The sequence below is a fragment of the Kitasatospora griseola genome (genome assembly GCF_014648555.1).
Classification (GTDB): Bacteria; Actinomycetota; Actinomycetes; order Streptomycetales; family Streptomycetaceae; genus Kitasatospora; species Kitasatospora griseola.
This window is the reverse complement of the sequence record NZ_BMRI01000002.1, coordinates 303146-360816: the sequence shown is the minus strand read 5'-3', so window position 1 is coordinate 360816 and position 57671 is coordinate 303146. Positions and strand designations below refer to the sequence as shown.

General features: G+C 74.8%; 34 protein-coding genes and 1 pseudogene (1 of these 35 cut by a window edge). 21 read left to right on the top strand and 14 right to left on the bottom strand.

Going from position 1 to position 57671, the window contains the following annotated elements:
- The 5 genes in view from IEZ12_RS03900 to IEZ12_RS03880 are tightly spaced (at most 4 nt apart) and all read right to left on the bottom strand, a layout consistent with a single transcriptional unit that may run on beyond the window.
- Positions 1-334, bottom strand: partial view of an acyltransferase domain-containing protein gene (locus tag IEZ12_RS03900; RefSeq protein ID WP_229847212.1) — the 5' portion only. 713 nt of this gene lie to the left of the window's left edge; the window shows 334 of its 1047 coding nt (coding positions 1-334); its start codon is at positions 332-334; its stop codon lies off the left edge, out of view.
- A 4-nt stretch (positions 335-338) separates the two neighbouring features.
- Positions 339-602: an acyl carrier protein gene (locus IEZ12_RS03895; RefSeq protein ID WP_189270817.1), complete on the bottom strand. Its 264-nt coding sequence runs from the start codon at positions 600-602 to the stop codon at positions 339-341.
- Positions 599-1837, bottom strand: coding sequence for a ketosynthase chain-length factor (locus tag IEZ12_RS03890; protein WP_189270816.1), 1239 nt, complete (start codon positions 1835-1837; stop codon positions 599-601). The genes IEZ12_RS03895 and IEZ12_RS03890 overlap by 4 nt, the downstream gene beginning before the upstream one ends.
- Positions 1834-3126: a beta-ketoacyl-[acyl-carrier-protein] synthase family protein gene (locus IEZ12_RS03885; RefSeq protein ID WP_189270815.1), complete on the bottom strand. Its 1293-nt coding sequence runs from the start codon at positions 3124-3126 to the stop codon at positions 1834-1836. The genes IEZ12_RS03890 and IEZ12_RS03885 overlap by 4 nt, the downstream gene beginning before the upstream one ends.
- A complete protein-coding gene (locus tag IEZ12_RS03880) occupies positions 3123-4181 on the bottom strand; it encodes a ketoacyl-ACP synthase III family protein (protein WP_189270814.1) in 1059 nt (352 codons plus the stop codon). The genes IEZ12_RS03885 and IEZ12_RS03880 overlap by 4 nt, the downstream gene beginning before the upstream one ends.
- Before the next feature lie 431 nt (positions 4182-4612).
- On the opposite strand from IEZ12_RS03880, the gene IEZ12_RS03875 reads away from it, so the two are divergent.
- Positions 4613-5851, top strand: coding sequence for a sensor histidine kinase (locus IEZ12_RS03875; protein ID WP_189270813.1), 1239 nt, complete (start codon positions 4613-4615; stop codon positions 5849-5851).
- A 356-nt stretch (positions 5852-6207) separates the two neighbouring features.
- On the opposite strand, the gene IEZ12_RS03870 is transcribed toward IEZ12_RS03875, so the two are convergent.
- Entirely contained in the window at positions 6208-6831 is a 624-nt protein-coding gene (locus IEZ12_RS03870) for a response regulator transcription factor (RefSeq protein WP_083462206.1), read from the bottom strand.
- A gap of 219 nt (positions 6832-7050) precedes the next feature.
- On the opposite strand from IEZ12_RS03870, the gene mce reads away from it, so the two are divergent.
- From mce to IEZ12_RS03830, 8 genes are all read left to right on the top strand, one after another.
- Positions 7051-7488 carry a methylmalonyl-CoA epimerase gene (gene mce, locus IEZ12_RS03865; protein ID WP_229847211.1) on the top strand — a complete coding sequence of 146 codons (438 nt, stop codon included), beginning with the start codon at positions 7051-7053 and terminating at the stop codon, positions 7486-7488.
- A 376-nt stretch (positions 7489-7864) separates the two neighbouring features.
- On the top strand, positions 7865-10180 hold the full coding sequence (locus IEZ12_RS03860) for an AMP-binding protein (RefSeq protein ID WP_189270811.1): 2316 nt from the start codon (positions 7865-7867) through the stop codon (positions 10178-10180).
- Positions 10095-16643, top strand: a complete 6549-nt coding sequence (locus IEZ12_RS03855; protein ID WP_189270810.1) for a type I polyketide synthase — start codon at positions 10095-10097, stop codon at positions 16641-16643. The genes IEZ12_RS03860 and IEZ12_RS03855 overlap by 86 nt, the downstream gene beginning before the upstream one ends.
- Before the next feature lie 2 nt (positions 16644-16645).
- The gene (locus IEZ12_RS03850) at positions 16646-21415 is read left to right on the top strand and encodes a type I polyketide synthase (RefSeq protein ID WP_189270809.1); all 4770 of its coding nucleotides are present in this window, start codon (positions 16646-16648) and stop codon (positions 21413-21415) included.
- Positions 21412-24750, top strand: coding sequence for a non-ribosomal peptide synthetase (locus IEZ12_RS03845; RefSeq protein ID WP_189270808.1), 3339 nt, complete (start codon positions 21412-21414; stop codon positions 24748-24750). The genes IEZ12_RS03850 and IEZ12_RS03845 overlap by 4 nt, the downstream gene beginning before the upstream one ends.
- A 5-nt stretch (positions 24751-24755) precedes the next feature.
- Positions 24756-30290, top strand: coding sequence for a type I polyketide synthase (locus tag IEZ12_RS03840; RefSeq protein WP_229847210.1), 5535 nt, complete (start codon positions 24756-24758; stop codon positions 30288-30290).
- Positions 30287-38101 carry a non-ribosomal peptide synthetase gene (locus IEZ12_RS03835; RefSeq protein WP_189270806.1) on the top strand — a complete coding sequence of 2605 codons (7815 nt, stop codon included), beginning with the start codon at positions 30287-30289 and terminating at the stop codon, positions 38099-38101. The genes IEZ12_RS03840 and IEZ12_RS03835 overlap by 4 nt, the downstream gene beginning before the upstream one ends.
- A gap of 81 nt (positions 38102-38182) precedes the next feature.
- The gene (locus IEZ12_RS03830; protein ID WP_189270805.1) at positions 38183-38965 is read left to right on the top strand and encodes a thioesterase II family protein; all 783 of its coding nucleotides are present in this window, start codon (positions 38183-38185) and stop codon (positions 38963-38965) included.
- A gap of 79 nt (positions 38966-39044) precedes the next feature.
- On the opposite strand, the gene IEZ12_RS03825 is transcribed toward IEZ12_RS03830, so the two are convergent.
- Complete coding sequence (locus IEZ12_RS03825; protein WP_189270804.1) at positions 39045-39650, bottom strand: response regulator transcription factor; 606 nt, start codon at positions 39648-39650, stop codon at positions 39045-39047.
- A 605-nt stretch (positions 39651-40255) separates the two neighbouring features.
- On the opposite strand from IEZ12_RS03825, the gene IEZ12_RS03820 reads away from it, so the two are divergent.
- From IEZ12_RS03820 to IEZ12_RS03780, 9 genes are all read left to right on the top strand, one after another.
- Positions 40256-40699 (top strand): Rieske (2Fe-2S) protein, encoded by a 444-nt coding sequence (locus tag IEZ12_RS03820; protein WP_043910501.1) that lies wholly within the window; start codon positions 40256-40258, stop codon positions 40697-40699.
- Positions 40700-41546: 847 nt separating this feature from the next.
- Entirely contained in the window at positions 41547-42746 is a 1200-nt protein-coding gene (locus IEZ12_RS03815; RefSeq protein ID WP_100586153.1) for an NAD(P)/FAD-dependent oxidoreductase, read from the top strand.
- Between the two features lie 108 nt (positions 42747-42854).
- On the top strand, positions 42855-44300 hold the full coding sequence (locus IEZ12_RS03810) for an MBL fold metallo-hydrolase (protein WP_229847209.1): 1446 nt from the start codon (positions 42855-42857) through the stop codon (positions 44298-44300).
- A complete protein-coding gene (locus IEZ12_RS03805) occupies positions 44297-45064 on the top strand; it encodes a sulfite exporter TauE/SafE family protein (protein ID WP_189270803.1) in 768 nt (255 codons plus the stop codon). Before IEZ12_RS03810 ends, IEZ12_RS03805 begins: the two co-directional genes overlap by 4 nt.
- Before the next feature lie 172 nt (positions 45065-45236).
- The gene (locus IEZ12_RS03800) at positions 45237-46016 is read left to right on the top strand and encodes a GntR family transcriptional regulator (RefSeq protein WP_229847208.1); all 780 of its coding nucleotides are present in this window, start codon (positions 45237-45239) and stop codon (positions 46014-46016) included.
- Between the two features lie 152 nt (positions 46017-46168).
- Positions 46169-47041: a universal stress protein gene (locus IEZ12_RS03795; protein ID WP_189270802.1), complete on the top strand. Its 873-nt coding sequence runs from the start codon at positions 46169-46171 to the stop codon at positions 47039-47041.
- Between the two features lie 83 nt (positions 47042-47124).
- Positions 47125-48036 (top strand): 2-hydroxyacid dehydrogenase, encoded by a 912-nt coding sequence (locus tag IEZ12_RS03790; protein WP_189270801.1) that lies wholly within the window; start codon positions 47125-47127, stop codon positions 48034-48036.
- 121 nt (positions 48037-48157) lie between these two features.
- Entirely contained in the window at positions 48158-49432 is a 1275-nt protein-coding gene (locus IEZ12_RS03785; protein ID WP_229847207.1) for a lytic transglycosylase domain-containing protein, read from the top strand.
- Between the two features lie 303 nt (positions 49433-49735).
- On the top strand, positions 49736-50155 hold the full coding sequence (locus IEZ12_RS03780; protein ID WP_229847206.1) for a hypothetical protein: 420 nt from the start codon (positions 49736-49738) through the stop codon (positions 50153-50155).
- A gap of 264 nt (positions 50156-50419) precedes the next feature.
- Here IEZ12_RS03780 and IEZ12_RS03775 read toward each other — a convergent pair whose 3' ends face one another.
- Positions 50420-51103 carry a ribonuclease H family protein gene (locus IEZ12_RS03775; RefSeq protein ID WP_189270799.1) on the bottom strand — a complete coding sequence of 228 codons (684 nt, stop codon included), beginning with the start codon at positions 51101-51103 and terminating at the stop codon, positions 50420-50422.
- Between IEZ12_RS03775 and IEZ12_RS40485 the strand changes: the two are divergent.
- Positions 51079-51807, top strand: a pseudogene (locus IEZ12_RS40485) (SDR family NAD(P)-dependent oxidoreductase); the annotation flags it as partial. The gene IEZ12_RS03775 and the pseudogene IEZ12_RS40485 overlap by 25 nt on opposite strands.
- A gap of 196 nt (positions 51808-52003) precedes the next feature.
- Here IEZ12_RS40485 and IEZ12_RS03765 read toward each other — a convergent pair.
- From IEZ12_RS03765 to IEZ12_RS03755, 3 genes are read right to left on the bottom strand one after another with little or no spacing between them, the layout of a single operon-like run.
- Entirely contained in the window at positions 52004-52405 is a 402-nt protein-coding gene (locus IEZ12_RS03765; protein WP_189270798.1) for a roadblock/LC7 domain-containing protein, read from the bottom strand.
- Positions 52402-53346 carry a hypothetical protein gene (locus tag IEZ12_RS03760; RefSeq protein WP_229847205.1) on the bottom strand — a complete coding sequence of 315 codons (945 nt, stop codon included), beginning with the start codon at positions 53344-53346 and terminating at the stop codon, positions 52402-52404. The genes IEZ12_RS03765 and IEZ12_RS03760 overlap by 4 nt, the downstream gene beginning before the upstream one ends.
- Positions 53343-53702 (bottom strand): hypothetical protein, encoded by a 360-nt coding sequence (locus tag IEZ12_RS03755; protein ID WP_229847204.1) that lies wholly within the window; start codon positions 53700-53702, stop codon positions 53343-53345. Before IEZ12_RS03755 ends, IEZ12_RS03760 begins: the two co-directional genes overlap by 4 nt.
- Positions 53703-53844: 142 nt before the next feature.
- Between IEZ12_RS03755 and IEZ12_RS03750 the strand changes: the two genes are divergently transcribed.
- Entirely contained in the window at positions 53845-54213 is a 369-nt protein-coding gene (locus tag IEZ12_RS03750; RefSeq protein WP_189270796.1) for a hypothetical protein, read from the top strand.
- 234 nt (positions 54214-54447) lie between these two features.
- Here IEZ12_RS03750 and IEZ12_RS03745 read toward each other — a convergent pair whose 3' ends face one another.
- The 3 genes from IEZ12_RS03745 to IEZ12_RS03735 all read right to left on the bottom strand — a co-directional run bounded on the left by IEZ12_RS03745 (position 54448) and on the right by IEZ12_RS03735 (position 57046).
- On the bottom strand, positions 54448-55488 hold the full coding sequence (locus IEZ12_RS03745; protein WP_189270795.1) for an NAD(P)-dependent alcohol dehydrogenase: 1041 nt from the start codon (positions 55486-55488) through the stop codon (positions 54448-54450).
- 158 nt (positions 55489-55646) lie between these two features.
- A complete protein-coding gene (locus tag IEZ12_RS03740; RefSeq protein WP_100586164.1) occupies positions 55647-55892 on the bottom strand; it encodes a hypothetical protein in 246 nt (81 codons plus the stop codon).
- The gene (locus IEZ12_RS03735; RefSeq protein ID WP_229847203.1) at positions 55889-57046 is read right to left on the bottom strand and encodes an inorganic phosphate transporter; all 1158 of its coding nucleotides are present in this window, start codon (positions 57044-57046) and stop codon (positions 55889-55891) included. The genes IEZ12_RS03740 and IEZ12_RS03735 overlap by 4 nt, the downstream gene beginning before the upstream one ends.
- Positions 57047-57259: 213 nt before the next feature.
- Here IEZ12_RS03735 and IEZ12_RS37665 point away from each other — a divergent pair.
- Positions 57260-57671: NAD(+)/NADH kinase (locus IEZ12_RS37665; RefSeq protein WP_229847202.1), on the top strand; the 412-nt coding region annotated here is incomplete at its 3' end.

Genomic DNA, 57671 nt, shown 5'->3' with positions numbered 1-57671 from the left:
CCGCGGCCACCGCCTCGCCGGCGCTGTGCCCGACGAACGCGGCGGGCCGCAGCCCCCAGGCGGTCAGCATCCGGGCGAGCGCGTAGTCCACCGCGAAGATCAGCGGCTGGGCCCGGGACACGTGGTCGAGGTCCACCGCGGGCCGCTCGGCCAGCCAGTCGGCGAGCGCCTGCTCGCCCAGCGGGCCGAGCAGCCCCAGCACCTCCTCGAAGGGCTCGGTGAACGCGGGCACCCGCCCGTACAGGCCGCGCGCCATGTTCGGGTACTGCGAACCCTGGCCGGGCAGCAGCAGGGCGACCGGGCGCGGCGGCCGCAGTCCGGTGTCGGCGTCCACCGGGTCAGACGCTCTCGGCCGACGGCTGCTCCCCGCCGTTGACCACGGTGAGGAACTCCCGGGGCGTCTCCGCCGAGGCGGCGTCGTCGTCCAGCTCGACGCCGAAGTCGCGCTGGATCACGCCGATGGCCTGGAGCAGCGCCAGCGAGTCGTAGCCGAGCTCCGGGAACGGGATGTCGAGGATGTCGCCGGACAGGTCGACGGACTCGTCGGCGCCGGCGTTCTCGCGCAGGATCCGGGTCAGGGTGGGCAGGTCAAGGACGCTCATCGGGCGGTCTCCTCGGAATCGGTGGTGTCGTTGCAGCCGCGCAGGACCAGCGCGGAGTTGAAGCCGCCGTAGCCACGGGCCAGCACCAGTGCGGTGCGCAGCCGGGCCGGGCGCGGCGCCCCGGTGACCAGGTCGATGCGGTGCTCGGCGGCCGGCGCGTCGACCGGCGCGGTCGGCGGGATCAGTCCGTCGCGGATCGCCAGCAGCGCGGTGGCGATGTCCAGCGCGGCGCCGCCGAAGAGCCGCCCGGTCATGCTCTTGGGCACCGTGACAGGCACCCCGTACGGGCCGAACAGCTCGGTCAGGGCGTCGGACTCGATGCGGTCCAGCTCGGGCACGGCCGCGCCGTCGGCGAACACCACGTCCACCTCGTCCGAGCCGATCCCGGCGTCGTCGAGGGCGAGCCGGGCGGTCCGCAGCAGCCCGGGCGGGCGTCCGCTGTCCGGCGCCGGGTCCAGGGTGGCCGCGTACCCGGCGACCTCGCCGTACCGGCGGGCGCCGCGGGCGCGGGCCTGCTCGTCGTCCTCCAGGACCAGGATGGCGCCGCCCTCGCCGGGCACGTAGCCGCCGGCGTCGGAGGCGAACGGCAGGTAGGCGCGGTCCGGGTCGGCCGCGGTGGAGAGCAGCCCGGTGGCGATCTGCGGTGCCCAGCCCCACGGGCAGAGCGCCCCGTCGACCCCGCCGGAGACCACCACGGGCGTGCCGCGGCGGATGTGCCGCCGGGCGTGGCCCAGCGCGTCGATGCCACCGGCCTGCTCGGTGACCAGCACCCCGCTCGGCCCGCGCAGGCCGTGCCGGATGGAGATCTGGCCGGAGTTGACGGCGTAGAACCAGGCGAACGACTGGTAGGCGCTGACGTGGTCCTTGCCCTGCGACCAGAGCGCCTGCAGCTCGCGCTGGCCGAACTCGACGCCGCCGCCGGAGGCCGCGGTCACCACTCCGGCGCCGTAGCGCGGCAGTTCCTCGGGGCGCAGCCCGGCGTCGGCGATGGCGCCCTCGGCGGCGAACAGCGCCAGCCGGGTCATCCGGTCGGTCTGCGGCAGCAGCCGGCTGGGCAGGTGCTCCGCGGCCTCGAAGTCCGGGATCTCGCCCGCCACCCGGGACGGGTAGGAGGACGCGTCGAACCGGGTGAGCGGACGCAGTCCGCCGCGGCCCGCCAGCGTGGCCCGCCAGTAGGCGTCGGTCCCGAGGCCGTTGGGGGCGGCCACCCCGATACCGGTGACGACGGCGGTCATGGCATTCTCCGATCCGGGCGGGCCAGCACCATGGCGCTCTGGAAGCCGCCGAAACCACTGCCGACGCTGAGCACCGCGTCGGTGCGCTGCACCCGGGCCTGGAGTGGCACGTAGTCCAGGTCGCAGTCCGGGTCCGGCTCGTGAAGGTTGGCGGTGGGCGGCACCGTGCTGTGCTCCATCGCCAGCGCGCAGGCGGCGATCTCCAACGCGCCGATGGCGCCCAGCGAGTGGCCGATCATCGACTTGATCGAGCTGACGGGGGTGCGGTAGGCGTGCTCGCCCAGGCTGACCTTGAACGCCGCGGTCTCGTGACGGTCGTTCATCTTGGTGCTGGACCCGTGCGCGTTGATGTAGTCCAGGCTGTCGGGGCCGAGCCGGGCCTCGTCCATGGCGGCGGTGATCGCCGCGGCCATCTCGACGCCGTCCGCCTTCAGACCGGTCATGTGGTAGGCGTTGCAGCGCGAGGCGAAGCCGGCGATCTCGGCGTAGATCCGGGCGCCGCGGCGCCGGGCGTGCTCCAGCTCCTCCAGCATCAGCACCGCCGAACCCTCGCCCAGCACCAGGCCGTTGCGGGTCCGGTCGAACGGCCGGGAGGCGTGCTCCGGGTCGTCGTTGCGGGGCGTGGTGGCGTGGATCGCGTCGAAGCAGGCCGAGGTGATCGGCGAGATCGGCGCCTCGGTGGCGCCGGCCACCATCACGTCGACGGAGCCCTCCCGGATCAGCTCGGCCGCGTGGCCGAGCGCGTCCAGGCCGGAGGTGCAGCCGGTGGAGACCACGGCGGCCGGGCCCTCGGCGCCGGCCAGCCGGGCCACCTCGACCGCCATCGAGCTGGGCACGAAGTGGCGGTACAGGTCGCGGACCGCGTAGCCGTGGTCGACCTCCCAGTGCCGGCCGCCGTCGCTGACCACCACGTACTCCTGCTCCAGGCTGGTGGTGCAGCCGACCGCGGAGCCCAGCGTGGTGCCGATCCGGCCGGGGTCGAGCGCCGCCACGGCCAGTCCGCTGTCGGCCAGCGCCTCGCGCGCCGCGACCACCGCGAACTGCGCGGCCCGGTCCAGGCGGCGGATCTCCTGCGGGCTCAGGCCCTCGCGGACCGGGTCGAAGTCGACCTCGGCGGCGACCCGGGAGCGGAACGGCGAGGGGTCGTAGTGGGTGATGGTGCGGGTGGCGGAGCGGCCGGCGGTGAGCAGCTCCCAGTACGCCTTGATCCCGATTCCCCCGGGGGCCACCGCCCCCAGGCCGGTGATCACCACCCGCCGGTCGGGCCTGCTCTCTCGGTGTCTCGTCACGCTGCTTCCGTGCCCTTTCCGCTCGGGCGCGGCGGCCCGAGCACCTCGATGACCGCGCACGACCAGGTGAAGCCGGCGCCGATGCCGACCAGCAGCACCAGCTGGCCGGGCCGCAGCGCACCACTGCGCCGCAGGTGGTCCAGGCCCGCGAACTGGTCCCCGGCGCCCAGGTGGCCGACGGCGCGGCTCCACGGCCAGGTGGACCGTTCCGGGTCGATGCCGAACGGTGTGAAGAAGGCCGCCTCCAGCCGTCGCCGGCCCAGGTGCGGCAGAACGAACCAGTCGATGTCGGCGAGCTTGTTGCCCGCCTCGTCCAGCGCCGTCTCCAGGGCCCGGCGCTGCCCGGCCGAGACCAGCGCGGTGCACCGGCCGACCCCGGTGCGGGAGACGAAGGCGCGCTTGGTGGTCTCCATGTCGACCACCGGGCGGTGCGCGAAGGGGGCGGCACCGAACGGGTCGTCACCGCGGTGCATGCCCTCCAGCTCCGGGGCGGAGACCGTGGCCAGCGAGCGCAGCCGGGCGAAGCCGTCGCGGTTGGACAGCAGCAGCGCGGAGCCGCCGTCGGCGTAGTGGGTGCCCGGGTCGCCGTTCCAGCGGTCGAACCCGGGTGCCTCGAACCGGTCGCCGGCGGTGAGCAGCGCGTGCCCCCGCCCGGGCGTGGCGGCCAGGTAGCCGGCAGCCAGCTCCAGCGCGGCCATCCCGCCGTTGGACAGCTGGCGGATCTCGACGGCCGGGCACGGCACGCAGCCCGGCGCGTCGGCCAGCACCTCGCGCTGGACGTAGGAGGCCGGCGCCCACAGGTCGTGGCCCTGGTAGTAGACGGTGGCGTGCAGCAGCAGGTCGAGCCCGGGCGCACCGGCCTCGGTGAACGCCCGGCGCGCGGCCCGGGCCGCCAGTTCGGGGCCCGACGGGCCGTCGGACACGGTCACCGCCAGGGCCTCGGTGCGGTCGGCGATCCGCGCGTCCAGCCGCCCGGCCGCGACGGCGGCCCGGACGTCCTGCGCGGGCGGCAGCTCGGTCGCGCCTCCCGCGATGAAGATCTCCGGGTATCTCACGCCCAGACCTCCCCCGTTCTTGAGCAGTGCGGTCGTCACCCGTCGCGGTCGTCACGCGTCGCGGTGGTCATGCGTCGTAGTGGTCACGCGTCGCGGTCGTCACGCGTCGTGGTGGTCATGCGTCGTGGTGGTCACGCGTCGTAGTGGTCGGGCAGACCGTCGGGGTGCCCGACGACCCGCGCCCGGAAAGATCCGTCGGACGGGCTCTCGCCTCGCGCCGTGACGGCTCCGCCATGGTGCGCACGAAACCTCGAACCCGACTGGATTCCCGTCGGAGCCCGTCGACCACCGGTGACCGGCGGCCGCCGACGGCCGCTGAACGCGGTGATCGCCGAGGGGGGTGGACTGCCAGGTAAGCAGGCCTATGCTTCGTCCGGAGAGTCTCAAGATCGAATGGGACGTCAGGCTGCTGCGGGACACATGGGGGACCGTTGACCGGACGCACTCGACACACCGGGCCGACCGGCCGCCACCACGAGGACGAGCGGGCCTCCGGCGGACGGCGGCTGCCCGACGATTTGGACGGGGCGGCCGGACCGTCCGCGCTGCTGGCCCGACTGATGGGCGGGGTCCCGCCGCGCCGACTGGCGTCGGCGCTGCTCGCCGTCATCATGGCGGGCTTCGTCGCGCAGAGCATGGTCGACATCTGCATCGGCATCTCCGGATCGCTCCGGCTGACCGGCCTGATGGTCGACTTCCTGCTGATCGCCGGGCTCCAGGTGGTGCACTGCCTGCCGTGCGCGGCCGGCCTGCGCCGACGGTTCGGCCACTGGACGCTGGCGTTACAGGCGGCGCTCGCCTTCGCGCCGCTCTACCTGGCGCACTGGAACACCGGCGCGATGATGGGCTTCGCCGGGGCGTCGGTGCTCCTCGTGCTGGCCGGGCGGGACGCCTGGATCGGGTACGGCGTCTTCCTGCTGGTGCTGGCGCCGACCGGGCCGGTCCTCGGCATGCCCGCGGCCGGGTCGGTCTACCTGGTGGTGGCCAACCTGCTCTCCTCGCTGGTGCTCTACGGCATCACCAGGCTGGTGGAGCTGGTCGACCGGCTGTACGAGGCGCGCTCCGCGATGGCCGCCATGGCGGTCGAGCGGGAGCGCCAGCGGTTCGCCCGCGACCTGCACGACCTGCTCGGCTACAGCCTCTCCACCATCACGGTGAAGTGCGAGCTGACCTCCGCGCTGGTCCGGGTCCGGCCCGAGCAGGCGCTCTCCGAGCTCACCGACGTGCTGGCGATCTCCCGCCAGGCGCTGGCCGACGTGCGCACGGTCGCCCGCGGCTACCGGGAGATGTCACTGCTCACCGAGATCGAGTCGGCCCGCGGGGTGCTGGCGGCGGGCGGCATCAGGGCACAGGTGGACGTCTCGGCGCCGGCGCCGTCGGGCGAGGCGAACACCGTGCTGGCCACCGTGCTGCGGGAGAGCGTCACCAACCTGCTGCGCCACAGCAAGGCCGAGGTCTGCCGGATCGAGTTCACCACCGAGGGCCCCAACCTCCGCCTGCTGGTGGCCAACGACGGGGTGCACACCGAGCGCATCGGCACCCGGGAACGCGGCACCGGCCTGGCCAACCTGGCCGACCGGATCGCTGGCGTGGGCGGCCTGCTGGAGGTCGGCGCCATCGAGGGCACCGACTGGTTCCGGCTGGCCGTCCAGGTGCCCGCGCAGTACTAGGACCTGTCCGGGGCCGCCTGTGCGCTGCTGCGCGCCCGAATAGTTGACGCGTACATGGCGGCGTGTCTGGTCCCGGACAGTCCGAGGGGAGACAGCCGAAGGCCCTTCCGGGGCGCTGCCGGACGGGCGAAGCTAATGACCGCCGCCAGGGAAACCGACCGGGCGGCGAACCGGAGAGAGTGCCAACCGCGGGGCACTGGACCGGAATTCCCCTTGCTGGAACCACTGCTGAGGAAGTCACCGACATGCTCAACTTTCCCGCCTGATTGCCGGTCACCCCGGCAACCGGCCTGGTCGGCCGGGATGTTCTCGGCCCTGGCCGGTCCGGCAGATCCTGCCGGGCCGGCCTTCGGCGATCAGTGGCCGTGGTGGTCGAGCCAGCCGGCCTCGCGGGCGATCCGGACGGCGTCCACCCGGTTGCGTGCGTTGAGCTTCATCACTGCTGCTGTGAGGTAGTTGCGGACCGTGCGGACCGAGAGGAAGAGCCGGTCGGCGATCTCGTCGGCCTCCGCGCCGTGTCCGGCCTGTCGCAGCACCTCGGTCTCGCGCTGGGTCAGCGGGTTCTCGGCCCCGGCGTCGAAGGCGGAGAGCGCGAGCTGCGGGTCGACCACCCGTTCCCCGGCCGCCACCGCCCGGATCGCCTCGCTGAGTTGACGCGGCGGCACGTCCTTGAGGATGAAGCCGGAGACCTTGCACTCCAGGGCGCGGCGCAGGGTGCCGGGCCGGCCGAGGCTGGTCAGGATGAGCGCGCGGCACTCGGGGAGCTGGTCGTGCAGCTGCGCGGCGGCGCTCAGGCCGTCCAGGCCGGGCAGGTCGACGTCGATGACCGCCACGTCGGGTCGCACGCGCAGCGCCTCGGACACGATCTGGTCGCCCCTGGCGAGCTCGGCGACCACCTCCAGGTCGTCCTCCAGGTTGAGCAGGGCGACGAGCGCGCCGCGGAGCATCGACATGTCCTCGGCGAGCAGAATCCGGATCACGCGCGTCCTCCCCGGCCCTGAGCGGGCTCCGACCTTACCGACCTCGCCCTCAGGGTACGAGATCTTGGGCCGTCCGGAGCCCGGGTCGCCGCAGAACCGCTTGAGCGCCGCTTGAGTCGGCCTGGAGAATGCCTTGACAATTCCTGGTGAATTTCCCGGTGGGCCTGTTCACCCGGGCATTCCCTGACTTACTCTCGACGCATGACGGACACTCTAGCAATGGCGGGAACGTCAATCGGCCTGCGCCGTATCGACCACGTCGGTATCGCGGTCCCCGACCTCGACGAGGCCATCGACCGGTACCAGCGCGTCTTCGGAATGCAGTGTGTGCATGTGGAGGAGAATGTCGAGCAGGGCGTGCGCGAGGCCATGCTCGCGGTCGACCCGCTGGACGCCGAGGGCAGCCGCATCCAGCTGCTCGCCCCGCTCTCCCCGGACTCCGTCATCGGGCGCTTCATCGGCAAGTCGGGCCCCGGGCTGCAGCAGCTGGCCTACACCGTGGCCGACCTGGACGCGGCCTGCGACGAGCTGCGGATCCGTGGCGTGCGGCTCCTCTACGACACTCCGCAGCGCGGCACCGCGGGCTCCCGGGTCAACTTCGTCTTCCCCAAGGACGCCGGCGGCGTACTGGTGGAGCTGGTCGAGACGGCCTGCTGACCCCTGCACCTCCTGCACCTCCTGCGCCTCCTGCACCATCCGCAACACCTGCACCAATCCCATCCCCCCACGCGAGGCCCCGGGCGACTGCCGCCCGGGGCCTCGTCGTTTCCGCAGGTGGAGGTGGATCCGCCGGAGTGCTGAGCCGCTCCTGCCGTCCTCGTCCCACCAGATGTTGATCACCCCGGCCGCGTCTCAACCTTTTGGTTGAGTTTCCGGCCCGACTGAATCAAACGGACGACGCAAAAAGGTTCGACCGTTATGCCGAAGACACCCGACAAAGTCCGCCCATAAGCTGCGGGCGCCGAGGAGCGGGAATTTTTCTGACAACCCTCCGTAGGCGGCAAGTCGGCACCCCGAATTCCTGGAGCGAAAGATGGCGAAGGCCGGGCACCGCAGCGAGTACACAACACTCGTCGACCACTACCGGGCGGTTTTCCTCGAGCACCCTCAGGACCGGACGTACCGGTTCCTGCCGGACGGGGAGGGCGCCCCGTTCTGCCTGACCAACGCCGAGCTCGACCAGCGGGCCCGCGCGCTCGCCGTGCTGCTGCGCGAACGGGTGGGGGCCGGCGAGCGGGCGTTGATCGTCTGCCCGCCCGGGCTGGACTACGTCGTGTCGTACTACGCCTGCCTGTACGCGGGGGTGATCGCGGTACCGGTCTACCCGCCGGATCCGACCCTGCTCAAGCGCACCCTGCCCCGGCTGGTCGGGGTGGTGGAGGACGCCAGGCCGAAGGCGGTGCTGGCCCCGGCCTCGGTGACCGCGACGGCGGACCAGTTCGCGGCGTACGTCCCGTCGTTCGCCGAGCTGCTCTGGGTCAGCGTGGACGAGATCGACCTGACCGCGGCCGACTCCTGGCAGCGGCCCGACATCACCGGCGACTCCCTCGCCTTCCTGCAGTACACCTCCGGCTCCACCAGCAGCCCCAAGGGCGTGATGGTCGGTCACGCCAACCTGGTGCACAACCTGGCGGCGCTCAACCGCCGCTTCTTCGACGCCACCCCGGACGACCACATGGTCATCTGGCTGCCGCCGTACCACGACATGGGCCTGATCGCCGGTCTGCTGGCGCCCGCCTTCGGCAACTATCCGGTCACCTTCATGCCGCCGTTCGCCTTCCTGAAGCGCCCGCTGCGTTGGCTGGAGGCGATCTCGACGGCCGGCGGCACGCTCAGCGGCGCCCCCAACTTCGCCTACGACCTGTGCGTGGCCAAGAGCACCGAGGAGGAGCGGGCCGCGCTCGACCTCAGCAACTGGCGCGTCACCCTGAACGGCGCCGAGCCGGTCCGGCTGGAGAGCATGGACCGGTTCGCCCGGGCCTTCGCGACGTCCGGGTTCCGCCGCCGGGCCTTCATGCCCGGCTACGGGCTGGCCGAGGCCACCCTCGCCGTCACCGGCGGGCACCTCGGCGAGCGGGGGGCGGTGCGCAGGCTGCAGGCCACCGCGCTCGCCGAGCAGGCCACCGCGGTGGACGCGGTGGACGGCGAGGAGTTCCGCACCGTCGTCGGCTGCGGCCCGTCGCTGGAGGACCAGCAGCTGGCCATCGTCGACCCGGTGACCCGGCGCCGGCTGCCGGACGGCAAGGTCGGCGAGATCTGGCTGGCCGGTCCGAGCATGGCGCACGGCTACTGGGCGCGCCCGCAGGAGACCGAGAACATCTTCCGGGCCGCCATCGACGACACCGGCGAGGGTCCGTTCCTGCGCACCGGCGACCTGGGCTTCCTGGACGGCACTGAGCTCTACGTGGCCGGCCGCGCCAAGGACCTGATCATCATCGACGGCCTCAACCACTACCCGCAGGACATCGAGCGCTCCATCGAGTCGGTGGACCCGGGGCTGCGCCAGGGCTGCGGCATCGCCGGAACCCGCGAGATCGACGGCGCCGAGCGGCTGATCATCGTGCACGAGGTGGGCGGCAGGCCGCAGGACCTGGACGCCGAGGCCGTATTCGCCGCGATCCGGGCCCGGGTCGCCGAGGTGCACGGCATCCCCGTGCACACCATCGCCCTGGTGCGGCGCGGCGGGGTGCCCAAGACCTCCAGCGGCAAGCTGCAGCGCTCGCTCTGCCTGGACACCTACCTGGCCGGCAGCATGCGCCCGCTCGCCGTCTGGACCGCGGACGGCAACGTGCCCAAGGCCGCCGAGCCCGTCGCCGAGCCCGTCGCCGAGCCCGTCACCGTCGCCGAGCCCGTCGCCGAGGACGCGCCGCAGGCCCCCGGCGCCCAGGAGATCGAGGCCTGGCTGACCGAGCGGCTGGCCCGCACCCTGGACTGCGACCCGGCCGGCATCGACCGCACGGCGCCGATCGCCGGGCTGGGCATGCGCTCGGTCGACCTGGTCTCGCTGATCGGCGAGCTGGAGCGCCACCTGGGCCGCACGCTCTCGGCCACCCTCGCCTGGGCCTACCCGACCGTCGAGGCGCTCGCCGCGCACCTGGCCGGCGCCGAGCCCCCGGCGGTCGAGACCCCGCAGGCCCCCGAGCCCGCCGAGCCCGCGTCCGTCCCGGCGTTCCTGAACCCCGCAGGCCCCCGAGCCCGCCGAGCCCGCGTCCGTCCCGGCGTTCCTGACCCCCGCCGCCACCGCCGAGTACGCCGCCGAGCCGATGGCCGTGGTCGGCATCGGCTGCCGTTTCCCCGGCGGCGCCAACGGCCCGGAGGGCTTCTGGCAGCTGCTCACCGAGGGCCGTGACGCCGTCACCGAGGTGCCCGAGGACCGCTGGAAGCTCGCCGACTACGCCACCGACGACCCCGCCGAGCCGGGCCGCACCACCAGCCGCTGGGGCGGCTTCCTGGACGACGTGCACGGTTTCGACGCGCAGTTCTTCGGCATCTCCTCGGCCGAGGCCGCCCGGATGGACCCGCAGCAGCGGCTGCTGGCCGAGGTCGCCTGGGAGGCGCTGGAGGATGCCGGCCTGCCCGCCGAGCAGCTGGCCGGCACCGCCACCGGGGTTTTCGTCGGCATCTCCAGCTTCGACCACGGTGTGCAGAACTTCCACGAGATCGAGAAGATCGACGCCTACACCGGCACCGGCAGCGCGCTGAGCATCGCCGCCAACCGGCTCTCCTACCTGTTCGACCTGCGCGGTCCCAGCATGGCCGTGGACACCGCCTGCTCGTCCTCGCTGGTCGCCGTCCACCAGGCCGCCGCCGCGCTGGCCTCCGGCGAGTGCACGCTGGCGCTGGCCGCGGGCGTCAACCTGATCCTCTCCCCGGCGCTGGCCGTCAACTTCTCCAAGGCCGGGGCGATGGCCTCGGACGGCCGCTGCAAGGCCTTCGACGCCCGCGCCGACGGCTACGTCCGGGCCGAGGGCTGCGGCGTGGTGGTGCTCAAGCCGCTCGGCCGGGCGCTCGCCGACAAGGACCGGATCTACGCCGTGGTGCGCGGCAGCGCCGTCAACCAGGACGGGCGCAGCAACGGCATCATGGCCCCCAACCCGCTCGCCCAGGAGGCGGTGCTGCGCGCCGCCTACGACGCGGCCCGGGTCCGCCCCGAGCAGGTGCAGTACGTCGAGGCGCACGGCACCGGCACCCTGCTCGGCGACCCGATCGAGGCCCAGGCGCTGTCCGCCGTGCTCTGCGCGGACCGCGCCCCGGAGCAGCCGATGCTGATCGGCTCGGTCAAGTCCAACATCGGCCACATGGAGGCGGCGGCCGGCATCGGCGGCCTGATCAAGGCCGCGCTGGCGCTCAGCCACCGCTCGATCCCGGCCAGCCTGCACTTCGAGACCCCCAACCCGCACATCCCGTTCCGGGAGCTGGCGCTGCGGGTGGTCGACCGGGCGCAGCCCTGGCCCGTCACCGCCGGCCCGGCGCTGGCCGGCGTCAGCTCGTTCGGCTTCGGCGGCACCAACGCGCACCTGGTGCTGGAGGAGGGGCCGCGCACCCGCCCGGCCGCGCCTGCCGCCGGCGACGCGGCCGCCGTCCGGCCGCTGCTGCTGTCGGCCCGCGACCCGCAGGCGCTGACCGCGCTCGCCGAGCGCTACCGCGAGCTGCTGGACCGGGCGGACGGCGCGCCGCTGACCGCCACCGCCGCGACCGCCGCGCTGCGCCGCACCCAGCACCCCGAGCACCGCCTCGCCGTGCTGGGCAGCACCGCCGAGGAGTGGCAGGCCGGGCTGGCCGCGTTCCTGGCCGGCGAGGAGCACCCCGCGCTGCTGCACGGCAGCCGGGTGCTCGGCCGTACCTCGCGCACCGCGTTCGTGTTCTGCGGCCAGGGGCCGCGCTGGTGGCCGGTGGCCGCCGACCTGATGGACGAGCCGGTGTTCCGTGCCGTCCTGGAGCGCTGCGACGAACTGCTGCGCCCGCACACCAACTGGTCGCTGCTGGCCCAACTCGCCGCTGGACAGCAGGAGTCCAGGCTCACCGACACCGCAGTCGGCCAGCCCGCGCTGTGCGCCGTGCAGATCGCGCTGGCCACCCAGTGGCAGGCCTGGGGCGTGCGGCCGGACACCGTGGTCGGCCACAGCGTCGGCGAGATCGCCGCCGCGCACGTCGCCGGGGCGCTCACCCTGCAGGAGGCGCTGCTGGTGGCGCTGCACCGCGGCCGGGTGCTGCACTCGGCGGTCGGCCGGGGCCGGATGGCCGTGGTCGGCGTCGGCTTCGACGAGGCCGAGCGGCTGGTCGCCGGCTCCGGCCTGGCCCGGGTCTGGGTCGCCGGGGCGAACGGCCCGCAGTCGGCGGTGCTGTCCGGCGACGGCGCCGAGATCGAGGAGCTGGCCGCCCGCCTGACCGCGGACGGGCTGTTCTGCCGGGTGCTGGAGTCGGTCGAGTTCCCCTCGCACTGCCCGCTGATGGACCAGCCCGCCGACGACCTGCGCCGCCTGCTGGAGGGCCTGGCGCCGCGCCCGACCAAGGTGCCGTTCCTGTCCACCGTGCACGGCCGGCTGCTGGACGGCGCCGAGCTGGACGCCGCCTACTGGGGCGCCAACCTGCGCAGCCCCGTGCTGTTCGACCAGGCGGTGTCCGCGCTGGTGGAGTCCGGCCACGGCGCGTTCGTCGAGGTCGGCCCGCACCCGACGCTGCTCGGCCCGATCGCGGACCGGCTCGGCGCGGACGGCGCCGACGGCGTCGCGGTCGGCTCGCTGCGCCGCGACGAGCCCGGCCGCCCCGCGCTGCTCGCCGCGCTGTCCCAGCTGCACTGCGCCGGCCACCCGGTGGACTGGAGCCGGCTGCTCCCCGTGGGCGGCCCCAACCTGACGCTGCCGTCCTACCCCTGGCAGCACCAGCAGAGCCGGCTCACCGACGGCCCGGCGGTCCGCCGCCGCACCGGCGGCGGCCACCCGCTGCGCGAGACCGCGCTGCGTTCCGCCGTCGAGCCCCGCACCCTGCACTGGAGCGCCACCGTGGACCGGGCCGGCTTCGGCTGGCTGGCGGACCACCAGGTCGGCGGCACCGCCGTGCTGCCCGCCGCGCTGCTGCTGGACGCCGCGCTGGCCGCCGCCCGGGAGGCGCTGGGCGAGCAGCGGGTGACGCTGGAGAACGTCGCGCTCACCGCCATGAACGTGCTGCCCGACGAGGCGGCCGACGCCACCTGGCAGTTGGTGCTGCAGCCCGGCGCCGGGAACACCGGCTCCTTCCGCCAGCTGTCCGGGCCGACCGGCGGGGCCGCGGCGGACGGCGGCTGGACCGAGGCCGCCACGGGCCGCTACCGGGTCGCCGACGAGGCCGGGCCGGCCTCCGTCGACCTGGCCGAACTGCGGGCCCGCTGCGCCGAGCCGGTCGAGGCCGAGGGCTTCTACCGGGCGATGGAGCGCGCCGGGATCGGCTACGGCCCCGCCTTCCAGGGCGTGCGCACGCTGCGGCGCGGCACCGGTGAGGCGCTCGCCGAGCTGCGCGACGCGGCGGAGCTCACCGGCGAGAGCGCCGCCCACCTGGTCCACCCCGCGGTCCTGGACAGCTGCCTGCAGGCGCTTGCCGCCGCGCTGGACGGCACCCTGGACGGCACCGCCACCCATCTCCCGGTCGGCGTCGGCTCGTTCACCCTGCACACCGCCCGCGCCGTGCCGGCCTGGGCACACGCGGTGCGCGGCACCGCCGAGCCGGACGGCTTCGCCGGCTGCCGGGTGGAGCTGCTGGCCGCCGACGGCACCGTCCTCGGCACCCTGGACGGCATCACCCTGCAGCGCCTCGGCGGCGCCGCGGACACCGAGCCGGGAGCGGAGGCCCTGCTCGACCTCGCCTGGCAGCCGGCCGACGCCCCCGCGCCCGCCGAGGGCGTCGAGCCGGGCGGCTGGTGGCTGCTGCTCGCCGACCAAGGCGGCACCGCCGACGCGCTCGCCGCCGAACTGCGCTCCCGCGGCGCCCAGGTGGTCACCGCCACCGCCGGCGAGCGGGCCGAACAGCTCGGCCCGGACGCCCACCGGCTGCCGCCGCTGGCCCCCGACGCCCTGCCCGGGCTCCTCGCCGAGCTGCGCGACTCCCGCCCCGGCAGCTGCCTCGGCGTGCTGAGCGCCTGGGCGCTGGACGCGCCCGAGCCGGAGGCGGACGGCGGCGAGCACCTGCTGTGGACCGGGCAGGACGCGGCCACCGCCGCCGCCCTGCACACCGTGCAGGCGCTGGCCGGCGCCGGCTTCGCCGCCCCGCCCCGGCTGGCGCTGCTCACCCGCGGCGCCCAGCACGTCCCGGGCGACGGGCCGGCCGTCGCGCTCGCCCAGGCCCCGCTGTGGGGTCTGGCCCGAGTGGCCGTCCTGGAGCACGCCGAGCTGCGGCCGCTCGTCGTGGACCTGGACCCGGCGACCGCTCCGGGCTCGGCCGTCGAGGCGGCGTTGCTGGCCGACCGGCTGCTCGCCGAGTCCGGCCCCGCCCAGCTGGCGGTGCGCGGCGGGACCTGCCTGACGCCCCGTCTGGAGCCGCGCCGCGCGGTGGACGGCGGCGCCTGGCACCGCCGCCGCTACGACCGGGCCCGGGACACCAACCTGCGGGTGCTGGCCGAGCGGCCGGGCATCCTGGAGAGCCTGGTGCCGACCGTGTGGCGGCGCACCGCGCCGGGCCCCGGCCAGGTGGAGATCGAGGTGGCCGCCGCCGGCCTGAACTTCAACGACCTGCTGAAGGCGATGGGCGACTGCCCGGGCCTGCCGAGCGGTGTGGTGCCGCTGGGCGGCGAGTGCGCCGGCCGGGTGGCAGCGGTCGGCGAGGGCGTGGACGACCTGCGGGTCGGCGACCCGGTGATGGCGGTGGCCGGCTCCACCATGGCCGAGTTCACCACCACCGGCCGCCACCTGGTGGTGCCCCGCCCCGAGGGACTGACCGACGAGCAGGCGGCCGGGGTGCCGATCGCCTTCCTCACCGCCGTGTACGGCCTGGAGTACCTGGGCCGGCTGGCCCCGGGCGAGACGGTGCTGATCCACTCCGCCGCGGGCGGCGTCGGGCTGGCCGCGATCCAGGTGGCCAAGCGCTGCGGCGCCGAGGTGTTCGCCACCGCCGGCAGCGAGGAGAAGCGCGAACTGCTGCGCTCGCTCGGCGTGGCGCACGTGCTGGACTCCCGTTCGCTGGAGTTCGCCGACCGGATCGCGGCCGCCACCGGCGGGCGCGGCGTCGACGTGGTGCTCAACTCGCTGGCTGGCGAAGCGCTCACCCGCAGCATGGAACTGCTCGCCCCCGGCGGGCGGTTCGTGGAGATCGGCAAGCGCGACGTCTACGGCGACACCCCGCTCGGGATGCGGCTGCTCAAGGACAACCGGTCGTTCTTCGCCGTCGACCTGGAGTACTCGTTCGCCGAACAGCCCGCCCTGGTGCGGCACTTGTTCGCCGAGGTGGCCGAGGGCTTCGCCCGGGGCGAGTTCGGCGCGCTGCCGGTGACCGCCTTCGGCTACGGCGAGGCGGCCGAGGCCTTCTCCTTCATGGCCAAGGCCAGGCACATCGGCAAGATCGTGCTGCGGCCCGAGGCGCAGCCGCAGGTCGCGGTCCGCGCGGACCTGCCGCCGGTCGGCCCCGGCGCCAGCTACCTGGTCACCGGCGGTCTCGGCGGCCTGGGTCTGGCCAGCGCGCGCTACCTGGCCGACCAGGGCGCCCGCCACCTGGTGCTGGTCGGCCGCTCCGCCCCGTCCGCCGAGGCCGAGGCCGCGATCGCGGAGCTGCGGGAGCGCGGGGTGTCCGTGCTGGTGCGCCCGGTGGACGTCTCGCGGCGCGCCGAGGTGGACGCGCTGCTCGCCGAGATCGACGCCGAACTGCCGCCGCTGGGCGGTGTGGTGCACACCGCCGGTGTGCTGGACGACGGCCTGCTGCTCCAGCTGGACCAGCAGCGCTTCCAGGCTGTCGCACAGCCGAAGGCGGCCGGCGCGTGGCACCTGCACGAGGCCACCCGGGAGCGGGAGCTGGACTTCTTCGTCCTCTACTCCTCGGCCGCCGCGCTGCTCGGCTCCGCCAGCCAGGCCAACTACGCCGCCGCCAACGCGTTCCTGGACGGACTGGCGCTGCACCGCCGCTCCCAGGGCCTGCCCGCGCTGAGCATCGCCTGGGGCCCGTGGTCCGAGGTGGGCCTGGCCGCCCGGCCCGACCGCGGGGGCGCGCTGTCCACCCGCGGTGTGCTCAGCCTGAGCCCGGCCGACGGCATCGCCGCGTTCGACCGGCTGATGCGCACCACCGACCCGCTGGCCTGCGTGCTCCCGCTGGACCGGGAGCGCCTCGCCGAGGCCGCGGCCGGCGGCCTGCTGCCCGCGCTGCTGCTCGACCTGGTCGCCGACCGGACGGGCGCGGCCACCGGGGCCACTGCCCGGCGGGCGTCCGGCGAACTGCGCGGCCGGCTGCTGGCCGTGGAGCCGGGCCGGCGCCGCCGGACCCTGCTGGTGCGGCACTGTGTCGACCAGGCCGCCAAGGTGCTGGGCCTGGAGCCGTCGCTGGTCGACCCGGCGGCGCCGCTGGTCGGCCTCGGATTCGACTCGCTGATGTCCCTGGAGCTGCGCAAGCGCCTGGAGGCATCCACCGGCACCGACCTGCCGGCCACTCTCACCTGGCGCTTCCCCTCGATCGAGGTGATGGTGCCGTTCCTCGCGGAGCAGATGGAGATCGCGCTGGAGGCCGCCGTCGAGCAACCGGTGCAGGCCGCCGCCGAGTCGGTCGCCGAGGCCGAGCTCGACGAGCTGTCCATCGAGGACCTCGAAGCCCTCCTCGCCGCCAAGTCCGCACAGTTCGAGCAGATTCACGAAGGGCGTTGACCATGACCGCGACGAACGACACCCTCAAGCGCGCCTATCTGACCATGGAGAAGATGCAGCGCCGCATCGACGAGCTCTCCGGCGCCCGCACCGAACCCATCGCCGTGGTCGGCCTGGGCCTGCGCCTCCCCGGCGGCGCGGTGGACGCGGACAGCTACTGGGAGATCCTCCGGCAGGGCATCGACGCGGTGAGCGAGATCCCCGCGGACCGCTGGGACGCCGACGCCTTCCACCACGAGGGCGAGCCGCGCCCCGGCAGGATGGCCACCCGCTGGGGCGGCTTCCTCGACCACGTCGACCGCTTCGACCACGATTTCTTCGGCATCTCCCGCCGCGAGGCCCTGCTCATGGACCCGCAGCAGCGGATGAGCCTGGAGGTGACCTGGGAGGCGCTGGAGAACGCGGGCATCGCGCCCAGCGCGCTGGCGGGCACCCGGACCGGCGTCTTCATGGGCGTCTCCAGCTGGGACTTCGCCACCGAACACCTGCGCGGCCCGCTGGACTTCAGCGCCTACGCCAGCACCGGCTCGGCGCACAGCGTGCTCACCGGCCGGCTCTCCTACGTGCTCGACCTGCACGGCCCGAGCGTCGCGGTGGACACCGCCTGCTCCTCCTCGCTGGTCGCCGTCCACCAGGCCTGCCAGAGCCTGCGCAACCGCGAGTGCGACACCGCCCTCAGCGGCGGCGTCAACGCGGTGCTGTCGCCGCTGCCCAGCGTCTCGTTCACCCAGTTCGGCCGGATGGTCTCGCCGGACGGCCGCTGCAAGGCCTTCGACGCCGACGCCAACGGCTATGTCCGCAGCGAGGGTTGCGGCGTGGTGGTGCTCAAGCGGCTGTCCGACGCCGAGCGCGACGGCGACACCGTGCTGGCGGTGATCCGCGGCGGCGCCGTCAACCAGGACGGACGCAGCGCCGGCCTCACCGCCCCCAACGGCTCCGCCCAGCGCGACGTGGTGCGGGCCGCGCTGGCCGCCGCGGGCGTCCGGCCGGAGCAGGTCTCGCTGATCGAGGCGCACGGCACCGGCACCCTGCTCGGCGACCCGATCGAGGTGGAGGCGCTGGCCGACGTCTACGGCCGCCCCGAGGGCAACCCGGTCTACCTGGGCTCGTGCAAGACCAACATCGGCCACCCGGAGGCGGCGGCCGGCATCGCGGGCCTGATCAAGGTGGTCCTGGCGCTGCGCAACGACGAGATCCCCGGCACCGTCCACTTCAAGAAGCTCAACCCGAACGTCTCGTTCGACGGCACCACCTTCGAGGTGCCCACCGGCCGCACCGCCTGGCCCGCCACCGGCGGCCCCCGGACCGCGGGCATCAGCGCCTTCGGCTTCAGCGGCACCAACGCGCACCTGATCGTCGAGCAGGCCCCGGTCCGTCCGGAGACCCCGGAGGCCGGGCAGGACGGGGCGGACCGCCCGCTGTCCGTGCTGCCGCTGTCCGCCAAGAGCGACGCCGCGCTGCTGCGCCTGGCCGAGCGCTACCGGGAGCGGCTCACCGCGCCCGACGCCACGCCGCTGGCCGACCTGTGCCACTCGGCCGCCACCGGCCGCTCGCACTTCCGCCACCGGCTCGCGGTGGTCGGCGCCGACCGCGCCCAGGCCGCCGACCGGCTGGCCGAACTGGTGAAGGAGGGGCTGCCGGCGACCGGTGCGACCGAGCCCTCCGAGGTGGTCTTCCTGTTCACCGGCCAGGGCCCGCAGCGCCCCGGGATGGCCCGGGCGCTCTACGAGCAGCAGCCCACCTTCCGCAAGGCGATCGACCGCTGCGACGAGATCCTGCGCCCGCTGCTGGACCGCCCGCTGCTCTCCTACCTCTACCCCGAGGAGCAGGACCGCGAGCTGATCCAGCGCACCGGCTACGCCCAACCCGCGCTGTTCGCCGTCGAGTTCGCCATGTCCGAGATGTGGCGCTCGTGGGGCGTGGAGCCGGGTGCGGTGCTCGGGCACAGCCTCGGCGAGTACGTCGCCGCCTGCGTGGCCGGCGTGATGAGCCTGGAGGACGGCCTGATGCTGGCCGTCGAGCGCTCCAAGCGGATGGAGTCGCTGTCCGGCACCGGCGCGATGGCCACCGTCTTCGCCTCCGAGATGGAGGTCGCCGAGGCGCTGATGGAGATCGCCGACGACCCCGACCGGATCGCCGTCGGCGCCGTCAACGGCCCCGCCAACACCACGATCTCCGGCGACGCCGAGCTGGTCGACCTGGTCTGCGCGCACTTCACCGCGCTCGGCGTGCAGGCCAAGCGGCTGCACATCACCACCGCCTCGCACTCCCCGCTGATGGAGCCGATCCTGGAGCCGCTGCGGCAGGCCGCGCTGCGGGTCGACTTCCAGCCGCCGCAGATCCCGCTGATCTCCAACGTCACCGGGGAGCTGTGGGACTGGGCGGAGGCCCCGGACGCCGAGTACTGGGTGCGGCACGCCCGCCGCGCGGTGCGCTTCGCCGCCGGCGTCGGCACCCTGCGCAAGCTCGGCTACCGCACCTTCATCGAGATGGGCCCGGCGCCGACCCTGCTCGGCCTGATCAGCGACAGCCTGCCGGCCGGCGACGACACCCTGCTGCTGCCCAGCCTGCGCCCCAAGCACGACGACTGGGAGGTGCTGCTGGCCGCCGTCGCCGAGCTGTACACCCGCGGCACCGACCTGGACTGGCAGGGCTTCGACCGCGACTACCGGCGCGCCCGGGTGGCGCTGCCCGGCTACCCGTTCGAGCCCACGCCGTGCTGGCGGGAGCGCCGCCCCGCGGACGCGGCGGACGCCGACGCCCTGGAAGGCGCCGAGGAGCCGGCCGCCGAGCAGGACGAGGCCGACGACGAGAGCCTGCTGTACCGGCTGGCCTGGCGACCCGTCGCCGACGCCCCCGCCGACGCCCCGGCCGCCGGGGCCCGCGGCTGGGTGCTGCTGGCCGACGGCTCCGGCTTCGGCGAGCAGCTCGCCGAAGCCGCCGCCCGGCGCGGCGAGCCGTGCGTGCTGGTCCGCTCCGGCGCCGACTACCGGCACGTCGCCGGGTCCGGCAGCGCCGAGGTCCGCGCCGACCGGCCGGCCGACCTGGTCCGGCTGCTGGACGAGCTGACGGTGCCGCAGGGCGGCCGCGTCGAGGTCGTCCAGCTGGCCGGCCTCGACGCGCAGGACCCGGCCGACGGCCGGTGGACCGGCGTGCTGGACGCCGTCCGCACCGCGCAGGCGCTGGACGGCCGGGCGGCCCGCCTCTGGCTGGTCACCCGCGGCGGCGTCCGGGTCGGCGGCGAGCCGACCGGTCCCGCCCCGCTGGCCGCCGCCCTGTGGGGCCTGGGCCGCTCGCTCCAGGCCGAGCAGACCGCCGTCTGGGGCGGCCTGGTCGACCTCGACCCGCGGCAGCAGCCGGCCGACGGCGCCGAGCAGCTGCTGGACGCCGTCGTCCGCCGCGACGCCGACGGCGAGGACCAGGTCGCGCTGCGCGACGGGGTGCGGCACGCGGCCCGCCTGGTCCGGGAGCCGGCCGAGTCCGGCCCGGCCCGCCCGGTCCGCTGGCGCCGGGACGCCTCCTACCTGATCACCGGTGGTCTGGGCGGCGTCGGCCTGGCCACCGCGCGCTCGCTGGCCCGGGCCGGCGCCCGGCACCTGGTGCTGGTCGGCCGCTCCGCCGTGCCGCCGCGCGCCGAGTGGTCCGAGCTGCCGGCCGACCACCCGTTCGCCGACCGGGCGGCCGCGGTGCGCGAGCTGGAGGCGCTCGGCGCCGGCGTCCGGCTGGTCTCGCTGGACATCGCCGACGAGGCCGCCGTGCAGGCCTTCCTGACCCAGGAGGAGCGCGAGGGCCGCCCGCCGATCCGCGGCGTGCTGCACGCCGCCGGCATCGGCGCGATGGTGCCGCTGGCCGAGCTGGACGCCGCCGAGCTGGACCGCCAGCTGCGCCCCAAGGCGCTCGGCGCCTGGGTGCTGCACCAGGCCTTCGCCGAGCGGGAGTTGGACTTCTTCGTGCTCTGCTCCTCGACCAGCGCGGTGCTCAGCTCCCCGTACGTGGCCGCCTACGCCGCCGCGAACGCCTTCCTCGGCGCGCTCGCCGAGCTGCGCCGGGCCGAAGGCCGGCCCGCCCTGACGATCGACTGGGGCATCTGGGAGAACACCGGCATGGCGGCCCGGAAGGCCGAGGAGACCCCGGGCGTGAGCCGCGGCATGGGCACCCTGCGCCCGGCCCAGGCGCTGCGGGTGCTGCACCGGCTGCTCGGCCGCGACGCCGCCCAGCTGGCCGTCGTCCCGGTGGACTGGGACGAGTGGGGCCGCGGCTACCGGGCGCTCTCCGGCTCGCACCTGCTGACCGAGCTGGTCGGCGCCGGCGACGGCTCGACGGGCTCCCGGCCCGCCCGCCGCGGCGGCCCGGTGCTGCCCGGCCGCGAGGAGCTGGCCGCGCTGCCCGCGGCGGAGCGGTCCGGCGCGCTGGCCGCGCAGCTGCTGACCGCGGTGGCCGCGGTGCTCGGGGCCAGCCCCGACGCGCTGGAGCCGCAGGCCCCGCTGATCAGCCTCGGCCTCGACTCGCTGATGGCCGTGGAACTGCGCAACGCCATCGACCAGGCGCTCGGCGTCAACGTGCCGATCTCCGACTTCCTCAAGGGCGCCACCGTGCGCGCGCTGGCGGAGCGCCTGGTCGCCGAGGTGTCGGCCGACGACGAGCCGGCCCCCGCCGCCCCGGCGATCGGCCGCGCCGTCCGACTGGAGGACCTGGCCGACCAGTTGCTCGCCGAGATCGACAGCCTGCCCGAGCTCCCCGTCGAGGCGCCGGGCCGAGGAGAGTCCCGATGACCGACACCCTGGACACCAAACTCGCCGCGCTGGAACGCAAGTTGGCGGCGCTGCCGCCCGAGCAGCGGGCCAAGTACGAGCGGCTGCTGAAGGAGCAGGCCGAGGCGGGCACCGTCTTCCCGCTCTCCGTGACGCAGCAGGGCATCTGGTTCTTCGAGCAGCTGCGCCCGAGCAACCCGGCCTACACCATCCTGGGCGCGGTGCGGCTGCGCGGCGCCCTGGACACCGCGGTGCTGCGGAAGGCGGCGGCCGAGGTGGTGCGCCGGCACGAGTCGCTGCGCACCGTCTTCGAGCTGCGCGACGGCCGCCCCGTGCAGGTCGTCCGCCCCGAACTGCCGCTGGACTTCGCCGAGTCGCCCGCCGCCGACGGGCAGCCGCTGGAGGCCGCGATCGCCGCGGCCGTCGCCGGCCCGTTCGACCTGGCCGCCGGCCCGCTGCTGCGGCTGCGACTGCTGCACCTGGGCCCGCAGGACCAGGTGCTGGCCGTGGCCATGCACCACCTGGTCTCGGACGGCTGGTCGATGGGCCTGCTGATCACCGAACTGGGCACCCTCTACGAGGCGTTCGGCGCCGGCCGGCCGTCCCCGCTGCCGGGCCTGCCGATCCAGTACGGCGACTTCGCGGCCTGGCAGCAGAAGCAGGCCGAGACCGCCGACCAGGCCGCGCACCTGGCCTACTGGCGCGAGCACCTGGCGGGCGCCCCGGCGCAGTTGACACTGCCCACCGACCGGCCGCGCCCGTCGGTGCAGGGCTTCAACGGCGCCTCCTGCCCGGTGGAGCTGGAGCAGCCGCTGATGGCCGAACTCGCCGCGCTCGGCCGGGCGAACGGCGCCACCAGCTACATGGTGCTGCTGGCGCTCTTCCACGTGCTGCTGCACCGCTGGAGCGGCCAGCAGGACGTGGTCGTGGGCGTGCCCACGGCCGGCCGGGAGCGGGCCGAACTGGAGCCGCTGATCGGCTTCTTCGTCAACACCCTGCCGGTACGGGTCGGCCTGGACGGCGACCCGTCGTTCGCCGCCGTGCTGGGCCGGGTGCGAGAGGCCTGCCTCGGGCTGTACGCGCACCAGGACGTGCCGTTCGAGCGGCTGGTGGAGGAGCTGCGCCCGGAGCGCGACCTCAGCCGCCCGCCGATCTTCCAGAGCTGCTTCTCCTACCAGGACGACCCGGTGGCGGCCCGCCCGATCGGCGGGCTGCGGCTGGAGCGCCTGGAACTGCCCGCCCAGGGCGCCCGGTTCGACCTGGAGTTCCAGTCGTTCACCCGGGACGGCGCGCTGAGCGGCTGGTTCGAGTACGACCGCGACCTCTTCGAGCCCGACACCATGGCCCGGATGGCCGGGCACTTCCGGCGGCTGGCCGAACTGGTGGTCGCCGCCCCCGACACCCCGGTGGCCGAGCTGGAGCTGCTGGACGCCGACGAGCGCCGGCAGGCGCTGGCGGCGGGCGAGGGCGCCGCCCGCGAGTGGCCGGGCGCCGGCTGGATCCACGAGGTCTTCCAGCAGCAGGCGCACCGCACCCCGGACGCCGAGGCGCTCCGCTTCGAGGGCGAGAGTCTGAGCTACGCCGAGCTCAACCGGCGCGCCAACCGGCTGGCGCACACCCTGATCCGGCTCGGCACCGGCCCCGACTCGCTGGTCGGGGTGGCCATGGAACGCTCGGTCGAGCTGGTGGTCGCGCTGCTGGCGGTGCTCAAGGCGGGCGGCGCCTACGTCGCGCTGGACCCGGGCCTGCCCGCCCAGCGGCTGGCCGGCATGCTGGAGGACGCCCCGGCGCCGGTGCTGCTCACCCAGCGCCACGTCCGCGACCGGCTGCCGGACACCGGCTCCGCGACCGTCCTGCTGGTCGAGGAGCACGCCGCCGGCGGCGCCGACACCGACCCGAACGTCGAGCTGTCCGGCGAGCACGCCGCCTACGTCATCTTCACCTCCGGCTCCACCGGCCGCCCCAAGGGCGTGGTCAACGTGCACGCCGGGATCCGCAACCGCCTGCTGTGGATGCAGGACGCCTACCGGCTGGACGGCACCGACCGGGTGCTGCAGAAGACGCCGTTCTCCTTCGACGTCTCGGTCTGGGAGTTCTTCTGGCCGCTGATGGCCGGCGCCACCCTGGTGGTGGCCCGCCCGGACGGGCACCGCGACCCGGCGTACCTGGTGCGGACCCTCCGCGAGGAGTCCGTCACCACGGCGCACTTCGTGCCGTCCATGCTGCAGGCGTTCGTCCAGGAGCCGGGCGTCGAGGAGTGCACCGCGCTGCGCCGGGTGGTGTGCAGCGGCGAGGCGCTGCCGCGCAGCCTGCAGGACCGGTTCTTCGCCCGCTCCGGGGCCGAACTGCACAACCTGTACGGGCCGACCGAGGCCGCCGTGGACGTCACCGCCTGGGCCTGCCGCCGGGACGACGACCCCCGGGCGGTGCCGATCGGCCGGCCGATCGCCAACACTCGGATGTACGTGCTGGACCGGGCGCTGCGGCCGGTCCCGCCGGGCGTCGCCGGGGAACTGCACATCGCGGGCGCCAACCTGTCCCGCGGCTACCTCGGCGACCCGGAGCGCACCGCGGAGCGGTTCGTCGCCGACCCGTTCGACCCCGCGCCGGGCGCCCGGCTCTACCGGACCGGCGACCTGGCCCGGTTCCGCTCCGACGGCGCCATCGAGTACCTGGGCCGGCTCGACCACCAGGTCAAGCTGCGCGGGCTGCGGATCGAGCTCGGCGAGATCGAGTCCGCGCTGACCGGCCACCCGCGGGTCCGCGAGGCCGTGGTGACAGCCCGTCAGCAGCCGGCCGGGGACGTCCGGCTGGTCGCGCACCTGACCGCCGAGGGCGACGCCCCGGCGACCGGCGAGCTGATCCCCTTCCTCAAGGAGCGGCTGCCCGAGTACATGGTGCCGTCCGCCTTCATGGTGCTGGACGCCTTCCCGCTGACCAGCAGCGGCAAGACCGACCGCAAGGCGCTGCCCGAACCGCCCGCCGAGCGCCCGGAGTTGGCGAGCAGCTACACCGCTCCCGGGGCCGGCCTGGAGGAGAGTCTGGCCGAGCTGTGGCGCGAGCTGCTCGGCGCCCGGCGGGTCGGCCGGGACGACAACTTCTTCGAGCTCGGCGGCCACTCGCTGCTGATGGTCGAGCTGCGCGCCCGACTGGCCGCCCGGCTGGGCCACGAGCTGTCCATGGTGGAGCTGTTCCAGCACCCCACCGTCGGCTCGCTGGCCGGCCACCTGGAGCGGTCCGGCCGACAGGACGACGCCCTGCTGAACGCCGCCCGGGACCGCGCCGCGAACCGCCGCAGGCGCGCCGCCGTGCGCCGCGGCCGCAGCACCCCCGCAACTGACGCAAGTGACAGGTGATGGACGTGTACGAGACCGACTTCACGCACGACGAGCAGGACGAGCACGTCGCCGTCATCGGCATGGCCGGACGGTTCCCCGGCGCCCCCGACGTCGAGTCGCTGTGGCAGCAGCTCGCCGCGGGCCGGGAGACCGTCTCCGCGCTCACCGACGAGGAGTTGCTGGCCTCCGGCGTCGACCCGGAGCTGCTGCGGCACCCCGACTACGTCAAGGCCAAGGGGGTGCTGGCCGACGCCGACCGCTTCGACGCCGGCTTCTTCGGCTTCAGCCCCCGCGAGGCGGAGCTGCTCGACCCGCAGCAGCGGGTCTTCCTGGAGTGCGCCTTCGAGGCGCTGGAGGCGGCCGGCTGCGACCCGCGCACCTTCGACGGCCGGATCGGCGTCTTCGCCGGCGCCAGCCTCAACTCCTACCTGCTGCGCAACCTGCCGGGCGACCCGGAGGCGCTGGAGGAGAGCGGCATCTACCGCACCCTGCTCGCCTCCGACAAGGACTTCCTGGCCACCCGGGTCTCCTACAAGCTGGGCCTGCGCGGCCCCGGCATCACCGTGCAGACCGCCTGCTCGACCTCGCTGACGGCCGTCCACCTGGCCTGCCAGAGCCTGCTGTCGGGGGAGTGCGACATCGCGCTGGCCGGCGGCGTCTCGGTGAGCAGCCCGCCGGCCGGCGGCCACCTGTACGAGCAGGGCGGCATCCTCTCCGCCGACGGCCACTGCCGTCCGTTCGACGCGGCGGCCGGCGGCACGGTGGCGGGCAACGGCGCCGGCGTGGTGGTGCTGCGCCGGCTGGCCGACGCCCGTGACGCCCAGGACGCCGTCCAGGCCGTGGTGCTGGGCAGCGCGATCAACAACGACGGTGCGCTGAAGGCCGGTTACACCGCGCCCAGTGTCGACGGACAGGCCGAGGTGATCGCCGAGGCGCTGGCCGTCGCCGGGGTCGCGCCGCGCACCATCGGCTACGTCGAGGCGCACGGCACCGGCACCGCGCTGGGCGACCCGATCGAGGTCGCCGCGCTGACCCAGGCGTACCAGCTGCACCCCGAGGCCACCGACGAGACCGGCTACTGCGCGCTCGGCGCGGTGAAGGGCAACGTGGGCCACCTGGACGCCGCCGCCGGCGTCACCGCGTTCATCAAGGCGGTGCTGGCGCTGCGTCACCGGGCGATCCCGCCGATCGTCAACTTCAGCGAGCCCAACCCGGGCCTGAAGCTGGAGACCAGCCCGTTCTACGTCCCCACCGAGCTGCGGGACTGGCCGGGCGCCGAGCACCCGCGCCGGGCCGGGGTGAGCGCCTTCGGCATCGGCGGCACCAACGTGCACGTGGTGCTCCAGGAGGCGGCCGAGCCGCTCGCCGCCGCTCCCGCGACGGCCGGGCGCGCCGAACTGCTGACGCTCTCCGGCCGCACCCCCGAGGCGCTCGCCGCCAACGCCGAGCGGCTCGCCGAACGGCTGGACGCCGACCCGGAGCTGCCGCTTCGCGACGTGGCCCACACGCTGGCCCGCCGGCGCGGCTTCGAGCACCGGGCGGCCGTGGCCGCCGCGGCCGGTTCGGAGGGCCGTTCGGCGGCCGTCGCCGCGCTGCGCAGGCTCACCGGCACGGCCGCCGCCGAGGACGCCCCGGTCGCCTTCCTGTTCCCCGGCCAGGGCGCCCAGTACGTCGCGATGGCCCACGGCCTGTACCGCGAGGAGCCCGCCTTCGCGGCCGAACTCGACGCCTGCGCCGAGCTGTTCACCGCCGAGCTGGGCGCCGACCCGCGTACCCTGCTGTTCCCCGGCCCCGACGCCGACCCGCAGCAGGCCGCCGCCGCGCTGGCCCGCACCGAGATCACCCAGCCGGTGCTGTTCCTCGTCGAGTACGCGCTCGCCAAGTTCTGGATGGCCCAGGGCGTGCACCCGCGGGCGATGGCCGGCCACAGCATCGGCGAGTACGTCGCGGCCTGCCTGGCCGGTGTGTTCTCGCTGCCCGACGCGGTCCGGCTGGTCGCCGCCCGCGGCCGGCTGGTGCAGTCGATGCCGGCCGGCGAGATGCTCGCCGTCTTCCTGCCCGAGGCCGAACTCGCACCGCTGCTGGACGAGTTGCCCGAGCTCGACCTGGCCGCCGTCAACTCCACCGCGCTGTGCGTGGCGGCCGGTCCGGCCGAGGCGGTGGAGCGGCTGCGCAAGCGGCTGGTGGCCGACGGCACCGCCTGCCGCCGGCTGCACACCTCGCACGCCTTCCACTCGGCGAGCATGGACGCCGCCGTGCAGCCGTTCACCGACGTGGTGCGCGGCGTCGAACTCAGGGCGCCGCGGATCCCGTTCTGCTCCGGCCTCACCGGACAGTGGATCACCGACGAGCAGGCCACCAGCCCCGCCTACTGGGGTGAGCACCTGCGCGGCGCGGTCCGGTTCCGCGACGTGCTCGGCCTGCTGCTCGACGACCCGGAGCTGTTCCTGCTGGAGGTCGGCCCGGGCCGCTCGCTCACCAACTTCGCCCAGCAGCACGACTCCTGGAGCCCGGAGCGGACCGCGGTCGACTCGCTGCCGCACCCCAAGGACAGCACCGACGACCGCACCCACCTGCTGGCCGGCCTGGGCGCGCTGTGGAGCGCGGGCGCCCCGGTGGACCGCGCGGCGGTGTGCGGCGGCGGCGCGCTGACCGCGCTGCCCGGCTACGCCTTCCAGCGCCGGCGGTACTGGATCGAGGCGGGCCCGCGCACCGCGCCGAAGCCGCGCAGCGCGGCCCTGCCGCTCGACGACTGGTTCACCACCCCCGGCTGGCGCCGCCTGCCCGCCGGCCCCCGCACCGGCGACGCCCGCGACGCGGTCTGGGCGGTGCTCGGCACCGAGCAGCCGCTCGGCGCCGAACTGGCCCGGCAGTTGGAGGCCCGGGGCGCCACGGTGCGGCGGATCGGCCGGGCCGACGGCCTGGACCGGGACGCCTGCGCCACCCTGATCCGCTCGCTGGACACCACCGGCGAGGCCGCCTCGATCCGGCTGGTCCACCTGGGCGCGCTCACCGACCCCGCCGCCGGGGACGGACTCGACGCCGACCGGCTGGCCGCCGCCCAGCGGACCGGCTTCGACACCCTGGCCACCCTGGCCCAGGGCCTGCTGGACGCGGCCCCCGCCCGCCCGGTGCTGCTCGACGTGCTGGCGAGCGGCGTCTTCGAGGTCACCGGCGACGAGCCGCTGCACCCGGAGGGCGCCCTGCTGCTCGGCCCGTGCACCGTCATCCCGCAGGAGGTCACCGGGGTCGAGTGCCGGCTGCTGGACGTCGGCGCGGGCGCACCCGCCGCGGTCGCGGCCGGCCTGCTGGACGCCGCCGCCCGCCAGGAGCCGCAGCTGGCGCTGCGCGGCCGGCACTGGTGGAGCCGCACCTTCGACGCCGTCGAGCTGCCCGCCCCCGAAGCCGGCCCCGGCGGTCTGCGCGACGGTGGCGGCTACCTGATCACCGGCGGGTTCGGCGGCGTCGGCCTGGCGATCGCCGAGCAGATCGCCCGCACCGTGCGGCGACCGGTGCTCGGCCTGCTCGGCCGGTCGCCGCTGGCCGCCGACGACCCCGCGCTGCACCGGCTGACCGAGCTGGGCGCCGAGGTGCTGCCGCTGCGCGCGGACGTCACCGACGCCGCGCGGACCGCCGAGGCGGTGGCCCTGCTGCGGGCCCGCGCCGGGGCGGTGCACGGCGTGGTGCACGCGGCCGGCCTGCCGTCCCGCGGCCTGCTGATGGGCAAGACCCCCGAGGACGCCGCCGCCGTCCTGGCCGCCAAGACCCTCGGCACCCTGGTGCTCGACCGGGTGTGCGCGGACGACGACCTGGACTTCCTGCTGCTCTGCTCCTCGCTGACCGGCCTGCTCGGCGGCCCCGGCCAGAGCGACTACGCGGCGGCCAACGCCTTCCTGGACGCCTACGCGCAGTGGCGGCGCCGCTCCGGCGCCCCGGTGACGGCGGTGGCCTGGGACACCTGGCGCGGCGTCGGCATGGCGGCCGGACTCGATGAGTCGGCCGCAGCCCCCGGCACCCCGACCGCGCACCCGCTGCTGCGCCGGCTGCCCGGCGGCGACGGGAACGGCCGCGGCTACACCGGCTCGATCAGCACCGCCGACAGCTGGATCATCGCCGACCACCGGATCATGGGCCACGGCCTGGTGCCGGGCACCGCCTACCTGGAGCTGGTCCGGGCGGCCGTCGCCGACCTGACCGGGGCGGCCGGCGTGGAGCTGCGCGACGTGCTCTTCGCCCAGCCGGTGATCGTGCCGGACGGCCAGTCCCGCTCGCTGTGGACGGCGCTCGCCGCGGACGGCGATGAGCTGCGGTTCACCGTGCGCAGCAACCACCCCGCCACCGGGCCGATCCACGCCATGGGCACCGCCGTCGCCCTCGACGAGGCGCCGCCGGTGCGCGACCTGGCCGCGCTGCGCGCCGCGTTCGCCGAGGTGGCGCCGGTCGACGACGAGGACGAGCTGAAGCGGCTCTTCAAGCTCGACCTGCTGGTGCAGGGCAACGGCATCGAGTTCACCCTCGGCCCGCGCTGGCACTGCCTGCGCGGCGCCCGGGTCACCCCCGAGCGGCTGCTGGTCTCGCTCCGGCTGCCCGAGGAGCACGCCGGCGACCTGGACGCCTACCTGCTGCACCCGGCGCTGCTGGACGTGGCCGGCGTGTCGGCCCGGATCCAGATGCCGGACAAGGGCTACTACCTGCCGTTCACCTACCGCTCGCTGAAGGCGCTGGCCCCGCTCACCGCCGAGATCACCTGCGACGTCGCGCTCAAGGGCTCGCCCGACGGCGGCGAGAGCCTGACCTGCGACATCGACATGCTGGCCGAGGACGGCCGGGTGCTGGTCCGGATCACCGACTTCACCCTGAAGCGGATCAACGACCTGGACGGCATGCGCGACCAGGTCGCCGAGGCCGTGGCCGCCGGCGCCGCCCCGGCCCCGGCCGCGCCGCAACTCCCCGAGGCGCTGCGGCTGCTGGCCGAGGGCATCACCGAGCAGGACGGCCAGGAAGCGCTCGCCCGGGTGCTGGCCAACCCCGAAGCCCCGGCCCAACTGGTGCTCTCCCACCGCGAGTTGTCGCAGATGCGGGCCGTGGCCCGGAGCATCACCCCGGCCCTGCTGGCCGGCGGGGACGACCAGGCCGCCCCGGCGCTCGGCCGCCACCCGCGCCCCGACCTGTCGACCCCCTACCAGGAGCCGGCGACCGACGAGGAACGCGCCGTCGCGGAGATCTGGCAGGAGGTGCTGGGCGTCGAACAGGTGGGCACCGCCGACGACTTCTTCGCCCTCGGCGGGCACTCGCTGGCCGCCGTGCAGATCGGCACCAAGATCCGCAGCCGGCTGGGCGTCCCGCTCGACCTGCGCGGCTTCTTCGAGGACCCCACCGTGGCGCACACCGTCGCCCTGCTGGCCGCCGGCGGGTCCGAGGAGGACCCGGAGGACGCCATCACGGCCCGCTCCGACGACGAGTCGGCCGACCTGGACGAACTGTCCGACGAACAAGTGGAAGCGATGCTCGCCGAGATGCTCGCCGCCGAGACCGACGACCTGGAGAACCTGGCATGACCGACAACGTCGACCTGAGCCGGCTCACGGCGGAGCAGAAGCGCGCGCTGCTCGCCCGGAAGCTGCGCCGCAAGGCCGGCCCCAAGCGGGTGCCGGCGTCCTTCGCCCAGAAGCGCCTCTGGTTCATGGAGCAGCTCGCCCCGGGCAGCGCGGCGTACAACATCCCGGGCGCGCTGCGCGTCCACGGCGCCCTCGACATCGAGGCCTGGCGCCGCAGTTGCGTGGCGCTGGTGCAGCGGCACGAGGCGCTGCGCACCGTCTTCGAGGAGGTGGACGGCGAGCCGGTGCAGGTGATCGCGGAGTCCGGCGAGCCGGAGTTCACCGTCGTCGCCTGCGAGCACCTGCACGGGCCGGACGGCGAGGAGGGCATCAAGGAGCTGGCCCGCGCCGAGTTCGCCCGCCCGTTCGACCTGCGGCGCGGCCCGCTGCTGCGGATCACCCTGCTGCGCCTCGCCGCCGAGGAGCACGTGCTGCTCCTCACCATGCACCACATCGCCGGCGACCTCTGGTCCACCTCGGTGGCGTTCCGCGAACTGGTGGCGTTCTACCGCGAGTTCAGCACCGGCGAGGACGCCGGACTGCCGCCGCTGAAGATCCAGTACCCGGACTACGCGCTCTGGCAGCGCGACCGGCTGGCCGGGGACGCCCTCGGCCCGCAGCTGGAGTACTGGCGCACCACCCTGCACGGCGCGCCGCCGATGCTCGAACTGCCCACCGACCGCCCGCGCCCGGCGGTGCTGGGCAGCCGGGGCGGCTCCCGCCCGTTCCGGCTGTCGGCCGAAACCGCCGACGCCATGCGGGAGTTCAGCCGCGGCGAGGGCGCCACCCCGTTCATGACCATGCTCGCGGCCTACCTGGTGCTGCTGCACCGGTACAGCCGGGAGGACGACATCGTCGTCGGCGTGCCGGTCGCCAACCGCGGCCGGCGCGAGGTCGAGCCGCTGATCGGCCTGTTCGTCAACATGCTGGCGCTGCGCACCGACCTGTCCGGGGCGCCGACCTTCCGCGAACTGGTCGCCCGGGTGCGGGAGACGGCGCTCGGCGCCTTCGCCCACCAGGAGCTGCCGTTCGAACGGCTGGTGGAGGAGCTCCAGCCGGAGCGCGACCTCTCCCGCTCGCCCGTCTTCCAGGTCTCCTTCATCTACCAGAACATCGAGCTGCCCCGGTTCGACGGCGTCGGCCTGCGGATGGAGACGATGGAGGTGGAGAGCGCCACCTCCCGCTTCGACCTGGTGCTGGAGGTCTTCGAGCGGCCCGACGGGCTGGGCGGCAGCCTGGAGTACAACCGCGACCTGTTCGAGCCGCAGACCGTGGACGGCTTCGCCCGCCACCTGGAGCGGCTGGTCGGGACGCTGCTGGCGGAGCCGGACCGCCCGGTCGGCGGGCTGCCGATGCTGTCCGACGACGAGAGCCGGCAGCTGCGCGAGCGCTGGAACGACACCGCGCGCGACTGGCCGCTGCCGCTCGCCGCGCACCGGCGGTTCGAGGACCTGGCCGCCCGCACCCCGGACCGCGAGGCGCTCCGCCTGGAGGCCGACGGCGCCCCGCTGAGCTACCGCGAACTGAACGAGCGGGCCAACCGGCTGGCGCACCGCCTGATCGGCCTCGGCGTGGGCCGCGACGTGCTGGTCGGGATCTGCCTGGAGCGCTCGCCGGAGCTGCTGGTGGCGATGCTCGCGGTGCTCAAGGCGGGCGGCGCCTACGTGCCGCTGGACCCGGGCTTCCCCGCCGACCGGATCGCGTACACCCTGGAGGACTCCGGCCTGCGGGTGCTGCTCACCCAGCGGAGCGTCCACGACGAGCTGTTCGGCGACCGCGGCCCGGAGACCGGCGCCGAGGTGCTCTGCCTGGACGAGCTCACCGCCGAGCTCACCGGCGGGGCCGCGCACGACCCCGGCGTCGGGACCGACCCGGACGACCTGGCCTACGTCATCTACACCTCCGGCTCCACCGGCCGCCCCAAGGGCGTGCAGATCCCGCATCGGGCGCTCGGCAACTTCCTCCACTCGATGGGCGAGCGCCCGGGCCTGGCCGCCGACGACGTGCTGCTCGCGGTGACCACCGCCGCCTTCGACATCGCCATGCTGGAGCTGCTGCTGCCGCTGGTCACCGGCGCCCGGGTGGTGCTGGCCCGCCGCGAGAGCGCGGCCGACGGCGGCCGGCTGGCCGCCGAACTGGCCGACTGCGGCGCCACCGTGATGCAGGCGACCCCGGCGACCTGGCGGATGCTGCTGGACGCCGGATGGACCGCCGGGCCCGGCCTGACCGCCCTGGTCGGCGGCGAGGCGCTGCCCGCCGAGCTGGCCGCCCGGCTGCTGGCCACCGGCGCCACCGTGTGGAACATGTACGGCCCCACCGAGACCACCATCTGGTCCTCGGTCTCCCACGTCGACGGCGGCCCGATCTCGATCGGCGAGCCGATCGCCAACACCACGCTCCAGGTGCTGGACGCGGCCGGCGGCCCCGTCCCGGTGGGCGTGCCCGGCGAACTGTGCATCGGCGGCGACGGCCTGGCCCGCGGCTACCTGGGCCGCCCGGAGCTGACCGCCGAGAAGTTCGCCGACAGCGCCGAGGGCGAGCGCCTGTACCGCACCGGCGACCTGGTGCGCCGCCGCCCCGACGGCCGGATCGACTTCCTCGGCCGGCTCGACCACCAGGTCAAGCTGCGCGGCTACCGGATCGAGCTCGGCGAGATCGAGTCGGTGCTGGCCGAGCAGCCGGTCGTCGCCCAGGCCGTGGCGCTGGTCCGCGAGGACACCCCCGGCGACCAGCGCCTGGTCGCCTACCTGGTCCTGGAGGACGCGGACCCGGCCCCGGACGGGCCGACCCTGGCCCGCGAGCTGCGCGCGGCGCTGGCCGACACCCTGCCGGACTACATGCTGCCGTCCGCCTTCCTCGTCCTGGACGCCCTGCCGCTGACCCCGAACGGCAAGATCGACCGCCGGGCGCTGCCCGCCCCCGAGGGCGGCCGCGGCGAGCTGCGGGCCCTGTACGCCGCCCCGCGCAACCCGGACGAGGAGCTGCTGTGCCGGCTCTTCGCCCGGGTGCTGGACCGCGACGAGGAGGCCGCCGAGGTCGGCATCGACGACAGCTTCTTCGAGCTCGGCGGCCACTCGCTGCTGGCCACCCGACTGATGTCGCAGATCCGCTCCGCCTTCGAGGTCGAACTGCCGGTCCGCGCGCTCTTCCAGGCGCCCACCCCGGCCAAGCTGGCCGAGCGGCTGCGCGCCGCCGCGGGCCCGGTCCGCCCGGCGCTGCTGCCCGCCGACCGCCCCGAGGTGCTGCCGCTCTCCTTCGCCCAGCAGCGGCTCTGGTTCCTGCACCGTCTGGAGGGCCCGTCGCCCACCTACAACATCCCGGTGGTGCTGCGCCTGCGCGGCGAACTGCACCCGCAGGCGCTGCACGCGGCGCTGGGCGACCTGGTGGCCCGGCACGAGGCGCTGCGCACCGTCTTCCCCGACACCGACGGCGTGCCCCGCCAGCTGGTGCTGCCCGCCGCCGAGGCGGCGCCCGAGCTGCACATCACCGAGCTGACCGAGGAGGCGCTGCCCGCGGCGATGTCCCGGGCCGCCCAACACGCCTTCGAGCTCACCACCGAACGGCCGCTCCGCGCGGAGCTGCTGGTCCTCGGTGAGCGCGACCGGGTGCTGGTGCTGACGATCCATCACATCGCCGCCGACGGCTGGTCGCTGGCCCTGCTCGGCCGCGACCTCGCGAACGCCTACACGGCCCGCTGCGACGGCGCCGCCCCGCAGTGGAGCCCGCTGCCCGTCCAGTACGCCGACTTCGCGCTGTGGCAGCGCCGGCTGCTGGGCGACGCGGAGGACCCGGAGAGCCTGCTGGCCCAGCAGTGCGCCTACTGGAGCCGGGCCCTGGACGGTCTGCCGGAGCGGATCGCCCTGCCCACCGACCGCCCCCACCCGACCCGCACGTCCCGCCGCGGCAGCACGCTGGAGTTCTCCTGGGACGCCGACCTGCACGCCGAAGTCGCCCGGGTGGCACGGGAGAACGGGTCCAGCGCCTTCATGGTGGTGCACGCGGCGCTGGCCACGCTGCTGCACCGGATGGGCGCCGGCACCGACATCCCGCTCGGCATCGCGGTGGCCGGCCGCCTCGACGAGGCCGCCGCCGAACTGATCGGCTTCTTCGTCAACACCCTGGTGCTCCGCACCGATCTGGACGGCCGCCCGAGCTTCCGCGAGCTGCTGGCCCAGGTGCGCGAGCGCAGCCTGGACGCCCTGGCCCACCAGGACATCCCGTTCGAGTACCTGGTGGACCTGCTCAAGCCGTCCCGCTCGCTGGCCCACCACCCGCTCTACCAGACCGCGCTGGCCTGGCAGAACACCCCCGACGCGGACGCCACGATGCCGGGCGTGGCGGTGCAGCGCCTCACCGTGGACACCGACTCCACCCGGGTGGACCTCCACTTCGCGCTCACCGAGCGCCGCCCGGCCGCCGACGGTTCCCCCGCCGGCGTGGACGGTGTGGTGGAGTTCAACACCGACATCTTCGACCGGGGCACGGTCGAGGCACTCGCCGAGCGGCTGGGCCTGGTCCTGCGGGCCGTCCTCGCCGACCCGGACGCCCCGGTGGACGACGTGGAGGTGCTCACCGCCGCGGAGCGCCGCGCCCTGCCCGGCTGGAACGACACCGCCCGCCCGGTGCCGCAGGGCACCCTGGCGGAGCTGTTCGAGGCCCAGGCGGCCCGCACCCCCGACGCCGTCGCCGTGGTCTCCGCCGACCCGGAGCAGCCCGGCGAGCTGACCTACCGGGAGCTCGACACCGAGGCCAACCGACTGGCCCGGCTGCTGCTCGCCCGCGGCGCCGGCCCCGGCCGGATCGTCGCGGTGTCGCTGCGCCGCTCCACCCGGCTGGTGACCGCGCTGCTGGCGGTCGCCAAGACCGGCGCGGCCTACCTTCCCGTCGACCCGGGCTACCCGGTCGAGCGGATCGACTACATGCTGCGGGACGCCGCCCCGGCGCTGCTGGTGACCCTCGGCGCGGACGCCGACGACCTGCCCGACGGCCCGGTTCCGTGCCTGCTGCTGGACGCGCCCGCGACCGTGGCGCAGCTGGCCGCGGCGGACCCGGGCGTCCCGGGCGCCGAGCGGCCGACCGCGCAGCACCCGGCGTACGTGATCTACACCTCCGGTTCCACCGGGCGTCCCAAGGGCGTGCTGGTGCCGCACACCGGCATCGGCAGCCTGGTCGCCGGACAGCGCGAGCGGTTCGCGGTCGCCCCGGACAGCCGGATGCTGCAGTTCGCCTCGCCGAGCTTCGACGCCGCGGTGGCGGAGATGCTGGTCACGCTGCTCTCCGGGGCCGCGCTGGTGGTGGCGCCCGCCGACCGGATGCTGCCCGGCGACCCGCTGGTGCGCACCTGCGCCGACCACCGGGTCAGCCACGTCACGCTGCCGCCGAGCGTGCTGGCCGTGCTCGACCCGGCGAGCCTGCCGACCGTCACCACGCTGGTCACGGCCGGCGAGGCCTGCCCGCCGGAGACGGTCGCCGCCTGGTCGGCCGGCCGCCGGATGATCAACGCCTACGGCCCGACCGAGACCACCGTCTGCGCCACCATGAGCGACCCGCTCACCGGCGGCGCGGCCAGGCCCCCGATCGGCCGTCCGATCGTCAACGCCCGCGCCCACGTGCTGGACGAGCGCCGCCGGCCGGTGCCGGTCGGCGTGCCGGGCGAGCTCCTGGTGGGCGGCAGCGGCGTGGCCCTCGGCTACCTTGGCCGCCCGGACCTGACCGCCGAGCGCTTCGTCGACGGCCCCGACGGGGAGCGGCTGTACCGCACCGGCGACCTGGTGCGCCGACTGCCCGACGGGCAGCTGGACTTCCTCGGCCGGATCGACGACCAGGTGAAGCTGCGCGGCTTCCGGATCGAGCCCGGCGAGATCGCCTCGGCGCTGCTGGCCCACCCGGAGATCGCGCAGGCCGTGGTGGTGGTCCGCGAGGACCGGCCCGGCGTGCAGCAGCTGGTCGGGTACGTGGTGCCCGTCGCCGGCACCGCCCCGGACCCGGCGGCCCTGCGCGGCCACCTGGCCGGGCAGCTGCCCGGCCACCTGGTCCCGGCCGCCTGTGTGCTGCTGACCGAGCTGCCGCTGACCCCCAACGGCAAGGTGGACCGGGCGGCCCTGCCCGCCCCCGAGGCCGGCGCGGCGGCCTGGGCCGAGCGGATCGCCCCCCGCACCGCTCTGGAGCGCGCGGTCGCCGCCGCCTGGTCGGCGGTGCTGGGCGTGTCCGAGGTGGGGGTGCACGACGACTTCTTCGACCTCGGCGGGCACTCCCTGCTGGCCACCCAGCTGGCCGCCCGGCTCGGCGCCGAGCACGGGGTTCCGGTGCCGATCCGGGTGCTCTTCGACCGGCCCACGGTGGCCGGCCAGGCGGGCTGGCTCGACGACCACCGGGACGACGCGGAGCGGGAGCGGATCCCGCTCGCCGACCGCACCGCGGGCATCCCGCTCTCCTTCTCCCAGGAGGACCTGGTCAGCTACCACCCGGTGCCGGTCGAGCACCACTTCCACAACGTGCTCACCGCCCTGGTGCTGCGCGGCGCCCTGGACCCGGCGGCGCTGCGCGGCAGCCTGGACGCCATCGCCCAGCGCCACGAGGCGCTGCGCACCCGGATCGGCAGCGTCGACGGCGTGCCGTGCCAGCTGGTGGACGAGGTCGGCAGCTGGCCGCTGGACGTCGTCGACCTGACCGACCTGGACGACGAGACCCGCGAGAAGGAGCTGCGGCGGCTGCTCACCGAGCAGGAGCTCGGCTCGTTCCGGGTGGCCGACGAGCCGCTGGTGCGCGGCGCGCTGATCGCGCTGCGCCCCGACGAGCACGTGCTGGCCCTGGTGATGCACCACCTGGTCACCGACAACTGGTCGTACGGCGTGCTGTTCCAGGAGCTGCGCGCGCAGTACGCGGCCCGGGTGGACGGCGCCGAGCCGCCCGCGCTGCCCGAACTGCCGGTCCAGTACCCGGACTTCGCCGACTGGCAACAGCGCCGCCGGGCGGCCGGGGCGCTGCGCGAGCGGTCCGGGCACTGGGAGCGGCGGCTGGCCGCGCTGCCCCCGTCACCGGTCTTCCGGGCCCCTGAGCACCAGCTGCTGGAACCGGCCGCCGGCGCCACCCGCGGGTTCGCGGTGTCGGCCGCGGAGGGCACGGCGCTGGCCGAGCTGGCCCGCGAGGAGGGCGCGACCCTCTTCATGGTGGTGATGGCGGCCTTCCAGCTGCTGCTGTCCGGCTACGCCGGTCGGGAGGACATCACCGTCTCCTTCCCGGTGGCCGGCCGGGAGCAGCCGGAGACCGAGAACATGATCGGATTCTTCGTCAGCCACCTGCTGGTCCGAACGGATCTGGCCAAATCGCTGACTTTCCGCCAACTTGTCGGCCGGGTGCGGGAGGAGACCCTCGACGCCTACGCCAACCAGGGGGTGCCGCTCTGGCACCAGGAGGGCATCCGGGAGCGCGGCCGCGACCCCTTCGCGATCTCGTTCAACCTGCTCAACGCCACTGTTCCGGCACTGGAGTTGACCGGTTTGACCGCCGCTCCGCTGGACCTCCGGATCGGTGACGACTACGTCTTCCCGGAGGTCATCATCGACATGGAGGCGTCGGCCGTCGACCTGGCGCTGATCCTCCGCCGCTTCGACGACGGGTCGCTGCGCGGCATGTGGCTGTACGCCCTGGACGTGGTCGACCCGCGGACGATGGCGGCCATGATGCGTCAATGGCATGTCCTGCTCAGTGAATTGACGGTCGGTCCGGACCGTCGGCTGGCCGAGCTGGTCGAGGTAATTCGCCAGGGCTGATCCACGATCAATGATTCGTTTACTATTCTTTTACCATTCGTCCCGGCGGGTCCGCCCGCCGGGACGGACCGGAGGTGATTGATGTACCCCGCCCCCGCCCCTGCCCGATCCGCGGCCCTCGCCGACGCCCCGCGGCGGCTGCCGCCCGGCCGGGTCCGGCTGCTCTGCCTGCCGTACGCGGGCGGAGCCGCCTCGCTCTACCGGGGATGGGGCGCGCTGGCCGACGACCGGGTCGAGGTCTGCCCGGTGGAGCTGCCGGGCCACGGGCGCCGGCTGGCGGAGAGTCCGGTCTCCCGGCTGCGGCCGCTGGTCGCCCTGCTGGCGACCGAGCTGGAGCCGGTGCTGGACCAGCCGTTCGCGTTCTTCGGCCACAGCATGGGCGCGCTATTGGCGTTCGAGCTCTGCCGGGAGCTGCGGCGGCGCGGTGCGGCCGAGCCGGAGCACCTGTTCGTCTCCGGGGCCTCGGCGCCGGACGCGCCGCGCACCCGTCCGGTGCTCCACGCGGCCACCGACGAGGAGGTCAAGCAGGAGCTGCGCTTCCTCGGCGGCACCCCGCCGGAGCTGCTGGACAACCGGGAGCTGATGGAGCTGATGCTGCCCACCCTGCGGGCCGACTTCTCGGTGCTGGAGACCTACCACTACCGTCCGGAGCCCCCGCTGACGGTGCCGATGACCGTCTTCGGGGGCGCCGCGGATCCGTCCGTGCGACCCCAGGCGCTGCAGGGCTGGCGGGCCCAGACCAGTGCCAGGGCCCGGCTCGAAATGCTGCCCGGGGACCACTTCTTCCTGCACGCCTCGGTGGTCGAGATCCTCGGCGCCGTCGCCGGGGCCCTCGACGCCGGCGAGGTCGGCAACCCGGCCTAGCCGGAGCACCGGGTCGGCGGGCCGCCCACTGCGGGCCCCGCCGACCCGGCGGGCTGCCCGGTGCGGACCCGTCGATCCGTCAGGCGGTCTGCCGCAGTCCCTGTTCGACCGCTCTGATCAGCCCGGACTCGTAGGCGAGCGCCACCGCGTGGGCCCGGCTGCGGACGCTGAGCTTGGTCAGCAGGTGGTGGACATGTGAGCGGATGGTGGCCGAGGAGACCGAGAGCTTGTTGGCGATCTCCTGGTTGGCGTAGCCCTGCGCCAGCAGGAGCAGCACCTCGGCCTCCCGGTTGGTCAGCGCGTCCGGTGCCAGCGGCAGGTCGCGTTCCTCGGACGCCTTCGTCGCCGTCGGGATCCGGGTCATCTTCAGCGGACCGCAGGTCGGCATGATCAGCGTGTCGTTCGCGGCGGCCACCCGGATGATGTCCGGCAGCGCCTGGGGCCGCCCGCGTGGGTCGAAGACCGCGGCAGCCCCGCAGGTGATCGCCTGGTGGGCGACGTCGGGCTGGCAGGCGCCGACGTAGACCAGCCGACTGACCGCGGAGAGCCGCTCGACCACCGCGCCCCGGAACGGCGTCTCCGCGGAGGCGCTGAGCACCGTGATGTCCGGCGCCAGTTCCAGGGCGAGGGTGTGCGCTATTTCCTCGTCCTGTGTCTCGGCGACGAGCGACAGGTCGTCGGCCATTTGGAGAAGTGCGGTAATTCCGACACGAATCAGTGAGTCTTCGGCAAGGAGGAGAATTCTTATTTCTCCGCCGAATTCTCTTGTACGCCGACTTGAACGCTCCATGTGAACCCCCGTACGGATATGCCACGTAGCCTTTGCCCGCAATGGAATCATCCCGTCACGGGGGTCTGCAAGTATCTGCAAGTCTCTGCATGACCAGGTTGGTTGCGGTCCGGCGGGGCGCGTCGGCGGCCGGTGAGCGGTGGTCGGACCGGGGTGTGATCGGGGCGCCGACTCTGGTGTTTCGGCCGGGTCCGGTCGATCGACCGATCGCCGAAACCGGGCGTGGCGAGAAGCCGGACCACCTCCTGCCCGCGCGCGTGGTGGCGTATTTCGTCCTGGCGGTGCGCCGGTTCTTCGGCGCGGCTCCGAGCCGGTCCTGCACTCGAAGTGCCCGCGGGGCTCCTGGTGGGCGCGCTCCCGCGCGCGGGCCCGCGCCCCGGCCGGCCCCGCCGGGTGCGTCCGGCGGTGCGGCCCGCCGCCGTCGGGCTCGTCCGGCGGGGCGTCGCCGGCGTCGCCGGGGGCTCCAGTGCCGCTCAAGTCGCCCTTCCCAACATGGTCATGTGACTGACAACGCCTCGGAATCGAAGTCTCCCTCCCGCCGCACCGTGCTGCAGGGCGCCACCGCGACGGGCGTCACCGCGATCGTCGGTGTCACCGCGACGTCCTGCGCGCCCACCACGCACTACACCCCCGGTGCGGTGCCCACGGCGCCGGTCTCGCTCGGCAAGCCCAGTGACGTGCCGGTCGGCGGCGGCAAGATCTACGCCGACCAGAAGGTCGTCGTCACCCAGCCCACGCAGGGTGAGTACCGCGCCTTCACCGCCGTCTGCACGCACCACGGCTGCCTGGTGACGAAGGTGAAGAGCGGGACGATCCAATGCCCGTGCCACGGTGCCAAGTTCGACATCAAGGACGGTTCGGTGACGCACGGACCGGCCAAGGACCCGCTGCCCGAACTCAAGATCACCATCAACGGCGAGTCGATGACGGCCGAGCCCAAGTAGCCGAACTCCTCGCATCCCGACCGACGTCGGCCCGGACCTCACCCCCGTGGTCCGGGCCGACGTCCTGCTGTCCCCGGGCCGCTTCCGGCCGAGCCGCCGTGCCGCCGCGGAGCGGCGCCGGCGCGGGCGAAAAACCCCGGGCGGAACCGCCGGTCCGAAAACCGCTCGGTCGTGCCGGCGGCGGGCGGAGCAACCCTGCTGCCGGGCAAGGGCGTTGATACCGGCGAGTATCGCGCCGTCCGCCCGCCGGGCGCCCTGGAAAGCCCCGCGCAATCCCGCCTCGTGGGGCCGGAAACGGCGCCCCCGCGCACCGGACTGTTTTCACTGCAGATCGACCGCGAACGGTCGCTGCCGAAAGGCGACTCGGCCGCCCCGCGCGATCCGCTCCCGCGTGCGCGACAAGCGCGCCCCGGCCGACGCCCGTGCGGACTCCCTCATCGGTCGAGTGGCATCGCCGATCGCGCCGCGAGGTGATTTCCCGACCGCCGGTGTCCACCGCGCGGCAAGTCTCTCTTCACGTCCGGTTGTCGATGCCGAACGCACGGCGGCGCCGATCGAACGCCGTGCGGTGAGCGCCGCGGTCCCGCGTCGTGGCGCGCCGATGATCCGCGACGGCGTGCGCCGTCGGGACGGCTCCACGCCTGTGACCAGCGCCGCAGCGCCGCTGTGCCCGGCGCTGCCGATCGCCGGTGGGCGTGGGGGGCTTGCGCGTGCGGGTGTCGGAGGGTTCGATGGTCCCAACACTTAAATGTACGGACAAGTCGGGTCGAATCGACGCAGGTGGCTTGCGTGCTTGGGCGGTGCGGTCCTAACTTAATGTCCGTACATTCGGATGAGGGGGGTCTTCATGGCCACGCAGCATCACCGGATCGTGATCATCGGCGGCGGAACCGCCGGGATCACGGTCGCGGCTCGGCTCCGCCGGGCGGGCGAACGGGACGTCGCGGTGCTCGACCCGAGCGAGCGGCACTACTACCAGCCGCTGTGGACGCTGGTCGGCGGTGGACGGGCGCCGCTGGCGCAGAGCGTCCGCTCGCAGGCGTCCGTCATGCCGAAGGGCGTCCGGTGGATCCGCCGTGCGGCGCTCGCCGTCGACCCCGAGGCGCAGGAGGTGGCGCTGGACGGCGGCGGCACCGTCTCGTACGACCAACTGGTGGTCTGCCCCGGCATCCAGCTGGACTGGGACCGCATACCGGGCCTGGAGGCCGGGCTCGGCAAGAACGGCCTGTCCAGCAACTACTCGTTCCAGCACGCCCCCGCGACCTGGCGCTTCATCCGCGAAACCCGCTCCGGCAGCGCGGTGTTCAGCATGCCGACGGGCGCCATCAAGTGCGGCGGCGCGCCGCAGAAGATCGCCTACCTGGCCGCCGACTACTGGCGCGAGCAGGGCGTCCTCGACAAGATCGACGTCCACCTGGTGATCCCCGGCGCCGCCATCTTCGGCGTGCCGGAGTTCGCCCGGGTGCTGGACGGCGTGGTGCGCCGGTACGGCATCAAGGTCCACTACGGCAGCGAGGTCACCGAAGTGCGGCCCGACGCCCGCGAGTTGGTCGTCACCGCGGTGGACGGCAGCGGCACCACGACGCTGCCGTACGACATGGCCCACCTGGTGCCGCCGCAGAGCGCCCCGGACTGGATCAAGCGCAGTCCGCTCGCCGGCGCCGACGACCCGGCCGGCTACGTCGAGATCGACAAGCACACCATGCGGCACGTCCGGTACCCGAACGTCTGGGCCCTCGGCGACGCCGGATCGTCCCCGAACTCCAAGACCGGCGCCGCGGTGCGCAAGCAGGCGCCCGTGGTGGTGGAGAACCTGCTCGCCGTGCTCGACGGCCGGGAACCCACGGCCGGCTACCAGGGCTACTCGTCCTGCCCGCTGACCACCGCCCGCAACCGGATGCTGCTCGCCGAGTTCGACTACAGCGGGCGGCCCACCCCGTCGATCCCGGTGATCGACACCGTCCGCGAGCGCGCCGACATGTGGTACCTCAAGCGCCACGGACTGCCGTTCCTCTACTGGAACCTGATGCTCCGCGGCCTCGCCTGAGCCGTCCGACCTCGACCCGGACGCCGCCCCCCCCGAGTCCACCAGTGCCGCGGCGCCGTCCCCGTGCGCCGCGGCCCAGCTCTCCCTGCCCACCCTCAGGAGCTCGACATGCCCGAGAACGCCGGACCCCTGGTCCTCGTGCAGTTCTACCTCGACTGCCTCTCCCACGCCTCCTACCTGGTCGGCGACCGCACCACCGGCCGGGCCGTCGTGGTCGACCCCCAGCGCGACGTCAACGACTACCTCGAAACCGCCGAGCGCCACGGCCTGACGATCGAGCGGGTCATCGAGACCCACGTCCACGCGGACTTCCTCTCCGGCCACCTGGAGCTGGCCGAGCGCACCGGCGCCCGGATCTCCTACGGCTCCGTCGCCGCGCTCGACTTCGACACCGACCCGCTGGCCGACGGCGAGCGCCTCGACCTCGGCGAGGTCGAGCTGGAGATCCTGCACACGCCGGGCCACACCCCGGAGTCGATCTGCGTGGTGGTGCGCGAGCACGCGGGCGACGCCGTCCCGTACGGCGTGCTCACCGGCGACACGCTGTTCATCGGCGACGTCGGCCGCCCCGACCTGCTCAGCTCGCGCGGCCGCTCGGCCGAGGAGATGGGCCGGCTGCTGTACCGCTCCACCCGCGCGCTGCTCGCCCTCCCCGACGGGACGCGGGTCTACCCGGCGCACGGGGCCGGCTCGGCCTGCGGCAAGAACCTGTCGACCGAGCTGAGCTGCACGATCGGCAACCAGCGCGTCGGCAACTACGCGCTGGCCGACCTCACCGAGGATGAGTTCGTCGCCGTGGTGACGGACGGTCAGCCCGCCGTGCCCGCCTACTTCGCGTTCACCTCGGTGCGCAACCGGCAGGCCCGTCCCGTCCTGGACGAGGACACCCTCGTCCCGTCGCTCACCCCCGAGGCGGTGCTGCAGGCGCGGGCGGGCGGCGCGATCCTGCTGGACACCCGGGACCCGGAGGCGTTCGCCGCCGCGCACCTGCACGGCGCGGTCAACATCCCGCTCGGCGGCCGGTTCGCCGAACTCGCCGGCCAGGTGCTCGACGCGCAGGACGCCATCGTCCTGTGCGGTGACCAGGACACCGCCGTCGAGGCCCGCACCCGCCTGGCCCGGATCGGCTTCGACCGGGTGCTGGGAGCCCTGGCCACCCCGGTGGACGCCGTCGGCGCCGCGCACCTGACCCGCGCGATACGGGTGGAGGTCGACGCCCTCGCCGATCAACTCGCCGGCGGTGCAGCCGAGTTCGAGGTGCTGGACGTGCGCGGTCCGGGCGAGGTGCAGGACAGCGGCACCGTTCCCGGCGCCCGCCTGATCCCGCTGCCCGAACTGCTGGCCCGCCTGGGCGAACTGCCGACCGGTCGGCCGCTGACCGTGATCTGCGCGAGCGGCAACCGCTCCTCGGTGGCCGCGTCCGTGCTGCGCGCCCGCGGCTTCGACACCGTCGACCTGCGCGGCGGCTTCGCCGCCTGGCACGGCGAGGTCGCCCACCCCGCCGGCCGGGCCGCCTCCGCCGCCGGCCGGGACGCGGACGGCGTCACGGCGTGAGCGTGCTGATCACCGCTCTGCTCTGCGGAGCCGTGGTCGGCGTGGCGCTCGGCGCGCTGGGCGGCGGCGGGGGAGTGCTGGCCGTCCCGGCCCTGGTGTACCTGCTGGGCGTCGCGCCCGCCGAGGCCGGGACCACCAGCCTGGTCATCGTCATCGCCACCTCGGTCACCGCGCTCGCCCGCCACAGCGGCGCCGGCGCCGTCGACTGGCGGACCGGCTTCCTGTTCGCCGCGGCCGGGGTGCTCCCCGCCGTCGGGGCGTCCGCGCTCGCCCACCGCATCCCGCAGCCGGCGCTGACCGCCGCGTTCGCCGTCCTGGCCGCGCTGGCCGCCGCGGCGATGCTGCGCGGCGCCCGCACCGCGCGGTGCGCGCCGACCGCGGAGCCCGCCGGCCGGGGCGGGCGCGCGGGGACGTTCGCGGCCGGGGCCGGACTCGGGGCGGTGACCGGGCTGCTGGGAGTCGGCGGCGGCTTCCTCGCGGTGCCCGCCCTGGTGTCCGTCCTCCGCCTGCCGATGCGCAAGGCGGTGGGCACCAGCCTGGTGGTCATCCTGGTCAACTCGGCCGTCTCCCTCGCCACCCGTCTGACGGTCTCCGGCCCGAACCTCGACCCGGCGGTCTTCGGACCGTTCGTCGGAGCCGCCGTCCTCGGCGCCTGGGACGGCAAGCGACTGGCGGCCAAGCTGTCCGGCACCGCCCTGCAGCGGACCTTCGCGGTCGTGCTGCTCGCGGTGGCCGCCGCCATGCTGATCGGCGTCCTCGTCTGACCGCCCCCGCCCGACCGCTGCCCGGACGGCCCGCCCGGACAGCGGCCGCCGCGCCGCCCGATCGACGCCCGCCGACCCGGCGGGCGTCGATTTGGCGCTGCCACGGTAAAGGTACGAACATTTACTCCGTGCCCCGTACCACCCACCCCACCCTCGACCCCAGGACGGCGCCGTGACCACCGCCCCCGGCCCCCGGCCCCTCGTCCGCACCCCGGGGAACCCGCTCTGGGCGCAACTGCGCGCCGACCTGCTGCGCCGACTCGACGAGGGCGAGTTCCGCGACGTCTTCCCCGGCGAACACGACCTGGTCGCCGAGTACCAGGTCAGCCGGCACACCGTCCGCGAGGCCCTGCGGCAGCTCCGCGAGGAGGGCCTCGTCAGCGCGCAGCGCGGCAAGGCCTCCCGGTTCACCGCCAACCGCCCGCTGGAGCAGGACGTCGGCGAGGCGTACAGCCTGTTCCGCTCCGTCGAGGAGGTCGGCGCCGTGCAGCGCAGCGTGGTGCGCGCACTCGACCGGCGCGCCGACGGCGTGGTCGCCGCCCGCCTGGGGCTGGAGGAGTCCACGCCGCTGATCTACCTGGAGCGCATCCGCCTGGCCGACGAGGAACCCCTCGCCGTCGACCGGACCTGGCTCCCCGCGGACGTGGCCCACCCGCTCCTCGCCGTCGACTTCACCCGCACCGCGCTCTACGACGAACTCGAACGCCACTGCGGCAGCCGGATCTGCGGCGGCTGGGAACGCATCCGCGCCGTCGTCCCCGGCCGGGGCGAGCGCATCCTGCTCGACTGCCCCCCGACCACCGCCCTGTTCGCGATCGACCGCCTCGGCCACGACACCGCCGGCCGCATGATCGAGTGGCGCCAGACCCTCGTCCGCGCGGACCGCTTCGCCGTCTCCGCCGCGTTCTCCCGCACCGACTACCGCCTGGGCGCGCCGATCCACGCCCTCTGAACCGGGGGTCCGACCTCCCGGGGCGACCCGCCAGTTGGACGCGTTCCGGCGCGCGCCGCCTCGCCGGTGCTGCCTACCGTGCGAGGGGAAAAGGGCGGCGAGGTCCGGCAGTCGCGTCGGCGGGCCGGGCCCGAAGGCTCGTTGGAGGAGTGATGGCAGCCACCGGTCCAGGCCGTTCGGTCGTCTTCGGCGTCGACGCGCTCGGGGAGAACGACGAGGCGCTGAAGTGGGCGGCGGACGAGGCGCACCGCCGCGGCCTCCCGCTGCGCATGATCCATGTCGTCCAGCCGTCCCCCCGGAGCATGCGCACCCTCGGAGTGGCGTTCCAGCAGGACCAGGTGCGGGTCGGCCGGCGCCAGCTCCACCTCGCCGGCCGGTTCGCCCGCAGCCGGCATCCGAAGCTGGAGGTGTCCGCCGAGATCCAGGAGGGGATGCCGGGCCCGCTGCTGGTGCGGGCCTCCCGGGAGGCCGCGTTCGTGGTGCTCGGCTCGCGGTCGCTCAGCCGGATCGAGGAACTGCTCAGCGGCTACTCGGTCACCGTGCCGGTGAGCGCGCAGGCCGCCTGCCCGGTGGTCGTGGTCCCCCGCAAGGACGGCGAGCTCGACGACCCGCCCCACCTCGTGGTGGGAGTGGACGGCAGCCCCTGCTCCGCCGTCGCCTTCGCGGCCGCCCTGGAGCTGGCGCAGGACCACGGCGCGACGGTGCGGGCCCTGTGGGTGTGGCAGCGGCCGCGGCTGGCGCGCATCGACGAGGAAGCCACCCTCGACGAGCTGCGCCGGACACTGGCCGAGACGACGGCCGGACCGCGGGCCGACCACCCGGACGTGGCCGTCACCTGCGAGGTCGTCAGCGGCCACCCCGTCCGGGAACTCGCCGACGCGTCCCGGCGCGCCCTGGCCGTCGTCATCGGCAGGCGCGGCAGCGGCGGGTTCACCGGCATGCGGCTCGGCTCCGTCCCCCGCGGGCTGCTGCACGACGCGAGCTGCCCGGTCGTCACGGTGCCCGACCCGGGCGACCGGATCTGACGGCGGGTGCGGCAGTGGCTCCTCGCGGGTCCGACGTCCGACCTGCCCGGTGGAACGTCGGCCGAGGTGGCTAGGGTCGGAGCATGAGCGCTCGCTACCTTCTTCCGTACGCCCCCGACGTGATCGGCGGCCTGCCCGCCGGCCTCGACGCCCTCGTGTGGGACGGGGACGGGCCGGCGCCGTCGGACGACGCGCTCCGCGAGGTGGAGTTCTTCTGCCTGCCGTACCTTCGGCATGCCGTCGCGCTGCCGGTGATCCCGCACCTGCCGTCGCTGAAGGTGGTTCAGACGCTCACGGCCGGGATGGACGACGTCCTGCCGCACGTGCCGGACGGCGTCCTCGCGTGCAGCGCGCGCGGACTGCACGACGCCAGCACCGCCGAACTGGCGGTGACGCTGATCCTCGCCTCGCTGCGGGGCGTTCCGCACTTCACCCGCCTTCAGGACCAGGGGCGTTGGAGCCAGGAGTTCCACCAGTCGCTCGCCGACCGGACCGTGCTGATCCTCGGCTACGGCTCGATCGGCCGGGCGCTCGCCGTGCGGCTGGAGCCCTTCGAATGCGAGATCGTCCGGGTCGCCCGCAGTGCCCGCCCCGAGGAACGGGTGCACGGTGTGGCGGAGTTGCCGGACCTGCTGCCGTCCGCGGACGTCGTCGTGCTGCTGACGCCGCTGACCCCCGAGAGCCGTCACCTGGTGGACGCCGGGTTCCTGTCCCGGATGAAGGACGGCGCGCTGCTCGTCAACGTCGCCCGCGGGCCCGTCGTCGACACCGCGGCGCTCCTCGCCGAGCTCACCGCGCAGCGGCTGCGGGCCGCGCTCGACGTCACGGACCCGGAGCCGCTGCCCGCCGACCACCCGCTCTGGCACGCTCCCGGCGTGCTGATCACCCCGCACGTCGGCGGCCCCAGCAGCGCGTTCCTGCCGCGGGCCAGGCGCACCCTGCGCGAGCAGATCCTGCGGTACGAGAACGGCGAGCCGCTCGCCGCCGGGCGCTGACCGGTACGGCCCGCGCGCCGGGTCGATCAACGGGCCGCCGGGCCCCGGAACCTGATCGACCGTCGATTCGTCCGACTTGCTGACCGCGAGATCGTCGAAAGGTACCCGGATGGGACGCCGAATGCGTAAGCGCGCGCTGCTGCGCGGGCTGGGGGTGCTGGCTGCCCTGGCGGCGGTGACGGCTCCCACCGCACCCACGGCGCCGGCGAAGCCCTCGGCGGCGCAGGCGCCGACCGTCGGCTCGCTCGACGCCTTCACCGGCGACGGCCCGGTGGTGGCCGAGCTGCCGGCCGGTCAGCTGCCGCTGGACGGCGGCGGCGCCCGGACGCTCCCGCAGCCGCCGCTGCCGGTGGTCGGGCTGCCGGGCTCCGGCGCGGGGACCCTCGCGCTCCAGGGACTCGGCAACGCGAGGCTGCCGTCCACCGTCTTCGACGCCTACCGCAAGGCGGAGGCGTCCCTGGCCGCCTCGTCCCCGGGCTGCCACCTGCCGTGGCAGCTGCTCGCCGCGATCGGCGAGGTGGAGTCCGGGCAGGCCGACGGCGGCCGGGTGGACGCCACCGGGACGACCTACCGCCCGATCCTCGGCCCGGTCCTCGACGGGAACGGCTTCGCGGCGATCGCCGACACCGACGGCGGCCGGTACGACGGAAGTGCCGTCTGGGACCGGGCGGTCGGCCCGATGCAGTTCATCCCGTCCACCTGGGCGACCTGGGGCGCGGACGGCAACGGCGACGGCAAGGCGGACCCGAACAACATCTGGGACGCGGCCCTCGCCGCCGGCCGGTACCTCTGCGCGGGCGGCCGGGACCTGGCCGTGCCGGCGCAGCTCGACCGGGCGGTCCTCGGGTACAACAACTCCGCCGAGTACCTGCGGACGGTCCGGGCGTGGATGGTGCACTTCCAGACCGGCACCACGACGACGGCCGACCGCCCCGACCGGGTCACGCCGCCGCCGACCGTCGCTCCGCCGCCGTCCGCACCGGCTTCGACCGCTGCGCCGACGCCGAGCCCGACGCCGACGCCGAGCCCGAGTCCCGATCGGACGCCGACGGCCGCGCCCTCGCCGTCGCCCACGGCAAGCGCGTCGCCGTCCCCGTCCCACTCGCCGTCCCCGTCGCCGAGCGGGACGCCCTCCGGATGCCCGTCCCCGTCCCCGTCCCCGTCCCCGTCCTCGTCGGCGAGTCCGAGTGCGCGTCCGAGTGCGTCGGCGTCCGGATCGGCGAGCGCGTCTCCGTCCGCGCCGCGGCCCTCCGGGAGCCCTTCGGCCTCGGCCTCGCCGGGCTGCGACGCTCCCGCGCCGACGGTGTCCGCGGTGCCGTCGCCGTCGTCGTCGATGCGGGCGGCGACCGGCGGCGTCCCGTCGTCCTCGCCCGCACCCGCCACGGCCGGGCGTTAGCGGCCCGGCCACCGGGACCGGCGTACCGGCGCCGGTCCTGCTCGATCAGGAACGCACCGGCGGTCGGGTCGTTCAGGTCGAAGCGCCCGCCTGCCCGGCCGTGCTGTGCGCCAACGGTAGCCGTCCTCACACCGGGCAGGTCCCGAGGACCGGTCGCGTCCGCCGCCCGGTCCTCGTCGAGCGGCTCGTCCTCGCGACAAGTCCCAAGGGGCGGGCGCGAGTTGCTTCTCCGGACCGGCAGCCGTCGGAGGCCGTTCTGCCCTACGCTGGCGCACGGGAAGTCGTTCGGGGGAGGGGAATTCGGTGGACGAGCTCGAACAGCTGGCCCAGGCGGCCGCGCCGGTGGTCACCAGGGTCATGGTCACCGAGGGGTGGGCGCTGGCCCGGAGCGGGCTGATCGCGCTGTGGCGGCGCTTCCACCCCGGTCAGGGCGAGTCGATCGGCGAGGAACTCGACGACTCCCGCGACGAGTTGACGGCCGCCCGGGAAGCCGGCGACGAGAGCGCCGTCGCGGGCCTGCAGAACGAGTGGGAGCGCCGACTGGCCCGCCTCCTCCGACGGGACGTGAACGCCGCACCGGAACTGCGACAGCTGGTGGACGAGCTCCGCGCAGCCCTCCCCGCCGACGACGCGCCCACTCCGGGCGTCACGCTGAACGCCAGGGCCTCGGGCCACGCCAAGATCTACCAGGCCGGCCGCGACATGACCATCACCGACCGATGACCGACCGATGACCGGCCGCGACGATCCGGTCGCCGGGACCGGGATCGACGCGAACGCCGGCGGGACCCGAATCCGCTCCAACCGCCCATCACAGGCGGCCCGTCGACACCGAGCCGATCGAGCGGGGAACCCGCCTGCGCGTGAAGACGCCGAAGGGCCGCCTCGCCTCCAGCACCGTCGGCAGGCTCGCCAACGACGCATACACCGGCCCGGCGGCCACGGGTAGCCCCGAGCAGGGTTCTCCGTGGCCGCCGCGGCGAGGTGTCAGTGGGCGGTGGCGCAGTCCGGGTGGCCCCAGCCGGAGCCGACCTTGGTGATGGTGGCGCCCTTGGGGTAGGTGGTGCCGCACGGGCAGGTCCCGGGGAAGCGGGCGGCGAGGGTGCGGCCGGTGGACTTGGTGGCGGTCTTGGCGGCGGTGGGGCGTCGGCGGGGCTTGGCCGCGGTGGCGGTGCTGGTCTGCGGGTCGGGTTCGGGCAGGTCGGAGGCGGTGCCGGAGGCGCCCTGCTGGGTGCGGGCGGCGTCGCTGGCGGCCTTGTCGGCGACGGCGTTCAGCGGGTCGCCGTCGACCTGGTGGGCGGCGACGTAGACGAAGGTGACGTCGCGGCCGGTCAGCAGCGCGTCGATGCGCTGGATCAGCTCCTGGTTGGCGACGGGCTTGCCCGCGGCGGTCTTCCAGCCGTTGCGCTTCCACCCGGCCAGCCACTTGGTGACGGCGTCGCGGGTGTAGGTGCTGTCCAGCCGCACCTCCAGCGGCACGGCGGGGTCGACGGAGGCCAGCAGCTGCTGAAGGGCCGTCAGCTCGCCCACGTTGTTGGTGCTGTGCCCGAGCGCCCCGGACTCCCAGCGTTGCGGCACGGCAGCGCTGTCGGCGACCACGTACGCCCAGCCCGCCGGCCCGGGGTTGCCCTTGGCTGCTCCGTCACATGCGGCAATCACTCGTTCGACCATGTGTCGATCATGCCAGCCGGCGCGCCGTCGCCCGGTCGCGCGTCCGCGGCGGACGGTCCGGGCCGTCCGGGCCGTCCGGGTGTCCTTCGGACGTGCCTGCCCCCGGTTCGGGTCGGCGGTGGTCGACCGTGGGGCCGAGCGGTGGAGGCGTGGGACGGAGCGTCGTCGTCACGGACGCCGATCACGGGATTGGCGAGGAGGCGGCCCTGCGGCTGGCCGGTGCGGGGTTCGAGGTGGTGGCGACCAGCCGTACGGGGGCGGGGGCCGAGCGGCTGCGGGCGCGGGCGCGGGACGGTGGGGTGCGGCTCCGGGCGGTGGAGCTCGACGTGACCGAACCGGGGGCGTGCGAGGAGCTGCTGGGGGACGTCCGGCGGTGGACCGGCGGGGAGCCCTGGGCGGTGGTGAACCAGGTCGCGGTCGCGGCGGCGCGCGCCGTGGGGGACACCGGCGAGGAGCAGGCGCGCCGGCTGATGGAGGCCAACGTGTTCGCCCAGGCGCGGATCGCCCGCCTGGTGCTGCCGGGCATGCGCCGGGCCGGCGGCGGACGGATCGTCACGATCTCCTCGGCCTCGGCGCGGGCGGTTCTGCCGCTGCTCGGCTGGTACAGCGCCAGCCGGGCGGCGTCCGCCGCCCTGCACCACGCGCTGCGGGTGGAGGCGGCGCCGTTCGGAGTGCGGGTCGTCCTGGTCGAGCACGGCTTCCACACCACCGGGCTCGTCGACCAGGCCGTCCGGCCGCCGACCACCGCCGCCGAGGCCCTGGCCCGGGCGCACGAGGAGCCGGGCACCTCAAACCGTGCGGCGGCGAAGCGCCGTGCCGCCGAAGTCGCCGTGGAACAGCGGCCGGCGGCCCGGCAGCGGGCGAGGACGCGGCACCGGGGCCGGTGGAGCCGCTGTCGGGTCAGGCCGTGGTCAGGTCCGCCGGGGTCATGCCGAGGAGTTCGGCCAGGCGGTGGATCGTCGCCGGGGACTCGCGGTGCAGGGCGGCGATGTCCAGGCCCTCGTCGCCGAGGATCATCAGCAGGGCCCGGTCGCCGATCGCCAGCACCACGGTGTAACCGCCGTTGCACCGGGTGACGACGTCGCGCAGGCCGCCCAGGCCGACCTCGTTGGCCGTGCGTTGGCCGAGGCCGAGCATCGCGGCGGAGAGCGCGGCGGCGGACTCGGCGTGGACGGTGGCGGTGTCGGCGGCCACCAGGAGGCCGTCGGCGGTCGCGACGACGCTCTCGGCGATGCCCATGACCCGTTCCCGGAGGGACTTCAGCTCGGCTTCGAGCGCGGTCGGCGTGGTCTGGCTGCTCATCGTGCGTTCTTCTCGCTCTTCTCGTGTGCTGCGGTCGGCTCGGCGGGCGCGGACAGCGCGCCCTGTGCGGGTGTCCCGGTGCGGGCGGCCGCCGCGCCGAGGGGCTGTTCGCCCCGGATCCGGCGGGGCAGGGGCCCGTCGCTGATCGGCGGCGGCCCGCTGGGAGGGGTGCGCGGGGCGACGCTCGGTACGCCGGGAGCGGCGGTCGCGGGCTCCCGGTGGAGCAGGTGTCCGGCGTCCATCCGGACGAGGTCGAGCATCACCGCGAACACCCCGCGCCCGAGGGCGAAGGCGAGGTCGCGGGCGGTGCGCCGGCCGGTGGCGGCGACGAGGATGTCCCGGTGGCGCGCCGACGTGCGGGCCACGGCCGTCCCGGCCTGCGCCGACGGGCGGATCCGGACGGCGGCCAGTTCGCGCGGCGGGCTCCCGAGGCGGGTCAGCAGCGACACCCGGCGGGCGGTCTCCTCGGACAGCCGCCCGGGCTCGACGCCGGGGCGCAGCGCGATCCTGGCGGGCAGGTCCGCCTCGGCGGCCTGCCAACTGCCGGGCCGGCCCAGCGCCAGCGCGAACGCGCCGTCGAAGACGGCGGCCGCGCAGACGGTTTCGAGCTCGGCCGCGCCGATCGCTCCCTGGGCCACCAGCACCGCGCCGAGGTCGGCCGGCCGGCCGCCCGGCGAGGCCGAGCCCGCGGCGGCCTCGGCGGCGGCCCACTGGGCCTCGCCGATCCGGCCGGACTTGAGCAGCAGGGTCTCGACGGCGGGCGCCCCCGGGGTCTCGACCGCCGTGACCAGCCCCTGTTCCAGCCGGATCGTGCCGCCGGGCGTGCCGGAGACCAGCACCGAACCGGTGAAGCGGGCCTGGCGCAGCGTCAGCAGCAGGTCCGGCACGCTGTGCGCGGCGGGCGGAGCGGACGGGGTGTCGAGGCCTGGCTCGCCCGTCATGCCAGCAGTTCCCTTGCCTGATCGGCGGTCTGACGGACGGCCAGCGCCAGGTTGGTCCGCGTCCGGTCCAGGACGGTGGCCAGCAGCAGCGGGTCGCCCTGCCGGGCGATCAGCTGAACGACCTGATGGTGGCGGCTGGTGCTGACCACCAGGCTCTCCACCTCGCCCTCCGCCCCCGCCGCGCGCAGCCCGTCGTCGACCAGGCCCACCAGTTCGGCGAGTTCGGCCGCGGTGCCGAGCAGTCGGTGCTCGCCGACGGAGGCGTGGCCGAGGCCCGACACGGCGTCGGCGACGACGGCGCCGATCACTCCGGGGGAGTCGAGTACGGCGGAGAGCGACCTTTCGAGCGCGCGCACCAATACCCCCTCGTTCCCCAACTCCTGTGCAGCGTACTTTATTCGCCAATTCCGTGCGGTGACCAGAGCGGGTTCCTGTTGCTACTTTGTCCCCCTGCATCCGGGAGTCCTGCCCGGAAGCCACGCAAAGAACGGACAGTTCATGAACATTGACAGCGCGCTCGCGGATGCGATGGGCATCGAGGGCGCCCTCGGGGCGGCCCTGGTCGACTACGAGAGCGGAATGTCGCTCGGGTTTCTCGGCGGGAGCCAGCAGCTCGACCTGGAGGTCGCGGCCGCCGCCAACACCGAGGTCGTCCGGGCGAAGATGCGGGCCCTGGCCGTGCTGTCGATCGACGATGCCATCGAGGACGTGCTGATCACCCTCAGCACCCAGTACCACCTGATCCGCCCGCTGGCGGACAGTCAGGGCTCGCTCTTCCTCTACGTCGCGCTCGACCGGTCGCGTGCCAACCTGGCCCTGGCCCGGCACAGCCTCAAGCGGATCGAGTCCGCCCTGGCCATTCGGTAGCCCGAACAATGGGGGCCGGGCACGACGATTCGACGACCGAAAGGTCGTGCTACGGAATTCCGGTGGCGAACACCTCGGCCGCACGGTGAACAACCGGGCCGCGTGACGTTTCGATGACTGTACGTCATATTCGCCTCCGGGCCTTTCGGTCGAATGGGCCGGGGCGCGGACCATCCGTCCGAGTGGTTCGGCGCCGGGATCCCCGCCGTCCGCGCGGGCCCTCCGGCCGGGATGTCAGAGGGTCGCGGCGTCGACGACGAAGCGGTAGCGGACGTCGCCCGCGAGCACCCGGGCGTACGCCTCGTTGAGCTGGTCGGCGCGGATCGTCTCGATCTCGGCGGCCACGTCGTGCTCGGCGCAGAAGTCCAGCATCTCCTGGGTCTCGGCGATGCCGCCGATGCCGGAGCTGCTCATGCTGCGCCGGTTGCCGCTCAGCGCGCGGAGGTCGACGGGCAGCGGCTCCTCGGGGAGGCCGAGGTTGACCATCGTGCCGTCGGTGCGCAGCAGGGAGAAGAAGGCGGGGTAGTCGAGCGGCGCGGAGACGGTGTTGAGGATCAGGTCGAAGCTGCCCCGGAGCTCCTCGAAGGTGGCCGGGTCGGCGGTGGCCAGGTAGTGGTCGGCGCCGAGCCGCAGGCCGTCGTCCTTCTTGCGCAGGGACTGCGACAGCACGGTGACCTCGGCGCCGAGCGCGTGCGCGAGCTTCACGGCCAGGTGGCCGAGGCCGCCGAGGCCGACGACGGCGACCTTCCGGCCCGGGCCGGCGTTCCAGTGGCGCAGCGGCGAGTAGGTGGTGATGCCGGCGCAGAGCAGCGGGGCGGCGGTGTCGAGCGCGAGGGCGTCGGGGAGGCGGACGACGTAGTTCTCGTCGACGACGATCGTCTGCGCGTAGCCGCCGTAGGTGAGCCCGCCGTCCTTGCCGACGGCGTTGTACGTCCACACCGGGCCGTCGGCGCAGTACTGCTCCAGTCCGGCCCGGCAGTTCTCGCACACCCGGCAGGAGTCGACCATGCAGCCGACGCCGACCCGGTTGCCGACCTCGAAGGTGCTCACCCCGGGGCCGACTTCGGCGACGATCCCGGTGATCTCGTGTCCGGGGACCATGGGGAAGGAGGCGGCGCCCCAGCCCTCGCGGACCTGGTGGATGTCGGTGTGGCAGATGCCGACGAAGGCGATGTCGATCAGCACGTCGTGCTCGCCGACCGGGCGGCGCTCGACGAGCGTGCGTTCCAACGGGGCGTTGGCGGCGGGTGCGGCGTAGGCGGTGACGGTGGCCATGGGGGTTCGTTCCCTTCGTTCCGGACCGGCGGGCCCGCGGTGAGCCGGACGGACCGGGCGGTCGCGGAGAGCAGGGGCGGATCTCGGTACACCTGTACGACACCGCTACCGCGGGCCGTCCGCAACGTGGCGCAGCGTCCCGGGCCCCGGCAGGTTCGTCACCGGTGGTTGACGATGACGGAGACGCCCCAGCCGATCGCGGCGAGCACCACGGCGAAGATCAGCCCGGCCAGGGTGCGGCCGAGCGGTCCGGCGGTGGGGCGGTCGGTGGCCGGCCGGCCGGGGAGGGGCGCCGGGTTGAGCAGGCGCAGGCCGAGGGCGAACAGGGCGGGCAGGCCGGCGCCGGTGAGCAGGCCGACCACGACGATCCGCCAGATCGCGTCCAGGTTGATCCAGGAGTTCACCGGCTGACCTCGTCGGTCCTGGTGGGCTCGGGCGCCACCGTGCCCGTCCACGCGGCGTTGACGTTCTCCGGGGTCACGGCCGGGTAGCGGGACGCGACGAAGAGGGTCACCGACGCCAGGACCAGCGCCACGAAGATCACCACCACGCCGGCCGTCCCGCCGATGCCGTTCGCGACCCAGTAGGCCACCGCGCCGACCAGGGCGGCGGCCGGCAGGGTCAGCAACCAGGCCGCCACCATCCGGCGGGCGAGCTGCCAGCGCACCCGGGCTCCGCTGCGGCCGAGGCCGGAGCCGAGGATCGATCCGGTGGCCACGTGCGTGGTGGAGAGCGAGTAGCCGAAGTCGGTGGAGCTGAGGATCACGGCGGCCGAGGCCGATTCGGCGGCCATCCCCTGCGGGGGTTCGATCTCCACCAGGCCCTTGCCCAGGGCGCGGATCACCCGCCAGCCGCCGATCCAGGTGCCGAGCGCGATCGCCAGCGCGCAGGAGAGGATCACCCAGTCCGGGGCCTTCGACCCGGCGGGCAGGGTGCCGTTCGCGATCAGGGCCAGCGTGATGACGCCCATGGTCTTCTGCGCGTCGTTGGTGCCGTGGGCGAGCGAGACCATCGACGCCGAACCGACCTGCCCGTACCGGAACCCGCGCCCGCGCGGGCCCTCGGGGACGCCGCGGGTGAAGCGGTAGACCAGGACGGTGCCGGCCGCGGCGACCGCGCCGGCGATGAACGGCGACAGCGCCGCGGGCACGATCACCTTGGAGACCAGGCCCTGCCACTTGACGGCCGAGAAGCCGGCCGCCGCCACCGTCGCGCCGATCACCCCGCCGATCAGCGCGTGCGAGGAGCTGGACGGGATGCCGAGGTACCAGGTGGCGAGGTTCCACAGGATGCTGCCGGTCAGGCCGGCGCAGACCACCGTCAGGGTCACCTCCCCGGTGGCGACCAGCCCGTTGGCGATGGTCGCGGCCACCGCGGTCGACAGGAACGCCCCGACCAGGTTCAGCACCGCCGAGACGGCGACCGCGACCCGGGGCGGGAGCGCCCCGGTGACGATCGAGGTCGCCATCGCGTTGCCGGTGTCGTGAAAGCCGTTGGTGAAGTCGAAGCCCAGCGCCGTCGCCACCATCAACGCCAGGACCGCGTCGTTGCCGGTCACGGGACCGAACCTACCTCGCGGGCACGCTCCGGCCCCGGTCCCGGGACGGCCCGGCGCGCCGGTGCGGCCGACCCGCGGACCGGGCCGGCGCGTGCGGCATGTCGGCGGCCCGATCGCGCGCCGGGATCCCAGGATTGACGGGGTGACAGTTCACGACCCCCGGCAGCCGGGCCGGCCGGGTCGGTGGGACGGGGCAACGGGACGAGGTCCAGCATGGCCGTGCAGCGCGTCGGACTGGTGGTCCACCGGGGTCGGGCCGCGGCCCGGGAGGCGGCGGGAGTCGTGCTCGGGTGGTGCGCGGCGCACGGCGTCCCCTGCACCGAGATCGACGTGTGGTCGCGGGACCACCGGCGTCACTCCGGACGCGAGGAGGCCCAGGCCGCCGGCGAGCCGGACCTGGTGGTCACCCTGGGCGGGGACGGGACCTTCCTGCGCGGCGCCCGGATCGCCGTGAAGACCGGCGCCGCCGTGCTCGGCGTCGACCTCGGCCGGGTCGGCTTCCTCACCGAGGTGCCGGCCTGCGACCTCGCCACCGCCCTCGACACCGTCCACGCCGGCCACGCCCCGGTCGAGGAGCGCATGACGCTGACCATGCGGGCCTCCCGGCCGCCCGAGGTGCCCGCCG

Excerpts from the sequence above, each read along its gene's own strand:
- mce (WP_229847211.1), top strand. The coding sequence starts at position 7,051 with ATGGCGGGAACGTCAATCGGCCTGCGCCGTATCGACCACGTCGGTATC.
- IEZ12_RS03765 (WP_189270798.1), bottom strand. The coding sequence starts at position 52,405 with ATGAGCAGCCAGACCACGCCGACCGCGCTCGAAGCCGAGCTGAAGTCC.
- IEZ12_RS03760 (WP_229847205.1), bottom strand. The coding sequence starts at position 53,346 with ATGACGGGCGAGCCAGGCCTCGACACCCCGTCCGCTCCGCCCGCCGCG.
- IEZ12_RS03775 (WP_189270799.1), bottom strand. The coding sequence starts at position 51,103 with ATGGTCGAACGAGTGATTGCCGCATGTGACGGAGCAGCCAAGGGCAAC.
- IEZ12_RS03825 (WP_189270804.1), bottom strand. The coding sequence starts at position 39,650 with ATGGCCGACGACCTGTCGCTCGTCGCCGAGACACAGGACGAGGAAATA.
- IEZ12_RS03835 (WP_189270806.1), top strand. The coding sequence starts at position 30,287 with ATGACCGACAACGTCGACCTGAGCCGGCTCACGGCGGAGCAGAAGCGC.
- IEZ12_RS03855 (WP_189270810.1), top strand. The coding sequence starts at position 10,095 with ATGGCCGTGGTCGGCATCGGCTGCCGTTTCCCCGGCGGCGCCAACGGC.
- IEZ12_RS03785 (WP_229847207.1), top strand. The coding sequence starts at position 48,158 with ATGCGTAAGCGCGCGCTGCTGCGCGGGCTGGGGGTGCTGGCTGCCCTG.
- IEZ12_RS03795 (WP_189270802.1), top strand. The coding sequence starts at position 46,169 with ATGGCAGCCACCGGTCCAGGCCGTTCGGTCGTCTTCGGCGTCGACGCG.
- IEZ12_RS03845 (WP_189270808.1), top strand. The coding sequence starts at position 21,412 with ATGACCGACACCCTGGACACCAAACTCGCCGCGCTGGAACGCAAGTTG.
- IEZ12_RS03750 (WP_189270796.1), top strand. The coding sequence starts at position 53,845 with ATGAACATTGACAGCGCGCTCGCGGATGCGATGGGCATCGAGGGCGCC.
- IEZ12_RS03860 (WP_189270811.1), top strand. The coding sequence starts at position 7,865 with ATGGCGAAGGCCGGGCACCGCAGCGAGTACACAACACTCGTCGACCAC.
- IEZ12_RS03745 (WP_189270795.1), bottom strand. The coding sequence starts at position 55,488 with ATGGCCACCGTCACCGCCTACGCCGCACCCGCCGCCAACGCCCCGTTG.
- IEZ12_RS03790 (WP_189270801.1), top strand. The coding sequence starts at position 47,125 with ATGAGCGCTCGCTACCTTCTTCCGTACGCCCCCGACGTGATCGGCGGC.
- IEZ12_RS03890 (WP_189270816.1), bottom strand. The coding sequence starts at position 1,837 with ATGACCGCCGTCGTCACCGGTATCGGGGTGGCCGCCCCCAACGGCCTC.
- IEZ12_RS03830 (WP_189270805.1), top strand. The coding sequence starts at position 38,183 with ATGTACCCCGCCCCCGCCCCTGCCCGATCCGCGGCCCTCGCCGACGCC.
- IEZ12_RS03895 (WP_189270817.1), bottom strand. The coding sequence starts at position 602 with ATGAGCGTCCTTGACCTGCCCACCCTGACCCGGATCCTGCGCGAGAAC.
- IEZ12_RS03810 (WP_229847209.1), top strand. The coding sequence starts at position 42,855 with ATGCCCGAGAACGCCGGACCCCTGGTCCTCGTGCAGTTCTACCTCGAC.
- IEZ12_RS03815 (WP_100586153.1), top strand. The coding sequence starts at position 41,547 with ATGGCCACGCAGCATCACCGGATCGTGATCATCGGCGGCGGAACCGCC.
- IEZ12_RS03850 (WP_189270809.1), top strand. The coding sequence starts at position 16,646 with ATGACCGCGACGAACGACACCCTCAAGCGCGCCTATCTGACCATGGAG.